This is a genomic window from Microcoleus sp. F4-D5 (genome assembly GCF_036704885.1).
Taxonomy (GTDB): domain Bacteria; phylum Cyanobacteriota; class Cyanobacteriia; order Cyanobacteriales; family Microcoleaceae; genus Microcoleus.
The window spans coordinates 1-57,671 of sequence record NZ_JAUBSX010000042.1 but is presented as its reverse complement, the minus strand read 5'-3'; the positions used below and the strand labels follow the sequence as shown (position 1 = coordinate 57,671).

General features: G+C 46.2%; 38 protein-coding genes. 17 read left to right on the top strand and 21 right to left on the bottom strand.

What is annotated here, in order from left to right:
* Positions 1-68: 68 nt before the first annotated feature.
* Both QUA80_RS19620 and QUA80_RS19615 read left to right on the top strand, forming a co-directional pair.
* Positions 69-2,627: a zinc metalloprotease HtpX gene (locus QUA80_RS19620; protein ID WP_333426778.1), complete on the top strand. Its 2,559-nt coding sequence runs from the start codon at positions 69-71 to the stop codon at positions 2,625-2,627.
* Between the two features lie 1,049 nt (positions 2,628-3,676).
* On the top strand, positions 3,677-4,240 hold the full coding sequence (locus tag QUA80_RS19615) for an RNA-binding protein (protein ID WP_333426777.1): 564 nt from the start codon (positions 3,677-3,679) through the stop codon (positions 4,238-4,240).
* A gap of 338 nt (positions 4,241-4,578) precedes the next feature.
* Here the strand turns inward: QUA80_RS19615 and QUA80_RS19610 are convergent, their stop codons facing one another.
* The 6 genes from QUA80_RS19610 to QUA80_RS19585 form a co-directional block, all read right to left on the bottom strand.
* Positions 4,579-5,586 carry a tellurite resistance TerB family protein gene (locus QUA80_RS19610; RefSeq protein ID WP_333426776.1) on the bottom strand — a complete coding sequence of 336 codons (1,008 nt, stop codon included), beginning with the start codon at positions 5,584-5,586 and terminating at the stop codon, positions 4,579-4,581.
* A gap of 330 nt (positions 5,587-5,916) precedes the next feature.
* Positions 5,917-12,630, bottom strand: coding sequence for a CHAT domain-containing protein (locus tag QUA80_RS19605; RefSeq protein ID WP_333426775.1), 6,714 nt, complete (start codon positions 12,628-12,630; stop codon positions 5,917-5,919).
* Positions 12,631-13,073: 443 nt separating this feature from the next.
* On the bottom strand, positions 13,074-14,180 hold the full coding sequence (locus QUA80_RS19600) for a hypothetical protein (RefSeq protein WP_333426774.1): 1,107 nt from the start codon (positions 14,178-14,180) through the stop codon (positions 13,074-13,076).
* Positions 14,177-16,117 carry a CHAT domain-containing protein gene (locus tag QUA80_RS19595; protein WP_333426773.1) on the bottom strand — a complete coding sequence of 647 codons (1,941 nt, stop codon included), beginning with the start codon at positions 16,115-16,117 and terminating at the stop codon, positions 14,177-14,179. The genes QUA80_RS19600 and QUA80_RS19595 overlap by 4 nt, the downstream gene beginning before the upstream one ends.
* A 31-nt stretch (positions 16,118-16,148) precedes the next feature.
* Positions 16,149-17,309, bottom strand: coding sequence for a DUF1822 family protein (locus QUA80_RS19590; protein WP_333426772.1), 1,161 nt, complete (start codon positions 17,307-17,309; stop codon positions 16,149-16,151).
* A gap of 18 nt (positions 17,310-17,327) precedes the next feature.
* Positions 17,328-18,071, bottom strand: coding sequence for a hypothetical protein (locus tag QUA80_RS19585; RefSeq protein ID WP_333426771.1), 744 nt, complete (start codon positions 18,069-18,071; stop codon positions 17,328-17,330).
* A 236-nt stretch (positions 18,072-18,307) separates the two neighbouring features.
* Here QUA80_RS19585 and QUA80_RS19580 point away from each other — a divergent pair, with 236 nt between their 5' ends.
* The 3 genes from QUA80_RS19580 to QUA80_RS19570 all read left to right on the top strand — a co-directional run bounded on the left by QUA80_RS19580 (position 18,308) and on the right by QUA80_RS19570 (position 28,024).
* Positions 18,308-18,817 (top strand): hypothetical protein, encoded by a 510-nt coding sequence (locus QUA80_RS19580; protein ID WP_333426770.1) that lies wholly within the window; start codon positions 18,308-18,310, stop codon positions 18,815-18,817.
* Positions 18,814-19,323, top strand: coding sequence for a hypothetical protein (locus tag QUA80_RS19575; RefSeq protein ID WP_333426769.1), 510 nt, complete (start codon positions 18,814-18,816; stop codon positions 19,321-19,323). Before QUA80_RS19580 ends, QUA80_RS19575 begins: the two co-directional genes overlap by 4 nt.
* A gap of 1,000 nt (positions 19,324-20,323) precedes the next feature.
* The gene (locus QUA80_RS19570) at positions 20,324-28,024 is read left to right on the top strand and encodes a hypothetical protein (RefSeq protein WP_333426768.1); all 7,701 of its coding nucleotides are present in this window, start codon (positions 20,324-20,326) and stop codon (positions 28,022-28,024) included.
* Positions 28,025-28,181: 157 nt separating this feature from the next.
* Here QUA80_RS19570 and QUA80_RS19565 read toward each other — a convergent pair whose 3' ends face one another.
* The 3 genes from QUA80_RS19565 to QUA80_RS19555 form a co-directional block, all read right to left on the bottom strand.
* Positions 28,182-29,306, bottom strand: a complete 1,125-nt coding sequence (locus tag QUA80_RS19565; protein ID WP_333426767.1) for a hypothetical protein — start codon at positions 29,304-29,306, stop codon at positions 28,182-28,184.
* A gap of 314 nt (positions 29,307-29,620) precedes the next feature.
* Positions 29,621-30,013, bottom strand: a complete 393-nt coding sequence (locus QUA80_RS19560; RefSeq protein ID WP_333426766.1) for a DUF5615 family PIN-like protein — start codon at positions 30,011-30,013, stop codon at positions 29,621-29,623.
* Positions 30,010-30,387, bottom strand: coding sequence for a DUF433 domain-containing protein (locus tag QUA80_RS19555; RefSeq protein ID WP_333426765.1), 378 nt, complete (start codon positions 30,385-30,387; stop codon positions 30,010-30,012). The genes QUA80_RS19560 and QUA80_RS19555 overlap by 4 nt, the downstream gene beginning before the upstream one ends.
* A 250-nt stretch (positions 30,388-30,637) precedes the next feature.
* Here QUA80_RS19555 and QUA80_RS19550 point away from each other — a divergent pair, with 250 nt between their 5' ends.
* From QUA80_RS19550 to QUA80_RS19540, 3 genes are read left to right on the top strand one after another with little or no spacing between them, the layout of a single operon-like run.
* Complete coding sequence (locus QUA80_RS19550; protein WP_333426764.1) at positions 30,638-30,793, top strand: hypothetical protein; 156 nt, start codon at positions 30,638-30,640, stop codon at positions 30,791-30,793.
* Positions 30,794-30,826: 33 nt separating this feature from the next.
* A complete protein-coding gene (locus QUA80_RS19545; protein WP_333426763.1) occupies positions 30,827-31,045 on the top strand; it encodes a DUF433 domain-containing protein in 219 nt (72 codons plus the stop codon).
* A gap of 1 nt (position 31,046) precedes the next feature.
* Complete coding sequence (locus QUA80_RS19540; RefSeq protein ID WP_333426762.1) at positions 31,047-31,367, top strand: DUF5615 family PIN-like protein; 321 nt, start codon at positions 31,047-31,049, stop codon at positions 31,365-31,367.
* Between the two features lie 118 nt (positions 31,368-31,485).
* Here the strand turns inward: QUA80_RS19540 and QUA80_RS19535 are convergent, their stop codons facing one another.
* Complete coding sequence (locus QUA80_RS19535; protein ID WP_333426761.1) at positions 31,486-31,632, bottom strand: hypothetical protein; 147 nt, start codon at positions 31,630-31,632, stop codon at positions 31,486-31,488.
* The gene (locus tag QUA80_RS19530; protein ID WP_333426760.1) at positions 31,625-31,915 is read right to left on the bottom strand and encodes a hypothetical protein; all 291 of its coding nucleotides are present in this window, start codon (positions 31,913-31,915) and stop codon (positions 31,625-31,627) included. The genes QUA80_RS19535 and QUA80_RS19530 overlap by 8 nt, the downstream gene beginning before the upstream one ends.
* 474 nt (positions 31,916-32,389) lie before the next feature.
* Between QUA80_RS19530 and QUA80_RS19525 the strand changes: the two genes are divergently transcribed.
* The gene (locus QUA80_RS19525; RefSeq protein WP_333426759.1) at positions 32,390-33,499 is read left to right on the top strand and encodes a hypothetical protein; all 1,110 of its coding nucleotides are present in this window, start codon (positions 32,390-32,392) and stop codon (positions 33,497-33,499) included.
* A gap of 78 nt (positions 33,500-33,577) precedes the next feature.
* On the opposite strand, the gene QUA80_RS19520 is transcribed toward QUA80_RS19525, so the two are convergent.
* The 3 genes from QUA80_RS19520 to cobU form a co-directional block, all read right to left on the bottom strand.
* The gene (locus QUA80_RS19520; protein ID WP_333426758.1) at positions 33,578-35,647 is read right to left on the bottom strand and encodes an AarF/ABC1/UbiB kinase family protein; all 2,070 of its coding nucleotides are present in this window, start codon (positions 35,645-35,647) and stop codon (positions 33,578-33,580) included.
* Positions 35,648-35,724: 77 nt separating this feature from the next.
* Positions 35,725-36,147: a hypothetical protein gene (locus QUA80_RS19515; RefSeq protein ID WP_333426757.1), complete on the bottom strand. Its 423-nt coding sequence runs from the start codon at positions 36,145-36,147 to the stop codon at positions 35,725-35,727.
* Between the two features lie 277 nt (positions 36,148-36,424).
* Positions 36,425-36,997, bottom strand: a complete 573-nt coding sequence (gene cobU, locus QUA80_RS19510; protein ID WP_333426756.1) for a bifunctional adenosylcobinamide kinase/adenosylcobinamide-phosphate guanylyltransferase — start codon at positions 36,995-36,997, stop codon at positions 36,425-36,427.
* Between the two features lie 309 nt (positions 36,998-37,306).
* Here cobU and QUA80_RS19505 point away from each other — a divergent pair, with 309 nt between their 5' ends.
* Positions 37,307-38,275, top strand: coding sequence for a glycosyltransferase family 2 protein (locus QUA80_RS19505; protein WP_333426755.1), 969 nt, complete (start codon positions 37,307-37,309; stop codon positions 38,273-38,275).
* A 1-nt stretch (position 38,276) separates the two neighbouring features.
* On the opposite strand, the gene QUA80_RS19500 is transcribed toward QUA80_RS19505, so the two are convergent.
* A complete protein-coding gene (locus QUA80_RS19500; RefSeq protein ID WP_223300923.1) occupies positions 38,277-38,489 on the bottom strand; it encodes a hypothetical protein in 213 nt (70 codons plus the stop codon).
* Here QUA80_RS19500 and QUA80_RS19495 point away from each other — a divergent pair.
* Positions 38,398-39,333: a glycosyltransferase family 2 protein gene (locus tag QUA80_RS19495; protein WP_333426780.1), complete on the top strand. Its 936-nt coding sequence runs from the start codon at positions 38,398-38,400 to the stop codon at positions 39,331-39,333. The genes QUA80_RS19500 and QUA80_RS19495 overlap by 92 nt on opposite strands.
* A 134-nt stretch (positions 39,334-39,467) precedes the next feature.
* Here the strand turns inward: QUA80_RS19495 and QUA80_RS19490 are convergent, their stop codons facing one another.
* Both QUA80_RS19490 and QUA80_RS19485 read right to left on the bottom strand, forming a co-directional pair.
* Complete coding sequence (locus QUA80_RS19490; protein WP_333426754.1) at positions 39,468-40,076, bottom strand: hypothetical protein; 609 nt, start codon at positions 40,074-40,076, stop codon at positions 39,468-39,470.
* A gap of 40 nt (positions 40,077-40,116) precedes the next feature.
* A complete protein-coding gene (locus QUA80_RS19485) occupies positions 40,117-40,911 on the bottom strand; it encodes a cation diffusion facilitator family transporter (protein ID WP_333426753.1) in 795 nt (264 codons plus the stop codon).
* A 55-nt stretch (positions 40,912-40,966) separates the two neighbouring features.
* Between QUA80_RS19485 and hpsU the strand changes: the two genes are divergently transcribed.
* Positions 40,967-41,644: a hormogonium polysaccharide biosynthesis acetyltransferase HpsU gene (hpsU, locus tag QUA80_RS19480; protein ID WP_333426752.1), complete on the top strand. Its 678-nt coding sequence runs from the start codon at positions 40,967-40,969 to the stop codon at positions 41,642-41,644.
* 130 nt (positions 41,645-41,774) lie between these two features.
* Here the strand turns inward: hpsU and QUA80_RS19475 are convergent, their stop codons facing one another.
* Together QUA80_RS19475 and QUA80_RS19470 are read right to left on the bottom strand one after the other, a co-directional pair.
* Entirely contained in the window at positions 41,775-43,103 is a 1,329-nt protein-coding gene (locus QUA80_RS19475; RefSeq protein ID WP_333426751.1) for a response regulator, read from the bottom strand.
* Positions 43,104-43,108: 5 nt separating this feature from the next.
* Positions 43,109-48,310, bottom strand: a complete 5,202-nt coding sequence (locus QUA80_RS19470) for a PAS domain S-box protein (RefSeq protein ID WP_333426750.1) — start codon at positions 48,308-48,310, stop codon at positions 43,109-43,111.
* Between the two features lie 983 nt (positions 48,311-49,293).
* Here QUA80_RS19470 and QUA80_RS19465 point away from each other — a divergent pair.
* Both QUA80_RS19465 and QUA80_RS19460 read left to right on the top strand, forming a co-directional pair.
* Positions 49,294-50,805, top strand: coding sequence for a mechanosensitive ion channel domain-containing protein (locus QUA80_RS19465; protein WP_333426749.1), 1,512 nt, complete (start codon positions 49,294-49,296; stop codon positions 50,803-50,805).
* Between the two features lie 10 nt (positions 50,806-50,815).
* On the top strand, positions 50,816-51,988 hold the full coding sequence (locus QUA80_RS19460) for a flagellar assembly protein H (protein WP_333426748.1): 1,173 nt from the start codon (positions 50,816-50,818) through the stop codon (positions 51,986-51,988).
* A gap of 88 nt (positions 51,989-52,076) precedes the next feature.
* Here the strand turns inward: QUA80_RS19460 and QUA80_RS19455 are convergent, their stop codons facing one another.
* On the bottom strand, positions 52,077-52,685 hold the full coding sequence (locus QUA80_RS19455; RefSeq protein WP_333426747.1) for a TetR/AcrR family transcriptional regulator: 609 nt from the start codon (positions 52,683-52,685) through the stop codon (positions 52,077-52,079).
* A gap of 115 nt (positions 52,686-52,800) precedes the next feature.
* Here QUA80_RS19455 and QUA80_RS19450 point away from each other — a divergent pair, with 115 nt between their 5' ends.
* The 3 genes from QUA80_RS19450 to QUA80_RS19440 all read left to right on the top strand — a co-directional run bounded on the left by QUA80_RS19450 (position 52,801) and on the right by QUA80_RS19440 (position 56,683).
* Complete coding sequence (locus QUA80_RS19450; protein WP_333426746.1) at positions 52,801-54,228, top strand: HlyD family efflux transporter periplasmic adaptor subunit; 1,428 nt, start codon at positions 52,801-52,803, stop codon at positions 54,226-54,228.
* Positions 54,229-54,528: 300 nt separating this feature from the next.
* On the top strand, positions 54,529-55,713 hold the full coding sequence (gene devC / locus QUA80_RS19445; protein ID WP_333426745.1) for an ABC transporter permease DevC: 1,185 nt from the start codon (positions 54,529-54,531) through the stop codon (positions 55,711-55,713).
* Positions 55,714-55,966: 253 nt separating this feature from the next.
* Entirely contained in the window at positions 55,967-56,683 is a 717-nt protein-coding gene (locus tag QUA80_RS19440) for a DevA family ABC transporter ATP-binding protein (RefSeq protein ID WP_333426744.1), read from the top strand.
* Between the two features lie 264 nt (positions 56,684-56,947).
* On the opposite strand, the gene QUA80_RS19435 is transcribed toward QUA80_RS19440, so the two are convergent.
* Positions 56,948-57,671: calcium-binding protein (locus tag QUA80_RS19435; protein ID WP_333426743.1), on the bottom strand; the 724-nt coding region annotated here is incomplete at its 5' end.

Sequence of the window (57,671 nt, the reverse complement as noted above, 5' to 3'; positions counted from 1 at the left end):
ATTTTAGTGAAATTATTTAAGTATCTTGCGGCAAAGGTTGCAACAAATGGTGACAGAGAAATAGAGCTGTGTTAGAACAGCTATCGATCGACCAGCCAAGCTATCTTAGAAAGGACGCGATCGCCAGCACTGTCATGGTATCTCCACCTAATCCAAATCAATCGGGTTCATCTGCAAAACAGTCTCTAGAGGCTGGGCTGGCAGCTTTGAAACAGCAGGATTACCCCACCGCGATCGCCCTTTTAGAATCCGTTACCCAAACCGCAGGTAATCAGCCGTCGGGAATCCGCGCGCAGATGGGGTTGGTGGCTGCGTACAAAGCAACCGGCAATCTGAAAAAGGCGATCGCCCTGTGCTCTTCCCTCGCCAAAAGTCCCAACTCTCAGGTCAAAACTTGGGCCGATCGCGCTTTAACAGAATTAACCCCCCCTCCCCCCCCAAAACCACCGACAAATAAACCAAAATCCGCAGAAACTCCCCCCGAAACAGGCTTTGTCGCCTTTGATGCCGGAACAAAATCGCCGAAAACATCGATTGGGGGCGATGGCTTACGCCCCGCTTCGCTACGACCGACCGCAGATCAAAAAACAGGATTTTTACCTTTAGAGCCGACTGCCGCGCCGGGAAACCCGAAATCGCAACATATTTCCCCGCCACCTCCACCCCCCACCGGCCAGACTTCCGAACCGGAAAACTCGACAGAAACCGCACCCGATACAGAAATTAGCAGCGAAAATAGTTCCGGTTCCCCAACAGATATCCCCGGAGTCGCCAGCCCAGATACTTACCAACTCACTTGGCGCCAAGCAGGGCGCGCGAAAAGCCCGCGCCCCCTCAAACCGCTGAAGTTGCTGGAGTTTCGGGTGGAAGCCGTTGCAAGTGCGATCGCCCTATTTTTCCTAGCCCGGTTTGTCCTGCAATTCCTGCTGACAAACACTAATTCTCTGTTGGTTCAGCTTTACATATTCACTAGACTGCCTATTTTCGCGCCGATTCAGCTTTTTTACCGCGATCCGACTCCGTTTGTTCAGATGGTTTTTGGATTGCTTTTGGCCTCGTCTCCCTGGCTGACAGACGCGCTGCTGAAACTGTTTTGCGGCATCGAAACTCTGCGCGGGTCAGTTTTATCGAAGCACAGCAAGGAAGCTAGCCGGGTACTGCGAAGCTTTTGTACCAAGCAAAATATGCCGGTGCCGGTGCTGAAACTCTTGCCGCTGAATGTTCCTGTAGCTTTCAGTTACGGCTGTTTGCCCCGTTTTGCTCGGATTGCTGTGAGTCGCGGGCTGTTGGAACAGTTGACGGATGATGAAATTGCTGCTATTTTCGCGCGGGAGTTGGGCCATATTTCTCACTGGGATTTTGCGCCGATGTCCCTGGCGCTGCTGGTGATTCAAATTCCTTACCTGATTTATTGGCAGGTGGCGCACTGGCAAGAACGGTTGTGCGATTTAATGACGATCGAGTTTTTGCGTTCTGCTGTCAAATTTGTGGCCGCTGCAATTTCTGCTATTAGTTACGGGATTTATAAGTTGTTGCGCTGGCCGATGTTGTGGCTGTCGCGCCGACGAGTGTATTTTAGCGATCGGACTGCTGCGGAAATTACGGGCAATCCTAACGGTTTGACGCGGGCATTATCTAAAATTGCGATCGGCATTGCTGGTAATATCGAACAGCAAAAACAAACTAGCTTTTTCCTGGAAAGTTTCGATCTATTGTTACCCGTAGGCGTCGGACAAGCTGTAAGCCTAGGTTCTGCTGCATTACACGCGCCGCTGGAACAGATTTTGCTGTGGGATGTCAGCAATCGGGAGCGCAACTGGTTGACGGTTAACAGCGCGCATCCTTTGCTGGGAGAGCGTTTGAAGCTGTTGGCCCTTTACGCTCAATTCTGGCAACTGGAGACTGAGTTGGATTTGGCAGACGCGGGAGTGCCAGAACCACCCAAGAAAGGAAAATTGTCTCTGTTTAAGTCAATACTCGAATTTAAAGACTCAAAATTATTTTTACAGGGTGCGCCGTTTTTTGGGATTCCGATGAGTTTGGCGATAGTTGGGGTGCTTTGGCTGATTGGGGGGATTTTTTCGAGGACGAGTATCTGGCAGTTGGATTGGCTTTGGGGGGATAGATCGATTATTTGGGGCTGTTTGCCGATCGGATTTTGTCTCGGTACTTTGATGCGGATCAATTATTTCTTCCCGGACATTATACCCCGAGAAACCGCTTCGCCGAGTTTGCCGGAAATTTTGTCAAATCCCGAGAGTTTGCCGCTGGATGCTGAACCGGTGCGGCTGGAAGGGCAACTTTTGGGTCGATCGGGTATAGATAATTGGCTGGGACAAGATTTGATTTTGCAGACGGCGACGGGTTTGGTGAGGTTGCACTATGTTTCGAGGTTTGGCTGCATTGGCTCATTGTGGCCCAAACCGACTCGCCCCAGCGATTTGATCGGAAAATCTGTTGTGGCGACTGGTTGGCTGCGCCGGGGTGCTACTGTGGCGATCGACCTCGAAAGTCTCCGCAGTCAAGGAGGGAGGGTTAGTGACAGCGGACATCCGATTTGGTCTGCAGTTTTGGCTTTTGCTGCTGCTTTTTGGGGCGCATACATCATTATCCAGGGCCCAAGGTAAGACGATTTTGGATTTTAGATTTTGGATTTTAGATTGAATAACGGGAAATGACTTACTGCATAAGGGTTTCGAGGTTGCCTACAATTGCATTTTTTACAGGTATGAGGAATAGTTATCAGATTGCCGCACTCGATCGCGCACAACGCGCAGCCCCAGATGAGTTTTGAGTTAAACGGGGGATGGGCGATCGATCTTCTCGGTGCGCGGTGAGCACCCTACACTCTTGTTGCTTGTTCATTCGTAAAGAAAAGTTGCTTTTTTGCCAGCATTCTGTTACATTAGTTTACATGAATTCGATTGAACCAAAAAGCGCAATAACTTCAGTTGGCTAAAATCTCTTAAGGCATTGCGTAAAAATTGTCAACATCCCAACACAGCAAGTACAGCCAGCCGCTTGTCGGCTGTTTTTTTTCAACCGCTATTTTTGCTGTGCGGGATGAATTCTCAAAAGTGATTCAGATGTGGTAACCGTTAAATTCAGACTGAAATCTTCCTAAATAACTAGCTCTGTTACCAAGGCTGTGATACCTTTAAAGAATGCTCGGACTCTGCCGGGCCTGATTTAAGGGATAGCGGGTAAGTGAGTAGTTCTCAGCATTAGGAGCGAGACTAGGAACGAGGTAAGATTACTGGCTGAAAAAATGTTAGCCATTTTATCCATCACTGTATTAAACTAAATACTGGCATTCCGATCGCTTGCAATTGACATCCTTGGACATAAATTTCTAGACGGCGCTGGCTATAAACATTCTGAATCAAAACCGGAAGCAAGTAATACAGAATAGCCAATAGCCTAAACATTTGAGTGATGACTAAAAGTTTACACAACAACCTGAGATTGAAAAGCTCTCTGCATCGGCGGTTAAGTTCCGGCCTTATCAGAGTAAATCATCTTTTTGTTCTAAAAGGTGGGGGGATCTGTCAAGGTTGGTGGGAGGAATGCGCCAATTCTCGGGTTATGTGGTGTTTGGCTGAAGTCAATATTCAGTTGACTTCAGGTAATTCTGTTCGAGCAAATTAATTAAAATCCAAGTCGGGAGGAATTTTTCATGTCTATTCGTCTTTATGTTGGCAATCTACCGAAGGAACTCGATCGCCAAGAATTGCAAGAAGTTTTTGCACCGGAGGGCGAATCTGTTACCACCAAGGTAATTACAGACCGCAAAACTGGTAAATGCAGAGGATTCGGTTTTGTGACGGTGCTAACCGACGAACAAGCCGACCAAGTTATTGAGAAATATAACGGCTTGATGTTCAAAGAAAACCCGCTGAAAATAGAGAAGGCACTGCCCCGCTCTAAGGGTAAATCTGAGAAGGGCGAAGACGATCAGCAGCAGTCGCCGCAGTCACCGCAGTTGGTGTCGGCATCGGCGTCGTCGTCAGTGCCAGCACCTGTGCCCCAGCAACAGCAGCGCTCGGCTCCCCCTACCCAAGGTGGTGGCGGTTCCAGCAAAAGCAATCGCCGTCGGGGTGACAGCAACAAGTCTCGCCGCAATCAGTCAGCAGCAACGGTGTCGAGCGCTGATTCCGGCTCGGTGCAGCCAGATCCGCGCTGGGCGAGTGCTCTGGAAGAACTCAAGCAAAGATTGGTGGAAGCTCAGACTACTAATTAGTCGAAAATGGCGGCTAATTGCTGCTGTCTCTCGGCTGTGGTTGACTGAATGTATCTGGAAGTGCGATCGAGCACGGGTCAAAAAACCCTGTTCTCGATCGCACTCTTTTATGGTAAAAAACCTCTAAGATCTAGCAGTGCGGTAAAATAAGCGCGATCGGGCAAGTAATGAAAACTCAAGTCCTGACTACCAACCAGTTTGATTTTGGTCGATCGACCGGACACGATGTCATATCCCGAGAATGGTTGGCAAAAACCCGGTTTCTCTGAAAATATAGAGTTAAGCAGCGAAACATTTAGAAAGAAACCAGGTTTTTAGCCCCCCTAAATAATTCCTGCTTATTCGATCGGTCCGAATTCAATTGTCTCAATAAACTCAAAAATCTTGTTCATAATTCCCTCAACTTCAGACTCCAGGGAACCCAATTCATCCCCCTCGTGATAAATTCGCTGACAGCTTACCGTGTAGCAAAAATCGTCAGCAATAAAAGCCATAAGTCCCCGGTAAGCATCCCACCGAGTCAGAGGGCGATCGTGTTCTTGCACGCTGATAGTTGCACCCGCAGGCAAATCTAAAACAACGAAATAAGCTTCTTCATCTTCTAAATATTCCGCGTGAAGTAACTTAGAGTTGGCAACATTAGCAAGAATTGCCTGAGAAACAAAATTGTCGAGAAAAGACTTGAGATAAGCTTCCTCGCCAACCGACTCGATTGTTTCTTCCACTTCACCAGCAACAGGGAAATAATCAATTTTCAGCAAAACGCCAAAGTCGTCAGAAAATGCGACACAGCTTTCTTGCTCATCAATTTTACCGCCTCGTTGCTCGTCAACTGGAATGGGGACGCTAAAATTGCCTTCAGGAGATACGTACCATCCTCCATCCAAATCAGAATATTCGCCCTCTACTTCCGAGTAAGCAGCAGTTACATCCTCAATAATTTCTGCTGCTTCCTCGTCTTCCACACCTAATGCTTGCTGAAATTTCTGAAGAAAAGCCTGGTGCTTCTGAGATATTTCTCCATCTGCGACAAACATTGCTGCGGTTATTGCAAAAGTATCCAAAACTAACTCATCTGGGATCGATTCCCAAGCAGTATTAAATAATGCTCCTAAACCGTCTTGGGCAACTATATCGGCGAGTTTTTGAAACATTGCTGACATATCATCTTCCGAGTATTCACCAAATATTTCCGATTCCCAAAGTATGCTTTCTAATATGTCAGCATCGGTATCAGGGGAATTTGCTTCGGCTGCGACAAGCGCTACCGCCGCTACAGATTCTTCTAAAGTCAAGCTTGCTTCGGATCGGTCTTCTGAATTGAATATTTTATCAAACTTGCTCACAGGTTTTGCCCCGCTAGTGTTTAGTTTTGCTATTCATAGCAAATTTATGACATCAAAAGATAGTCGTCAATCGATTGCGCGATTTTAGATTTTAGATTTTAGATTAAAGAATTGAAGCATTGACCCTACGGATAGATTCGGCGGCTCCTTTATCGGATACAGGTTGGTTATTTCTCCGTCCTGAGTCTGCGAAGGAATGAATCTGGCGGCTTGTATCCTGGATGCTTGATTGTCAGGGATACTCTGCGCGCCGGACAGGTCGCCGTGTTGTTGCCTTACAGATATCGCACCGGACACGGTGCCGTGCCGTTTCCTTACAGATATCGCCTATTACCAAGGACTGCCAATTATTGTGAATCCTGCCCAAAAGTTCGGGTGAGATAAATCTGCATTTGCTGCTTGTGTGGCTTGATTAATGTCGATCGCGCCTTGAGTTCCCCGCAATTGACCGTCTTTTATTACAATTTGTTTGCGGATCATTGCCAGTTGTGCTTTTCTGAGGGCTTCAGCTTTAATGTTTTCCGATCGCAAATTGCCGTAAAACTCGGTCATCAACCCCAAAGTGGCGATATCCTTAACTTTCCACAAACTCGCCAAAGCTGATTTTACACCGCTGCGGACGGCCAGTCCAGCAAATCCCATTTCTGCTGTATTGTCGCCGATCGCAGTTTCGCACGCACTCAGCACTAATAACTCTACTTGTCGGCGATCGTACCACTTCGCCAACCTAAATTCATCCAGCGCCAAAGAACGGTTCCACAAATGAATCTCAGCTTCCTTGCGTCCATTTTTATTTTGCGGAAAGCTGGCGTGAGTAGCAAAGTGAACAATGTCAAATGCCTGTTGCTGTCGCTGTTTGCTGAGATTGTTTAGGGTAAAGTTTTCGTTGAGAAAAGACCGTCCCCGCCACAAGGGCAATTCGGCAGCAGGATTGAGAAAACTTTCATTTCTGCTCAATCCCGCTTGATTTTTCCTGTCGCTTCTGGTACCGGCGATCGCAGATAATTCGATCGGTACCGCAGGTAAAGGAAGTTTATCAGTGTGGGGAAATTCGGAAGCACCCATCGCTAAAACTTGAGCGTTTTGCAAGCTTTGATACTTTGTGTTACTCAGGCTGACACTAGGAAGTGAGCCTAAACTGTACTTTTCTACCAGAAATTGCTTGCCGTCGTGCAAACCTGCTAGCGGTAGTTGGCGCAAACCGGCATCAAAGGAAAACACTAGGGTATCTATATTTAATGCTTCTAAGTTTGAACTAATCGGCGCAATTAACCACTGGTAAAGTTGCTGAGCTATGGGCAAGTATTCTTCCTTTTGCGAATCATTCGATTGACCCAAGTATCGATTAAATTCGGTCACTTTTTCCAGCAAAACTTCGCTAGTGACAGGAATATTTCTGAGAAGCGGAGGGCCGTCTGGAACTACTAACACTAGGGATAATTCTTCGAGACGGACGATCGCGTAAACAATTACAGCTTGCTTCCCGGTTTCCTCCTTAATTGTTTTCAGAGTTTCTCTTAGATATTGAACGTTGATTTTTTTATCCGTAAAATTTTCCCCATAATAATTTTCGTAGTCTTGTTCAAAGAGTTGGTCAATGAGAGCAACAGCATCATTAGCATTGCCTTGGTCTAAAGTTTGTTCGACGAGCGATCGGCTAATTTCTGAGGGAAAAAGATTTGGGATATCTGCGGGTACGGGATTTTCTGCGATCGGAGGAGGAGTGGGAGTTGGTGCGGGAGTTGGGGCGGGTGCGGGAATTGGTGCGGGCGCTGGAGTTGGTGCCGGCGCTGGAGTTGGTGCGGGAATTGGTGCGGGCGCTGGAGTAATAGTGGGTGAATCTTGAACTGGCGCTGTATTTATTCCAGCTATTCTCTCCCAAAGAGCGGAAAGATTGACATCAAAGGGTTCAGAATTAGCAATCGGTAAACTAGGAGTTTGAACAATTATTTCCGGCGGAGTTTCTGCGACTGAAACAGTTAAATTGTCAGTAGATGTCTGTGTGGAGATCGGGTTATTTGCTTCGGCTCCGGCAATGGTGTTAACTGACGGGGTGTAAGGAAGTTCTAGGGAGATAATTGTTTCGTTGTTACGCTTCCAATCTAATTCGGTATTTCCCGTTTCAGCATTTTGGCTAATAGAAGTTTCAGCACCCAATAAATCGCCAATTAAAAAAGCTAACTGCCGTTGGGGAGTTTGGCTTGGGCTGACAGCGGGCGCGGGTACGATCGCACTTGCAGGCGCGGGTACGATCGCACTTGCAGGTGCTGGCTGAATTTGAGCTACAGGCTGGGTTACGGAGGCAAGAGGGGCTGCGGGGGCTGGAGTTGGCGCGTTTGAAGGTTGGGGGGCGATCGCAGGTTGAGAGGCGAGGGAGGAGGTGATTTGGGAAACAGAGGGAAGGGTAGGTGTAGAAGCTATGCGGGCAGCAGCGTTTGGGGTTGTGGGCGTCGAGGGCTGTGTGGGGCGCGCGCGGGGTGGCAGTACGAATGAATCGGGCAATTCAGGTAGTCGGATGTTGAGGGGAAACCCAGGTATCGGATCGGGTGTTGGGGAAGGTGCGATCGAGGTTTCGGGAATTGGGGCCGGTTCGATAAATATTTGGGGAATTGGGAAAGGTGCGATCGAAGTTTCGGGTGTTGGTGCGATCGAAGTTTCGGGTGTTGGGGATGGTGCGACGGCTAAACGCGGTGGGAGTTGCCGTGAGGGTGTGCTTACGGGCGCTGGAGTCGGTGTTGGGGAAGGCGCTGGAGTATCTGCGGCTGTGGGTGCGGGCGTTGGAGTCGCTGCTGGTGTGGGTGCGGGCGTGGGAGTAGCTGCGGGTGTGGGTGCGGGCGTTGGAGTATCTGCTGGTGTGGGTGCGGGCGTTGGAGTAGCTGCAGGTGTGGGAGTAGCTGCGGGTGTGGGTGCGGGCGTGGGAGTAGCTGCGGGTGTGGGTGCAACTATTGGCGGCGGTACGGAAATAATTTGAATGCGATCGCGATTTTGCGCGAAATTGCGATCTTGTGTGTGAGTATAGCGATATTCGCGATCGGGCAAAATTGTTTGTATGGGAGCGCTATTGCCCCTAGTAAGTGCACCCGCCGTTCCATTTATGGCAGAATCACCCACGATAAACGGCGTTAATCCTGCGCCTCCGTGGCGGATAATTATAGTACCGCCGCTGCTATCTCCAGGACTTCCAGCCGTAGAAATGCTAGCATTGATGCCGTTTCTGTCTGTGAAGGAATTGAGCGATCGAAAAAAGCTTTCAGTCACAATCGAAACATTTCCGCCCGTACCTGTGTCCTGACTCTGAGCATCAATTTGACTGACAACAATATTGCCGGTCGTGCTGCGGTTAATCGCGATAACATCGCCCGCATTCCCCTTAGCAGAAGAGTCAACTTTTCCAACATTAATACTTCCGGTAGCGTCGAGCAAGATACTGCCGCCATTACCAGCAGACGAGGTATTGATATCGCCCGCAGTAATATTAGTTCCAGCACTCAAAATGATATTACCGCCATTGTTAGGAGAAGTCGCATCGAGATTTTTTGTGGTGATTTCTCCGTTCTCACTATACAAAGAAATTCCGGCTGGTGAGGTAACATTTTTGGCGGTAATATTATTGGTAGTAATAATGTTAATTGCAGCGGAATTTTTGGGAATATCATCTTCAATACTGACGCTGTTGAGGGGATTGAGGCTGCCAACAGCACCACCAAAATCAACACTTCCGGCATCGGGTTGAACAGTAAGACTGTAAGGCCCGTCAACAGTAGATTTAAAAGTAATATCGCCAGTCTCTAAAATTTTGACCGACAGGTTATTACCTAATGTCACCGGAGCGTTAAAAGTAATGTTATTGCGGTTAGTTTCGATCTTGCCACTGGCAGTAATAGAGTCATTTGCCTTGACATCAATATTGCCGCCAGTCACAGTAATACTGGGAGCGAAAGTGCGGGAATTAATATCCGAGGTTGAAACAGTTCCTTGAGCATTTATGGTGATATCTCCGCCTTTACCATTTGCCGCAGCGGTAATAATTGGGCCGGCAGTTGTGTCGATATTACCGCCGCTTTGAATGCGAAGATTGCCGCTATTGGCATTGAACCCGCTTAATAATAGGGCGCTACCAATTCCTGCCGTACTGATGTTGGTTCCAGCTTCGAGGGAAATATTGCCCCCGCTGTTACCGCCGATCGCATTTATGATTCCGGCGGTAGTGTCGATCGATCCGCCGCTTTTAAACGTGATTGAGCCGCCGTCTTGATTGCCGATCGCCCGGATGTCGCTGGTAGTAATATTTCCCCCAGCATTTAGATTAACATTGCCGCCTATATTAGTTTTAAGATCGGGAGATGAACCGTCATAACTTGTCAATAACTGACCTGTAGTAATATTGCCATTGCTATTAGTAAATTTAAGATTTCCACCCTGTATTCCCGATACTAATACATCGCCTATATTAATGTCACCGCTGGCAGTAGATAAAGTAACATTGCTGCCATTGCCCTTAGCAGAATCACCCGCGATCGCGGTTCCTGTTGTCGGTGTTGTGATGCCCGTGATGGCTTGAATGGTAATATTTCCTGCAGCGCGATCGCCCTTAACATCGATCGTTCCGGTATTTATGGAACCGGCAGTGCTCGTAAGTGCGATCTGGCCGCCGTTTTGATTCGCCGTTACATTGAGATTGCCAGTCGTAATATTGCGATCGGCACTCAAAGTAATTGATCCACCATTTTCCGGTAGAAAAATTGTATCATTTCCTGAGTCCTGAGAGCTGGTTGCATTTATTTTTCCTGTAGTGATGCTGCCCTTCGTGCTAGTAAAATTAACGCTACCGCCTTGCAATTTACCATAGTTTAATACGTTAGCTGTTATAATATTTCCACTGGTAGAGATAGTAATATTACCGCCCTTCTTACCGCTGTCTGAAGTATTAGTGAGGTCGCCAAGCTGGATATTTCCGTTTACGCTTGTAATATTAATATTTGCACCATCTGCGGTAGATTCATCTAGACTATCTGCACCTATATAACCTACGTTAATGTTACCATTTGCCTGTAACGTTACAGAACCAGGAATGCTGGATAAAGCGCTATTTCCAGTGGTTATATGTACTCCGCTTGGAGGAAAAATAATAGCTCCCTGTTCGCTGATGATGGTAACATTACCACTACTGCCAGTAGGTATTACGTTAGGAACTCCTCCTGCAAAACTCTCTATGCAATTGTTAGAGGAGGTACAGTCTAAAGTAATATCGTTTTTTGCTTTGAGAGTAATGTCACCCGCTCCGCTAGGTGCGAAAGAAGCTATATTTCCTGTAAGAGTAAAGCTGCCACCTGCATTAACAGTAATATCACCGCCCTTGCCATTCACAGCGGTGGCTATAGCACGAAGTGATCCTGTTGAAATATTTCCTCCTGCAGTCAAAGATATAGAAGCAGCATCGCCCCCAAAATTATCTGCGTTAATGTTTCCTGTTTGAATGTTGCCTGCAGCTTGCAAAGTTATAGGGCCAGTTTGACCAGTTCTTGGGAACAAATTAGGATCGGGAAACGTATCAATTTTTCCTGTTTGAATGTTGCCACCCGATCGCAAAATTACCGAGCGCGAATTGCCCAAAATAAATTCATCTGTACCCGAAGAAGCACCAGCATAAGTTGCATCGGCACTTGTAATATTGATATCTCCATTAATAGTAATACTTCCAGTACCTGAAGTCGTATCTACCTTGAGGGATGCCCCCGTATATCCGCCAACGAGATAGTAATTAGGCTGCGTAAATATTGGATCGTACAGACTAATAAAATTCGCAGGTTTACCAGATAAATCAACAATCGATGTGTTATTGCCACTGCGAAAGCGAGCATCTGTAGATATGATGCCATCACTCACTAAAGTCAGATTTCCACCGCTGACAAAAGGCGTTTGCGAAAGATGGTTCAGCGCCAAAATATCGATACTTTGATTTCCCTGAATGTAGAGATTTCCGCCAGCATTCGCCACAAACGGATTTGCCACACTATCGCGCACCCGCACTGTATTGTTAGCCAGCAAATTCAAATCGCCAGTTGTACGCAACTGACTTTCAACTAATGTCAAATTGCGATTAGCTGACAGCGTTGCATTCTCCGCACTTACTCCTTTAGCAGCGACATCTCCATTCTCTACCTGCAAACCAGAACCCGTTAATTCTATTTGCCCTCCAGCGTTGATTGTCACCCCCGTTGCACTTCCCCCGCCACCAGTCAACAACTGCGGCAAAGATGCAACTGGCAACACCCAATTTTGAGGCAAACTCCCCGCGACAGATTGCGGCTGAATCTCCAAACTCAACAGATTTCCCGGTTGACTAATTCTGACTAAACTCTCGCCGGGAACCGCCGCAACAGTAATATTTCCTCCCGGTGCAGAAACTTGTCCCGTACTCAAAACCGTGCCGCCCAATAAACTTAAATTTTGCCCTTGTCCCACTGCCAAGTTGCCTAAATTGATAATTCCTCCCGGTTGTGTATTTGTAAAAGCAAAACTATTAGGATTTCCGACTAATTGAGTATAATTATTAGTACCAGCCGCACTAAACCAGTTATTGCCAAAACCGATGCCCGTCGCAGTAGTCGCAGTGAAAGCAGCAGGCACGTTCAAACTGGCATTTGTTCCGAAAACAATCCCCGCCGGATTCATTAAAAATAAATTGGAATTGCCGCCCGTTATTTGAATTAATCCGTTAATCAACGAAGCATCGCCGCCGACAACTCGCCCTAAAATATTGCGGATATTAGGATTTGATATAAAATTGGCAGTTTGCCCTTGAGTTAAACCAAATTCTTGGAAACTGTGAAATAGATTTGCACCGTCGCTGGATTGTTGGCCGCCGTTGATGTTGAATTGGTTGCCGCTGGGAGTAATTTGAGTATTCGTGCCGTCGGTTGCGGGGGTAATTTGGGCTGTGGCTATTTGGGATGGGGCGAAAAGTCCTATTTCCCACATTGTTAAGGCGGTGAAGGAGAGGAATGTTAGGAAAAAGCGGGGTTTTTTGTGTGTTGATTTCATGGTTTTGTTAGTAGATGATATCGATTTCACTCTGATAATTGCGAAAGTCCGCCAGCGCCCTCTGACAGTCCCCAGGTCCGCCAGGGAATGAATTCCCTGGCTAATAGCGAAAGTCCTCGCTATGAGGACTGTAGAAAAAAAAGTTTGATACAGTCTTGGACGCATGGTAATGGTGTGGCAAAAGTCTGAGATTCTTCGTTTCACTCAGAATGACAGAATTACGCTGCTGTGTGTCCAAGACTATGGTATCAGTCCACTTCAGTGGACTTTTGCTTTGAGGCAGGGAATTCATTCCCTGCCGGAATTAACGTCACAAATCCTGCTAGAATTAACGTCACAAATCCTGCCAGAATTAACGACACAAGCCCCGCCGGAATTAACGACACAAGCCCCGCCGGAATTAACGACACAAGCCCTGCCGAAATTAACGTTACAACCCGTTACTATTTCCTCTGTTCCCTCCTTTGCAAATCCCGCAATTGTTTATCAATCTTTTCCGCCATTGGCAAATCTCCCAAAGTTGTATATCCATCTTTTGCCATTCGCAAATATTTCACAGCTTCTAGATTATTTCTCATCGCTGAATGAACTTGCCCCAATCCGTATCTAGCGGCTGTCAACTCCTCAATATCGTCAGGTTTCGCCGTATTAATCACCTTGGAATAGTAGACTTCAGCCTGGGGAACCAGTTGTAGCTTTTCCAGATACAAATCGCCCAACGTGCGATAAATGGGCGGTGTTTCCACGCCTGTTTCTTGTAAAGTTTCTAAAATTTCTCTTGCTTCGGCAATCAAGTTTGTGTTAAGATAAACGCTAGAAATTGCTAATTTTTTGGCGTTTTCGTTAGCTACTTGTTTGTCGATCGCCCCAACCTCACTTTTCACCCTTTCCACCTCAGTCTCATCCAGCAAGCTAAACTCGATATCCCCCTCCCCAACAGCACTTTCTGAAGAAGCACCCGTATTCGCCTCGACAATCAATCGGTACCTAACACCCGGTTTCAGCGCCGGTTCTCCCGGATACACAGCCTCAGTACCGCTAACAGTCATTTCCCAGTTTAATTTCGCTCCATTTTCGCGGAGGCTCAACTTATAGCTAGTCGCACCAGCAACCGGATTCCACCGCAAAATTGGCTTGCTGTCGAGCAATTTCGTGCGCCGCGGACTGATTATATAAGGAATTGGCGCGCTATTCCAAGCAATTTGACCGTCGCCGCGATCGGGACATTTAATCAAGTCGCGGCTGCAATCAGATTTCGACTCTTCTGTGGCTAACAAACAGCTATTCAATTGATTTTCACCCGGTGCGATCGACTTTATCCCCAAATCTGCACATTGGATCGTCAGTTGTCCGTTTTGTGCTGTCCGCAATTTGTCTCCCGGATAAATCGGCGTACCGCTTGTAGGGCGGACAATTAGCCCGTTTTGGCGCTCGATCGCAACTTCCCCGCTACTATGGATAATCAGTCCGTTGGATATTCTGTTACTGGCTGCTAGTGCGGTAGTTGCGATCGAGCTTAAAGCTATAAAAAGTGCAATCCTGATTTTCACTTGATATTTCCTTTTGCTTCTAAACGTTGCTGAGCAATTCGCATACATTCATCTTGTTTCGGTACGCGGTAATCTGAATATTTAAGCGCCTGATTCCAGGCTTCTAAGGCTGCTTGCGGCTTGCCTTTGATTTCGAGAACCTCTGCTAAAAGGCATTGAGCTTCAGGGCTATTGCCTCTGAATCCTATTGCTATTCTTAAATCTGCTTCAGCAGCGTCATATTGCTTTTGTGCCAGCCGCACCCAGCCCCGATTTTTAAAACAAGCGGATTTTACTCCGTCGTGTTGAGTGTTTGCCAAACAAAGGGCGATCGCTTTTAAAGCTTCTTCGTGTTTATTATCGAGCAAGAGCGATCGCGATCTTTGAGCGTAAGCATCAGGAAGTCCCCGCCACACTGCGTTTTGCATAGCGTTAGACGCACATTCATCCTCATTCAATTGATCGCACAATATAGATAAATTATAGTAAGGCTCTGCATAATTTACGTTAATTAAAGTTGCTAAACTGTAGTATGCTTTAGCGATTAAAGGTTTATTATGACGGTGGTTTGCCATGCCAATTTGATTGGCAACTGGGGCAAGTATCGGGCCTATTAACATATAACTGCTAGCGGTAATAGCTAAACCGATTCCGAAGCGGTGCATCAAATTAGATATAAAAATAGAGATAAAAGAAAACGATGTCCAGCGGTCAAAAAAGGTAAAAATCCTCAAAAAAGACAGACTACTGCTTAAATTAGCATAGTTATTTATAATTGATGGATTTTGGTTCGCGCTATGCGGTCGCGAAGTATACTTCCTTTTGCCCAAAATCCAAGGTAAAGTCAATCCCTCAAAAGTCGGCTGCTGACACAGCACCGGTATCGCGCTAGCGCCTGGAAAGTCAGACTCCCATCGGCGCAAATCATCCTTAGCTTTTCGCACTGCTAAAAACAAAGGATCTTCTTCGCCTAAATATCTGAACAAAGACTTGACAAAATAGTGAGCGATCGCATCTGGTATGGGCGCGCGCATCACGATAGTTGACGGTAAAGGCAGACCTCCAGCCACTAAATCTGCTGCCAATCCCAGGCTGGAACACGAATTTAAAATTAGCAACTCCAAGCCTTTAAAAATCGATTTTTCCAAGCCCTTTTTTAAATAGTCTACTGTTACAGTATTGTCGATATCCGTCTGATTGATGTGCAGCCACCCGTGGGTAGCATTCCTGTTGCTGTGTCCCCCGTAATATAAAATTTGCCAGTTTTTTTCATCCTCAAGATGCGCGCGCAACTCTTCAGGTTTTGGATGTCTGAGAAATTTTAACTTCTTACAGCGATCGCCCACCGACTTTTTGATACTTTTTTTATCTTGTTTAAGATTAATTCCCTGGCTGTTACCCCACACGCATAAAATTCTACCTCGGGAAGGCAGAGGCATTCCTGCTGAGGTGGCCTTTTTGGGAAATTTTCTATACTGGGACGTACTTTGAATTATTTCAGAATTGCTGTAATATTCGCGAAATTTCCACGCATCCCAAGGCAACTCCCAAATATCCGCATCCTTACTTTCTATAAATACTTCAAAGGATGCAGAGCAGCCGCCGCTTTCGCGAAGCTCTTTTCTCAGATTTCGCTCAATTCCCGTGTAAAAATCCTCACTAGCCAGCCATCGGCTCATGGCTTCATTCAAACCTCGATATATAGCACCAGGGTTGTCTTCAGAAATATTTGTTATTCCTGTTTGCTTGATTTTAATCCCAGAAGCGGTTCGGGTAGATATCACCGCACCGCAAATCATTTTCCACCTTGCGTGCAGCTTCTCAACTTCGGGTGCTGGCGGCAAACTTCCTTCAAATTTATAAACTGTTATTCCGCTTTGTTTAATCTCCGCTACGATGTGAGGAAAGCCGTCTTTTAAACTGCCGAACCCTAAAGCCAAGATAATTCTTAAGCTCATAAATTAGATACGGGTAAAGTTAATGATAAAATCATACCACAAAAGTTTCTGTTATGCTTAAATCGTCAAGAGTTACTCGAATACTAAAGCTCTCGTCTGGATCTACGTGAAAATCGTTCAGCAAAATGCACAAGTTCTGAACCGTTGATTCTACCTCGTGTAGATTTTCTCCGGTGTCTGATATTAACGACAGTTTAATATTGACTGGCAGGTAAGGTTCTCCGATCGCCGGATGCAACTGGACGTGAACTCTGAGAGTGCGATCGTCCTCTTCGGCAACAGCAACCAACAAAGCAACACTCGTCCTTCCCAAACGCATTCCCAAGTCAATCAACTTAGCCCGCGTCACATCAGCTTCGGGAAACATATTGATGCTGCTTTGACGCCCCTGCAAGGCAGATTCTCTTCTCAAATTTCCACCTCCTCGCAATGCAAAATTGGGGTTTTCTTCAGGAAAAATTAGGTTTTCTAAATTTTCTTTACCTTGCTCAATTTTCTGCCAACCTTTTTCTGCAACATTCTTCAACCAATTGCCTAAATTAGATTTAACCGGGTTTTCAATTTCCACAGGGGAAGTCGAAGGCTGCGGATTGAAGATTGATTCGACAGACTCCCAATTTGATGTAAATACATTCTCCAACCACTGACGCAGATTGACTTGAGATTCAGATATATGTTCGAGGTGGATCAAAAAGTCATCCAGGGAATGCAACTCGCTCAATACTAATTCCCCGGTATCCGCAGTTGGGAAAAATCCCAGCAATCTTGCTTCCTTTTCATCTTCATCAATATCTACTACCAGATAACCGATGCGTTCCTCCCTTGCTTCCGGGGGAACGTGACAAGTATGCGATCGGTTTTGCGGCGAATCGATGCGATTATTTTTTTCATGTTTAGGCAAATTTATTAACGGACGGCATTCAATTTTTCCTAAATTTTTGATATATAGATCGGCCACATTTTCCAACAATCGAACAACTGGATTCCAGCTATCGCAGTTAGTTAAATCAGTTTCAATATCTAAAAGCGCCAAGTAATCGCGGACGGCCAACACAGCCAAAGTGTTGAGATAAACTTGTTCTTTTTTGTGCGGGTGACGCTGTTCGGAAGCAAACTGCCGTGCCGAACAAATTGCCTTTTGGGTAATTGGCATTGGCAAGGATTGGTTTCCGATACTGTTACTTTGTGCCATTGTTAACTCCTTTGATGATTAAGATTCGTAATTTTCGCGAAATGTTTGCAAGTGAGGGCGACATTGAACTCGGTGAAAGGCATACAGGGTAGAATACGAGCAGGAAAGTTCTGCTGCTAATACAGTGAAACTTTTGCCCGCTGATAAACCTTTTAATATAACTTGACAAGTTATATCTGGTCGCCCTCTAACGTGTTTGCTCAACACCCGATCGGGATCGGTATCAATCCAGGCTTGAAGTTCTGTAAAAAGCTGAGCTGTTTCGCGAATGTGAGTTCGATCGCGATCGGGTAAAATATCGATTCGATCGATCGGCGTTCCGTCTTCTGAAATTTGTTCTCGATCGTCTCTCCTGTTATTTTCTCTATCTACCTTCAAAGCCCAATTTTGCAGCCGCCGCTTGAAATAATAATTGAACCAAGTAATGACATTGCTGCGAGTGCGATCGTACTGAGTTCCAGTACGGGATTCGCACAAATTGCTACAGAAAAATACCCACTGTTCTTGCAAAGCATCTTCATAGTAAGGTAGATTTTCCTTCCAGATCAGGCCCGAGTTTTTCATCTTAGTCAGAAGCTGGTGCAACAAACGGCTGCGCTTCAAACCGGGAGGATGCTGGCAAATTTCGCTAACAAGCCGATCGAGCTCTTGATATAGAAGTTGTCTGTGGGATAATTTCGATTCTCCCTCACCCTCAACAGAATCGGTTTGGTTCTCGGATGGGTGGTCTTCCCCCTCGGAGGGGATGTACTCATCATTCATAGTTCAGTGCGGCCGCAACTTTGTTCCTACATTTACTTATCAGGGTAAGTTGGGGGAATTTATGCGAAATTCTGAAAGTTTTTTGCAGCGGATGGTTGAAAGTCTTGCTGTGCGGTCGATTTGAGCGGACGAAGAGGATGTTAAGCTTTGTAAAAAGTGAAAAACTTTGATAAGTACGTATAATAATACGTATACCACTTGAAAAGCGTTCCGATGTTGATAGAGGTGAAAAAGCTATGCTGAGTGAATCTTCGCGCCTGGTGTACGGCGATGAATTAATTACCGCCACCGAATTGAATCGGCAACCAGGTAGAGTGCTGGATTTGGCGATGGATCACCCTATCACCATCACTCGTAACGACCAGCATTTTGCTTTGCTGCGCCGCGACGAGATGGCGCTGTTGGTAAAGGCCGCCGCCCTTTCCCTGAAAGTCTTTGAGGTGACAGCCGCTGCTTATCGGTTGCGTCTGGGAGAACAGATTGGTTCAGAACATCCCTATGGGTGGCTAAAAGAATTTGACAAGGATGAACTCAGTGAATTGATCGCAGAAATGGAGAAAGATTACCGTCTTGTGGAGTCGGAACCTGCGGCTTGGGATCGGATTGAGGCAACGATTTATGAATGGCATGAAAGCGCGATCGCAATTTCTAGTCCTGAACTCGCAGCAGCTTTCAGCGATGAAATTGAAGAAGTGTTACTGACAAAACCGACCGCAGAAAACACTACCGAATCGGCTTCGGTATGACGCACTCTGAACCAATTCCAGATGATTCGGAAAGCCCGGTGTCTCCTGAAGAACAGCCGACACCATCACCCGCAACTCTTGAAGCCGAAGCCGAAATTACCGCACCAGCGCCTGTGCTTTCAGAGTTGGTAGAGCCTCCTGAAGAACCGCTGACAGCACCGCGAACAAAGCCATCTGCTAAAGAAAACGAAATCAAACTTATCGCGCAAGTACCTGCATCGCCCTGGTTAGTAGTAGCGAAAAACCGACGGGTTAACCGGGATTGGGAAGCCTTAATGTTACGCGCTCCTGAGAATACTCGTCGGTGCTATCAGGATTTATGTAATGCGCCAATGGTGAGAAAACCAAAGAGAGTTTTTCCCTTAAAAGGTAAACTCTACAAAGGTGCATGGGAGTATGAAGTAACCAGCTCAGACCGAGTATTTTATGTACCGGATGAAGACCAACGCAAAGTGCTTGTTTACTACGCTGGGACTCATCCTAAATCAGCTCCATTTCCTCCGTAAAGCAAGTGGTAGGGTGCGTCAGTTGCGAGATTCTCGATCGCCACAAAAAGTCGAGTTCTGACGCACCGTTGGTTGGCAAGGTGTCTCAGGGATGAGATTTTTGATAGAAAGCGAAAATAATCGTAGCTGACGCACCCTACAGATAAAAACTACTTAAAACACCGATCGCCCTTAAATCTCCAAAACAACCGTTATTCCGTACTTTCACCCAGTCTTTGCCAAACTCGACCAAAAAAACTTGAGAGTTCTGCATAAAACTACCGATCTCACCCCGATAAGTAAATAGGAAGAACAAAAAGGCTTGAGGGGCGATCGATCTTTGGTGTTCACAACCAGATCGATCGGGCAATCGGGCTATCTCGTAATTCCGCAGTCCGGCAGGGGTTGAAACCCCTGCCTCAAAGCGAAAGTCGTCTGAAGACGACTGAAGAATTTACCAGTCCTCTTTGAGAGGACTTTGGCTATGAGGCGGGGAATTCATTCCCTGCCGGAATGTGGCGAAGCGCGTTGTTCGATCGCCCTTAAATCCCGAAAACACCCGTTGTTCCGTACTTTCACCAGTGTTTGCAAAACTTTATCAAAAAAAACTTGAGAGTTTTGCATAAAACCACTGAGCTCACCCTGATAGATATACAGAAGGGAAATTACGAAGTTCATCGCACTTGTTGAGAGTTATTCAAAAGTCGCATCGCCCGTAACTTCCCGATCGAAATCCGAACCAAATTCCCAACGGATATGGGAAAGGGGTTCTTCCGATGTTGGTTTAGTCTATTGCCACGGTTGCATTTATTGAGTCGATTTGAGTCAGTAATTGCGACAACAGAGTTGAAGTGCGATTCCCTACGGGATAGCTTTGCTTCACGCGCTTCGCGAGACTTCAGTTTGGGTAAATGACGGATATACGACAGCTAGAGAGTACGAAAGTGCGATCGGGCTTGTCGATAGAGTCGCTTTGTCAATTTTCAGAACACATTGTATCTACCACGCGAGGACAATTATCATGGCTACTACTAAAAAATTTGATTTCGATGCAGTCTGGAACCAACGCCTTGAAGAGTCTGGAAAAATTTCTGTGGTATATCTTAATGGAATCAGGACAGTCGAAGACAAATATAAAAAAGATATTCGAGGTTTTGATGGCATTTGGAATTTTCATGGCAATCTTTTGGCTCCTGCCGGACAACATCAGAAAGATGTTCTTCTTAAAAATTTTGATTCCATCTCAAAAGGTGCTATCAATCTCGATGTTAAGTACCGCAATACTTCGGATAGTACGGGAAATGATTGGGCTGATATAGGAGTTTTTATTATCAAATTTTTAGTGGGTGATATCATCGAATCCATTAAAGATTTGCCATTTGAGTTAGCTAAAGGCAAGGTAGACCAATACAATGATTTACAAAAAAAAATAGAGACTTTGCAAAATGCTGGGGAAGATGTTACTGAGCTTAAAAAAGATTTGGAAAAACTGAAAAATGGCGCCGACATCGGAAAAATATTCGATAATTTCTCGAAATTCTTGGATGTCTTTGAAGTTATCAAATCAGGTTGGGAGCTAGCAGAGAAGTTTATCAAGCTCGATAGTCCTAAAGATGCGCTAAAAGATCCTGATTTTACCGCTCAAATATTTGATTTTGTGAAAAATGCAATTAAGTTTATTCCTGTTTATGGGGAGGCAATCGATACTTTCATAGATCGTTTAATTTACGCTGCGCCCGAAGATATCAAGGAAGCGATGAAGCAATATTGGGACAATAAACCACTGTTCAAAAATATTAATAATTGGACAAACGATGCTCAAACCTGGCTATCTGAAAATTCAAATAATTCCTTGATTCTCCTAGGTCATTCTCAGGGAAACTTTTTCCTAGAAGATGGACTCATTGATATGAATGCTGGGGGCAGCAATCGCATTCGCGTATTAGCGTTGGGTTCGCCGACAAGTTATCTTTATGCGGGTGGCATTCACTCTTTTAAAGGGAATAGTGTGGCCGAAAACAATATTAAAAATCCTGGCGATCCAGTTCCGTTACTGCAATTTGACTCAGATCCGTTTTTCTGGGACAAAATTGTCAAGATTTTTAGTATGCTTCCTAGCATTGGCGGCTTAGGTGATTCGCATCTCATCGAAAATTATCAAAGTCGATCGGAGGTTCAAAGTTACTTCAAAAACACAGTCTACAACCTTCACTCTCAGGGTTTCTACTTTCCCAATTCAGCGATCGAAGCGCCAGGTCAAGCCAGTGTTGCCGGAACCACAGATGATGACTGGATGGAAGGCAGCGAAACGGATGATGAAATGGTAGGAGGCGATCGCAACGATGTTTTGCGAGGTGGAGGCAGCAACGATAAATTAAGAGGTGACTCCGGCTACGACTTTTTCGATGGAGGAGAAGGAATTGATACCGCTGATTACTCCAGTAGCTTAAGTGGAATCAAGGTTGAAGCAACCATGATGCTGGATGGTTCCGATGTTTACAAAGTTCAGGATGGTTTCGGTACTGAAGATATCCTTGGCAATATCGAAATCATCAGCGGCTCAAATTTTGCTGATGAAATGACTGGCGGCGACTACAGCGATATCTTTTACGGCCAAGGCGAAAACGACCTTTTTTGGGGACAAAAAGGAGACGATACATTCTACGGTGGTACGGGTAATGACAAAGCTTACGGCGGCGATGACAATGACGACCTCCGAGGTGATGAAGGCAGTGACGATTTAAGAGGAGAAAACGGCAACGACACCCTCTACGGCGGTCAAGATAACGACTTCCTCTACGGCGGCGATGGTGAAGACGAACTTCGCGGCGAACAAGGTGCCGATGACCTCCGAGGAGAAAATGGCAATGACACTCTCTACGGTGGCACCGAAAATGATTTCTTGTACGGCGGCCAAGGTGAAGACAAACTTTATGGCGAAGAAGGAGATGATGACTTAAAAGGAGAAGAAAACAACGATTCTCTTTACGGCGGAACAGGCAAAGATACCCTCAATGGTGGCGCTGGAAATGACGATTTGCGAGGCGAACAAGGCGATGATTTGCTAAAAGGAGAAGCCGGAAACGACTCTTTATACGGTGGCGAAGACCAAGACCAACTTTACGGTGGATTAAATGCCGACTTACTCTACGGCGAAGCTGGCAGCGACCAACTTTTTGGTGAAGAAGGCGACGACATCCTCGACGGTGGCAGCCAAAACGATATCCTTCTCGGAGGCAGCGGCGATGACAAACTCTACGGCCGCGCCGACAACGACATCATCCAAGGCAACCAAGGCGAAGATTACGCCGAAGGTGGCAGCGGCCGCGACTTCATCCAAGGCAATGAAGGCAACGACATCCTCTACGGACAAGATGGCAGCGACACCGTAGAAGGCAACGCCGATGACGATTTCATCGATGGCGGCAGCGGCCAAGACTCGCTTCTGGGCAATACCGGAGATGACAGAATTTACGGACAAGCCGGCAACGACATCATCCAAGGCAACGAAAACAATGACTGGCTGGAAGGTGGCGACGGCCAAGACATTATTGATGGCGGGGCCGACGACGATGATATTTACGGACAAGCAGGCGAAGACAACCTTTTCGGCAGTCAAGGTCAAGACTACATCGATGGTGGCGACGGCAAAGATACCCTGTTTGGCGGCTTTGATGACGACGTACTTTTAGGCCAAGCCGGCGATGACACTCTCAACGGCAACGCTGGCAACGACGAATTATTTGGCGGTACAGGCGATGACTCGTTAATCGGAGAAATCGGCGATGATTTAATTGACGGGGGAGAAGGAGTCGATCTCGTTAATTACATCAATTCTCCCAGTGGTGTTATCGTTAATATTGACGAAAATAGCGACTACGAAACTAATACCAAGCAACGTTTCAAAGAATTCGTTACCGCAGTTAATCCCAGCGAATATTACACCGAACTCGAACGGGATTTTGAAATTGCCGCTGGTACTGGTAAAGACGGTTTTGGCACTACCGATGCTTTAAGAAACTTAGAAGACATCATCGGTACTCGCTTTGAAGACATCTTAATTGGCAACGAAAAAGATAACCGAATTTGGGCATTAGAAGGCAACGATTTATTAATTGGCAATGCCGGCAATGACTCATTTTACGGCGGAGAAGGTATCGACATTCTCAGCAACCGCCGCGACCCCAACGGCGTTACTGTCAATTTACAAACAGGCGATGCGATCGACGGTTGGGGCGACCAAGACAAAATTGCCGACATTGAAAACGTCGCCGGTTCTCGGCATGACGATAATATTACCGGCGACGATACCGTTAACGTTATTACTGGCGATGCTGGGGACGATCGCATTTACGGACTCGGTGGCGACGACCAACTCTACGGCGAATTCGGCAACGACCTAATCTACGGCGGCGAAGGCGGCGACAGCATCTACGGCAATCAAGACCGAGACACCCTATACGGCGAAGCCGGTCGAGACTACATCCGAGGTGGCGATGCCGACGACTTAATCTACGCCGGTAGCGATGACGACACCGTTGCCGGAGACGCTGGTTACGGCAACGACACAATTTTTGGCGAAACAGGCAAAGACTTACTCTACGGCGGCGCTGGCGAGGACTTTGTGTACGGCGGCGAAGACAAAGACACCATCTACGGCGAAGGCGAAAACGACAAACTCTACGGAGAAGCAGACACCGACCTCATCTACGGCGGCCTCGGCGACGACGAACTCTCCGGCGGCGACGACCAAGACACCCTCATCGGCGAAGCCGGCAACGACACTCTCGCAGGCGATGCCGGCGACGACACCCTCGATGCCGGAACAGGCAACGACTATCTCTACGGCGGTACCGGCAAAGACACCCTCGATGCCGGAACAGGCAACGACTATCTCTACGGCGGTACCGGCAAAGACACCCTAAATGCCGACCTCGGAAACGACCAACTTTACGGCGGCGACGATGCCGACATCCTCCTCGGCAAAGAAGGCGACGACAACCTCTACGGCGAAGCGGGCGACGACAGCCTCGATGCAGCCGAAGGCAACGACAACCTCTACGGCGGCGACGGCAAAGACATTCTCGATGCGGGAATTGGCAACGACCAACTTTGGGGTGGTCAAGACGATGACACTTTATATGCCAAAGCCGGCGACGACAACTTGTTTGGCGAAGGTGGCAACGACTCACTCAACGCAGCAGAAGGAAACGACAACCTCTACGGCGGCGACGGCAAAGACATTCTCGATGCTGGAATCGGCAACGACTATCTCTGGGGTGGTCAAGACGATGACACTTTATACGCCAAAGCAGGCGACGACAAACTGTTTGGCGAAGCGGGCAACGACTCACTCAACGCAGCAGAAGGCAACGACAGTCTCTACGGCGGCGACGGCAAAGACATTCTCGATGCCGGAATTGGCAACGACTACCTCTGGGGTGGTCAAGACGACGATACTTTATCAGCCCAAGCGGGCGACGACTACCTCTACGGCGAAAACGGCGATGACATCCTCGATGCTGGCGAAGGCAACGATTCCCTCTACGGTGGCGACGGCAAAGACATTTTAGATGCCGGAAGTGACAATGACTATCTGTGGGGAGGTCAAGGCGATGACACTTTATCAGCCAAAGCCGGCGATGACAACTTGTTTGGGGAATCTGGCAATGACATCCTCGATGCAGCAGAAGGCAACGATTCCCTCTACGGCGGCGACGGCAAAGACACCTTGTTCGGTCAAGCTGGCAATGACTTATTGCAAGGCGGTTTCGGCGACGACTCACTCTTAGCAGGCGACGGTAACGATACCCTTCTCGGTCAAGCTGACAGCGACACTCTCTACGGCTTCGGTGGCGATGACATCCTCGAAGGCAACTCAGGAACAGACCGACTTTTTGGGGAACTCGGCAACGACTCCCTCGACGGCGGTACTGAAAACGATACCCTCGAAGGTGGCGACGGTAACGACATTCTCGACGGTGGTGAAAATAACGACAGTTTGTTCGGACAAGCTGGCAACGATACGGTTCTTGGCAACCGCGGCGATGACATTGTTGACGGCGGTTTGGGCAATGATTTGCTTCAGGGGAACGAAGGGCGCGATCGAATTTACGGTCAATCCGGCCTCGACACCCTCCTCGGTGGCGACGATAGCGACACTCTTTGGGGAGGAGACGACGCTGACAACTTGCTGGGAGAATCCGGTACTGATACCCTGTTCGGCGGTTTCGGCAACGACCAACTCGACGGTGGCGAAAATAATGACAGTCTCTACGGAGAAGGCGGTGATGATACTCTAGCTGGCGGAACAGGCGACGATTTCGTGGACGGCGGAACCGAAAACGATACTCTCTCCGGCAATGACGACCGTGACAAATTATACGGCCGCCAAGGCAACGACTTCTTAGAAGGCAATGCCGATGACGACGAACTGTGGGGTGGAGATAACGAGGATACGCTGTTAGGACAAACCGGAGATGACATTCTGCGGGGTGAATCGGGCAATGACAGCCTTGATGGTGGCGAAGGGGCCGATCGACTTTTCGGCCAAATCGGCAAAGATACTCTCTCCGGTAACAATGGCGACGACTACTTAGAAGGCGGCGCAGACGATGATAGCTTAACTGGCGGCGCTGGGCGCGATCGCATTTTCGGAAATGACGGCAACGACATCGCCGACGGCAACAGCGGCGACGACTACATCGACGGCGGCGCTAACAACGATACTTTAGCAGGGGGAGAAGGGCGCGATCGCATCTTCGGTCAAGCTGGCAACGACAGCCTCGAAGGTAACGACGACAACGACTTCCTCGATGCTGGGACAGGCAGCGACACCCTGTGGGGCCACGACGGCGACGACGAACTCTACGGCCGAGAAGACCGAGATTTCATCGATGGCGGTCGCGGCAGCGACCAAATCTACGGTGGCGATGCAGCCGACACCCTCCTCGGACAAACCGGAAACGACAACATCGACGGTGGTTCCGGCGCAGACTCGATTCTCGGCGGCGACGGCAACGACAACATTTGGGCTCAAGCCGGCAACGACTTCATCAACGCCAACGCCGGCAACGACAACATTTGGGGCGACGAAGACGACGACCTGATTTTTGGAGAAGCAGGCGAAGACAAAATCGACGGCGGTTCCGGCTACGACACCATCGACGGCGGCGCGGGCAACGACCAACTGTTCGGCGGTACCGGCAACGACCAATTATTAGGAGGTGCCGGCAACGACAAAATTGACGGCAGCATCGATGACGACAAACTCTTCGGAGGCGCCGGCAACGACTTGATGTTTGGCAGTGAAGGGCAAGACACGATGTTGGGCGAAGTCGGCGAAGACACTCTCTACGGTGGCGACGAAATTGACCTGATGGACGGCGGCGCGAGTAACGACTTGGTTGTCGGCGACTCCGGCGACGACATCCTCACAGGCGATTCCGGCGACGACACACTCGCAGGCGGCAGCGGCAACGACTTGATGGGAGGAGGCAACGGCGACGACTTGCTGTTTGGTGAATGCGACGACGACACCATGCTGGGAGGTGCCGGTAACGACACCCTCGACGGCGGTTGCGGCAACGACTTGCTAACCGGGGAAGCTGGCAGCGACAACCTTTTGGGCAACGAAGGCGATGACAGTCTCGACGGCGGCAGCAGCAACGATACCCTCGATGGCGGAAACGGCAACGACTTCTTAAACGGTGGCAGTGGGAATGACAGCCTGAACGGTAACGATGGCGATGACAGTCTCTACGGCGGCGAAGGTAACAACGTGCTCAAGGGCGGAAACGGTCAAGATTCGCTGATTGGAGGCAGCAGTTCTGACATATTTGTGCTATCACCAAGTTCGGGACTTGATAACATTTTCTACTTCCAGGGCGATCGCGATTACTTCGGACTCTCACAAGACCTCACTTTTGACCAATTGGAAATCGTTCAAGGCGGCGAAAATTATACTAACGATGCCTTGATTAGCATCGCAGGCACCGGCGAACATTTAGCTTGGGTGAAAGATACTCAAGTCAATACAATTGACAGTTCTCGGTTTATTTCCATCACCCCCGGAGACCCGCTGCCTGGAGTTTTCAATACTCCTTCGCCTGTCGATTCTTTAACTGGCGAACCTGTTGATAGTGAGGATGATGAGTTGATTGATAACAGTTCTACCGCTGGCTTATCAAACACGACTGCATCAATTAGTCAGCCAAACAGCACGACTACTGCATCAATTAGCCAGTCAAACAGCACGACTACTGCATCAATTAGTCAGCCAAACAGCACGACTACTGCATCAATTAGCCAGCCAAACAGCACGACTACTGCATCAATTAGTCAGCCAAACAGCACGACTACTGCACCAGCAGCCATAAGTTTCCCACCGCTAACAACAGCTACTAATCCAGGTAGTTTGACAGTAACTTCTGTCACAACTACTACCGATGACATCTTGCTGAATGGCGGTTCAATTCCAACGATGAATAGCTTTAATGGCATCGATGATGACATTCTCATCTACGACTCTAACAGCTTGTTAACATCTCTAACCAGCGCTCAAACTCAGCCAATTATTCCTTTGCAAGCCGCGAGTGTTAGTGGTGCGATCGATCCTAATGCTAATCCTTCTGGTAATGAAGCTAACCTCTTAGTTAGTGCGAATCCAAGTCCCGTTCAGCTACCAACAAATAGCAATTTAAGTGGCACTACTACCAAGTAATTGTAGAGTTGCTTGGGGGCGATCGAATAAATAAAAACCCTGTTTCTTCAAAAAACCGGGTTTTTTGCAGTTTTTGCGGTATAACGATTGAGTTCAACGGCGGTTAGTACCCTGGCATCCTCACCGATTGTCTTTATTCCGCCGTTGCAACGATTTGTTAGGTAGCTGGCAACGCATCATCAGAACTTTCTCCATTGCCTTGAATTGCTACCCAAGGAAGTTTTGAATACTGATCTTTGATCTTTTCTAACTCATCTAGTGCTTGCAGGAAAAAACTTTTGATAGCTACCACATGATCTTCTTCAGAAAGAAAGTCTTGTAAACTTTTGTCTCGAACTATTCCTGCCCAGTCTTTTGAGCTATCTAAGTTATAACCCTTCCAACCGTACTGTTCGCAAACATCTTTCATCGCTTCAATAATTTCTGCTCGACGCGGTGAATTAGGATCTACTTCAAGTACGAGACGTACTATTGGGTAATCAGTTAAATGTGATGTCTTTAGAATAAAGCCTAGACCACACCACCATCTTCCACTTGACATTGAGGCAGTCATTAAATATCGCCCATGCCATTGAATCTGGGTAAGAGCTGTAGACCTTTGCTTAATTGCTCCCAGAACTTTCTCAAAGCGCTGACTGACTTCTCCCCACATTGTCTCTTCCATAAGTTTTAGTGATTTTGTGAAATTTGCTAACGCAATCACGTCAATAGAAGAGAACTGATTGTTATGTGCCATGCGATACTCATCCATAAATGTCACAATTTCTTGAACAAGCATTGTGTCTGCCTGAGATTTCAAAAATCGATAGAACTGATGCCATCTCAATTGCCTGAACTGAACGGTAGATTGAGAAATATTCTTGAAAATATCTTCTTGATCTTTTGGCTCAAAATCACGAGTAATGTACAAAAGAAATTTGTGCTGGAACCCTGAAATTCCATGCAAAATCTCGGCATACCTTGAAAGCTGTTCGTAGCCTTCCTGAGAGCCAATTTTACTTTCGACAAAGATGATGCTACGACTTTTAGTGCCTACTAGCTCAATTAAGATATCTGGGCGGCTAGCTAAACGATGATCCTCAAGAGGCTCAAACTCTCTCTGTGTTGAAACATAGGCATCCAAACAAATGTTTGTACCTAATAAGTTTAAATTCTTGAGCCAAGAATAGAGAATTTCCTTATCTGTACTGAAGAGGTAAGCGACCAACTCAGTGAAGAAATCTTCTAGCGGAATACTACCTGTATTGAGACTTAGGAGCCGACTGAAAAGCGCCACTAACATTCACCTATATTTTACTCTCAACAAGTAAGTTTATCGTATTGCCCTAGCTAGCGGCTCAAGCTACCTAACTTATAATTGTACCGCAGATGCGGTACAATTACATTTCTAGTTGGCTTATCCCGCATATCTGCGGTTTAAACTCCGAACATTCTCAACAGCTTGTTGTCTGCTTTGATTTTAACTCCAAGAATCAACCACCCCGATCGCCCTATCGGTGAAAAAAAGTAACACGATCTTGTAAACTTACGTAAATTACCTCGATCGATTTGAGATTTGAGGTTGGCGTTCCATATTCTTAAGCGTAGCCGACAATATCATGGAATGAACAGCCGACCAACCCCTTTGTAATTATCAAGATCTACAGCGATTTCGATTAGCCGTTCAGCACAACGCTCTCGATATTCAGCTTCACTCAAACGATCGAGATTCCCAATCGTCAACACTGGAAACGAGTTCTCTGTATTCTCTTCCCGCATAACCTGCTCGAGCGAATCCTCACCCTTCATATTTCGGTTAGCAGTGAGGATCATCATCTGATGTTCTTGAGCATAACGCCAGACTACGCGATCGCTACTTTCCATTGACAGTTCGGCCTCTCTAAAGGTGACAAATTGGACAGATTGGAACTCTAGCCAACCACGTTTTGCTAATATACCGAGAAAAATCAGCGCGTAACCGTCGAGGTTGTAGTCAACTAAGAAAGTCATTGTTTTTGTGCAGTACGTCTCGCTCTGTGCTCCTCAAGCTTTGCCCAAAACGCTTCTTGCCCTGGCTTATGTGGCATTGTTGCGATTCGAGCAAAGCGTTCGCGGTTGCGATCTTCCCAGTACCGACGAATTTCTTCTCTGTTTTGAAGAACCTCCTGATATTCAGCCTCGACTTGAGACTGATTTGCCTCAATGTAGGACAAAGCTGCATTAATTTGTGCGTTCGTGAGGTTAAACGTGTCACGAATCAGTTTAGGAGGATAATGAGCCTTCAAGAGATCGATCACATCATAAAGGCTAGTGCGTGTGCCAGCAATCGTGAGTCCACGCTCTGTACGGATAATAGCTGACTGCCCGTTGGATGCCGAAGCCATACTCATGACCTCCTAGGATTTATTTCTATCGTACCTCTTGCTGTACCTTAACTCAAAGAATCAACCACCCCGATCGCCCTGTCGGTGAGAAAAAGTGACATGATTTTATAAACTTACGTAAATTACCTCGATCGATTTGAGATTTGAGGTTGACGATCCATATGCTCGGAGTTAGGAATTTTTTTAGATATTTTTCTGCTAGAGCTGGTTTAAGAGTTCTGTGGGGAAGTAAATGGGGAGGTTGCTACCAATGAAGTCTTTGCGCTCGCGGGTGACGATCGCCAGATCGTCGATCGAGGGCCGCGCAGGCGAGTTGGATGCTGTCTTCAAAGTCTTTCAAGCCAAGGCAGAGACTTGCTTGACTTACAAGCTATCCCACAAGATTCTACCCCACAAGAATTGGTAAACTATAGCTACAGAATCTGGAGGTCAAAAACCTATGCTTAAGAACTCCTCAATCATTAGCGCATCTCCTGAAATTATGGGCGGTACTCCAGTTTTTGCTGGTACTAGGGTTCCTGTTCAAACGCTTCTGGACTACCTTAAAGCGGGAGAATCGATCGACGATTTTTTAGATGGATTTCCCACTGTAACCAAAGAGCAGGTTATCACCTTGCTAGAAGAGGCAGGCAAAGAGCTTATTGGTATGGTGGCATAACATGAAGATCCTGTTGGATGAGTGCATCGATCGTAAACTTGCGAGAGACTTTCCCGATTGCGAGGTGAAAACAGTCCCACAAATGGGATGGGCAGGGGTAAAGAACAGTCAACTTCTTGCCCTTGCACAAGTAGAGTTCGATGTTTTTATTACTGTAGATCGCAACTTATCGTTTGAACAAAACCTGCCACAATTTGATATTGCGGTCATTGTTCTGCAAGCATCATCCAACCGTCTAGCGGATCTGAAGCCCTTGGTGCCAAAGATTTTAGCTATTTTAGCTACAGCGACTAAAGGAGAAGCTACTACAGTCAGTGCATAGAAATAGAGGTGGGGCAGTGTCCACCCTACTGACTGAGCGGTACAATACTATTCCTAGTTGGCTTATCCCGCACATCTGTGGTTTAACTCCGAACATTCTGAACAGCTTGTTGTCTGCTTTAATTCAAAAAATAAACCACCCCGATCGCCTCTGGCGGGAGGCAAATACGATCCGTAAAGCCTGTATCGATGACAAACTCGATCGGGAAGGTTGCACCATTCACCAAGAGAAATGTCAGCGAGACGATCGCGTGTCTATCAGTCACAATACCGGAAATCACTACTCACCCGCTCCATCACACCGCCGAAAGAAGCCGCTACATTATAGCCGATGCGGATGCCAAAGAGTCGTGCATACGGAGACTTTGCTTGGAGGTTTTTAGCTGCTTGCAATCCAGTTTTATCGACTTCATAATCACCTGTCTCAATGTCGATGATGACCATTTTGCCAATATTTTCCTCTATCTCAACCTTCTTACGAATTCCGCCCTCATAGATTCGATAGGCACGTTTCGCAACTTCTTCACTGCTCAACAGGATTGCTTGCATAGGTTGACTCCCGATCGCTAGGCTTTTCTGTGACTCCTTCTATGATAGCCCACGGACAAGCAGGGCGATCGTTGCGGTTAATTCAGTAAATTTGTTTTATTTTCCCAAAAGCAACTCTAACCCATAATAAGATGTCACGGAAAAACCTATTACTCTTGTGACGAAAAGCAAGGAAAAACCGATGGCTGAATATCGATTCACGCCCGAAAGTACCACCACATACAAGTAGTTGTTTCCCTAAACCGCGTTCATTTAGAAAACTATAAAACTCCTGATGCAGCATTAACAAAACTGCTAGAACGTTGCAGTCCACACCCAAGGTAAAAAACCCGGTTTCTTTCGTCGGAGTGCGTGAGTCCTCTACTGAATTAATCGCAAATGTAAAGTCTTGTTACAAGTTACTTGACGCCAGGAACTAAATCTATACGATCGCTGACTATAATTGGTAAAAAATCATTTTGTAGGGGAAATTCCATGCAGAAACTAACTAGAATTTTATTCACTACAGCTTTAACCCTAAGTATTTTGTGTTCTCCCACAACAGCTTTCGCCAAAGCAAAAATTCAGATAGCCATCCTTTTAGATTCTAGTAATAGCATGGATGGACTGATTGACCAGACTCGTACTCAACTTTGGCAAGTTGTTAATTTTTTAACTAAAGTAACCAAAGATGGCGAAGTACCAGATTTAGAAGTTGCTCTGTACCATTATGGTAATGACAGCTTACCTTCCTCCGAAGGTTTTGTCAGATTATTAACTGGATTTACTCGTGAATTAGATTTAGTTTCCGAAAAGCTATTTAGTATCAAAACCAACGGCGGTCAAGAATATGCTGGCTGGGTAATTCGTTCGGCAATGCAAGAATTAAACTGGAGTAAAAATCAGGAAGATTTTCGCGTGATTTTTATTGCGGGTAATGAACCATTCGATCAGGGCCCAATACTTTGGAATCAATCTGTCAATCTCGCTGTCAAAGGAGATACCCTCGTTAATACAATCTACTGTGGTTCAGCCGAAAGTCAGGAGCGACAACTTTGGGCATCAGGAGCAGATTTAGCAAAAGGCAGTACCTTCAACATTAATCAAAACCAACAAATTGTGGTAATTAAGTCCCCTTACGACGACGAAATTTCTACTTGGAATACTAAACTCAACCAAACTTACATTCCCTACGGTAGAGAAGGAAGAATAGGACAACAACGTCAAGCAGTTGAAGATAGTAATGCTGGCACAAATTTTGCTTCGCGTAGTAGCTCAAAAGCTTCTGAATACTATGATAATGCTTCTTGGGACTTGCTGGATGCTCTCGAAAACGGAACAGTTAAACTAGAGGCAATATCAGATGATAATTTACCAGAAATCATGCGAGGGATGACGCTAACAGAAAAAAGAGCATATGTAGCTGGAAAGAAAACCGAAAGAGAAGCGATTAAAAAGACGATCCGCGACTTATCTCAAAAGCGTGCAGCATATATTGAACAACAGCGCCAATCTAGTACCAATAGCGGTGAGAATACTCTCGATCGCGTAATAATTCAAAGTCTCCGCCAGCAATTAGCGGCTAAAGGATTCAAGCTTAATTAAAAGAACGCAGACGAAATTTCATCTGCGTTCATCTGTGTTTATCTGCTAATATCTGCGGTCAAAAAACGCCCAATCAAACTACTTCGCCACAGGTAAAGACAACTGAGGCGAAGTTTTAGCATAGCTTCCATTCTCTGGAATTGCTGCCGGTTCCTGGGAAAGCAAGAACTCGCGAATTACCCTAGCAACTGCTCTTTGAGCTAAACCGCCGACTACTTTCTGCCCCATGTTCTGCACTTCCGGTTTCACCAACAACTGCGGAATTAGCTGCAATACTTTCATCGTGTCAAAACCGGGAGTTGATTGCAAAATATCCCAAATCCGCTTGATGTGTTCTAAGTTTTTTTGTTCAGTTGGTGAAACCACAGGTTGATTTGCCTTGACTCCAAACCATTCGCCGACGACTGCTTTGGCGTTAGCAAAAGCATTGCTCGAAAGCGTGTCGAGACTTTTGACTAATTCGAGGACAATACGATCGCGAATGAAATCTCCTCTTTCGGAAAATAAATATTCTAATGCTTGGTTCAAGAGTTTGCTGACATCGTAGTCGTCACTCTTGCGGGCATTTTTGAGCAAGTTTTCTAAGCGGTTCCAGCGGAATTCGCCTTGCTTGAACAGCAAATCTTGCAAGGATGCTCTCAATTCAGGTGCGGGGTCGCTCAACAGCCGTTTTGCCACATAAGGATAAGCTTTGCTCAACACTTTAAATTCGGGGTCAACGTTGATGGCAATCCCTTCTAAGGTGACAAGCGATCGAATAATCAAAGCATAGTAAGCTGGAACTCGGAAAGGATATTCGTACATCACCGCCGAAAGCTCGTCAGTAATGCTTTTGAAATTGAGTTCGGCAACGCTAGCACCCAAAGCATTGTTAAATACGCCGGCCAAAGCTGGAATAATGGGCGTTAAATCGGTGTCGGGAGTTAAAAACTCCAACTTCACGTAATCTTTTGCCAAACCTTCAAAGTCGCGGTTCACCAAATGCACCACAGCTTCCAACAAGCCGTACCGCTGATAAGGTTTAACTTCGCTCATCATCCCGAAATCGAGATAAGCCAACTGACCGTCAGGAGTTGCCAAAAGATTGCCGGGATGGGGGTCGGCGTGAAAGAAACCGTGTTCTAGAAGTTGTCGGAGAGAGCACTGCACGCCCACTTCAATTAAGTAAGGAGCATCGATTCCTTGAGATTTAACGGCTTCTAAATTCGTGAGTTTGATGCCGGTGATCCACTCCATGGTTAAGACGCGGCGGCGGGTATATTCCCAGTAGATGCTGGGAACGTAAATATCTTTGATGTGTCCGTATAGTTGGGCAAACCGTTCGGCATTGTGACCTTCGTGGGTGTAGTCCATTTCTTCGTAAATGCGCTCGCCCAATTCGTCCATAATGCCTGCGAGGTCACTGCGAATTATTTTGAAGTTGTTTTGTGCCCAAACTGCAAGGCGCCGCAGGATGTAGATATCTAAGCCGATGTTTTCGGCTAAACCCGGTCGCTGGACTTTGATTGCGACTGTTTCTCCGGTTTTTAGTTTGCCTTTGTAGACTTGTCCCAGAGATGCTGCTGCTATCGGATCGGGGCTGATTTCTGCGTAGATGTCTTTGGGGTGGGCGCCCAATTCTTCTTGGATGAATTGATATGCTACTTCGTTGGGAAATGCTGGCAATTGGTCTTGCAGCGTTGTTAGTTCTTCTAAATATACTGGCGGTACTAAGTCGGGGCGTGTTGAGAGTGCTTGTCCGATTTTGATGAAAGCTGGGCCGAGTTGGCCGAGAATTTCTCGCAGTCGGACGGCGCGACGCTTTTGGTTGGTGGCGGTACGACCTGTTTTGCCGTCGAACCACACACTGAAGGCAAAGCTAAAAAATGTCCAAACAACGCTCGACAGCCTTCCCCAGACTTGTAGAGGTCGATTTCGGTACAGGGCTGCGATCGCCACTGGATCGTACCGAACAGTATCTCCGGCCAACTCGAAAGCTATGTCTCTGGCGGATTTGAGCCGATCGTCCGCTACGATCTCCGTCTCTAGCGATACTGGTACTGCTTGCAGGGGAATTGTGTTTGCATCTTGGAGATTGCCGAGTACAGCCTGAGTCCCTGAATTTGTATAAGTTTGCGGGGAGGCTGGCGATACTGTCTTGACATTCATAAATCAGACCTAGTGTGAAGCATTGTAAATATATTGTAACAATTTAAGGAAGAATACCCTTCTTCCTTCTTATATACTTACTCGCCGCTGGATCTTTTGAGCCGATCGCGAATTCCTGACAGTTGCAGTTGGTTGCTGACTGGCGATCGAGGTTGGGGAATTTCGGTATCGGGCCAGTTTGCTAAGTCGTCACAGGGACAGGACTCCGGTGGCATTCCGGTTTGTTGGAACACTACGGGCATTGCACAGCGCGCGCAGGGACTGATTTCCCATGCTGGTGTCAGCAGTTGGGAAATTGTTTCGTTTGTGCCTTGCAGGTAGCAGTCTCCGCTGTCGGGGGAAATGATTTTTTGCCAGCAGTCTTCAAATTCGCTGCTGTAGCGATCGCCCGCAATTACCGATTCGGGCAGCAGTGCTTCGGAACCGTTGCGAATGAATACTTTTTTGCCTAACTGAAACCAGTAAGCAATGTATTTTCTCACTTCACTCTCTGATGCCATAATTTTTAGCCAACCCTTCAACTAATTGATGATTTTAGACTTTGAATTTGAAATTAGCACTCTTTCTTAAGAGACATTTGATCTTTTACATTATTTCAAAATTTGGCTATTCCTCATGTCAAATTGTTGGGCTTTTCTCCCTAGGGAGTGTGTTTTTTGACTAATTTCTGTGACTCTTGAGTTTTCAATATTACTTAAAATTATACCTAATTTTCAGTTAAAATTGTCCGTCGGGAAACCGAGATTTTTTCTCTCTTGTCAATTGCGACTCCGGCTGTTAACTTTTCAAGGGCGGCAGCGGCGTACCCAAAGCGCTGAGATTCAAGGCGTAACCCCCGGTGGCGAGATAAACATTATCGGCGATCGCCCCGATGCGGCGCACGAGAGTGCCGAGGCGATCGCGAAACAGCCGCCCCGCCGGATAAGCAGGCACAACGCCCCATCCGGTTTCTTCCCCTACCAAAATTACATCAGCCGCCGACGACTTCAAACTAGCGAGCAAATCTTGCTGTGCAGTAGCCCAAACAGCAGCTTCTTCTTCCAAAAGATTTGCCGTCCAAGTTCCCAGGGAATCAATCAACAAGCAATCTGAGGGCTTGCCGGCTTGCACGACTGCCGATAATTCGATCGGCACTTCTAGAGTTGTCCAATTCACAGGACGGCGATTTCGGTGCCTGTCGAGGCGGCGAAGCCACTCCAAATCGGCTTCATCAACGCGACCGGTAGCCACATAGATTACTTGTTTTCCAGAACCCGCCGCCAGAGTTTCAGCCCATTCACTTTTGCCGCTTCTGGCCGGTCCAGTTACTAAGATTAATTGTCTCGATGTGGTGGGTTCTGAGTTAGTCATTAGTTAACGGATTTTAGATTTTAAATTTTAGATTTTAGATTTACTCCACAACAAATGATTTTGGGAGATTGAAGTTTGGTTAAAATTTTTGGGCTGCTGGCGACTAATGTCGCGGGCTTGTCTCCGTTCTTTGGCAGGGATCGCATACAAAGGATTAAACATAATTCCCAATTGCCAATTGTCAATTACCAATTACCAATTATGATTTAAACTGCCAACTACCAAATGCTTTTTAAGCGATAATAGCATTGATGAGACAATATCAAAGTAAGTCGATCGCAAGCCCCAGTATTTCCCAAGCTGTTATTTATGCCAGACCCTCAGATATCAGCAATAATTTGCACCCACAATCGTCACACCTATCTAGGTGCAGCGATCGACAGCTTGCTGATACAGGATTTTCCCGACAACTTTGAAGTAGTAGTAGTGGATAACGCTTCTAGCGATTATGCGAGTCCCGAAAGTTCCACTTCTCGCACCCGCGAGGTGGTAGAAGCAAGGCTGGGCGATCGCCGCCTCAAGTACGTCTGGGAACCCGAAATCGGTCTGTCAGTAGCCCGGAACACCGGCGCTAAGCAAGCTAGCAGCGAAATATTAGCTTATCTCGACGACGACGCTATTGCTGAGCCGAATTGGCTCAGGGTGCTGCACAGCGCTTATCAAAGCAATCAAAAACTCGCCGTAGCTGGCGGCAAAGTCAATTTGCTCTGGCCTTCTGGAGTCAGCCCGCCCGAATGGCTGTCACCGGGATTAGCCCAGAACTTGGGAGAATACGATTTAGGCAATACTTGTCTGTACGTGACTGCTGCAGGTTTGACTCCCAGGGGTGTAAACTACTCGATCCGGCGCGATTTTCTCGAAAAAATTGGCGGCTTCGATGTCAAACTCGGTAGAGTCGGCAAAAAGTTGCTGTCAAATGAAGAATTGCGCGCGACAGAACTAGCATTAGAGCTAGGTTGGCAAGTAGTTTATCTGCCCGAGGCCCAGGTGCTTCACCGTGTCGCCGCAGAACGGCTAAACAAAGCTTGGTTCCTAGACCGCGGGTGGTGGCAAGGCATCAGCGAGTGTTATCGGGAACAATTGTCCGATCGAGCCGGTATTGCTCAGCTTTGGCGAGGGGGTGAAAGAATATTGAGGGGTGTCTGGAAGTCTTTTAAATACATTAGAGATCCGGGGCTGCGTTTTGAAAATTTCGTTTTTGCCTGGGGTCAAATCGGTTATTTGAGTGCAGCCATCCGCGGCCTAATTTTTGCACCGAAATCGACCAGCAGGCATTAGGCTATAGGCAATATCCCTCACTGCTCAAGTCGTCGGCGCGGCTGTGCCGATCGCACTTCATCCACCAAAACTCGACCGCATTCAGGTTCAAGCACTCGATTATGACATCTAGTTCATCCAAGATTCCGGTTTCAGTTCTCATTCCGGCAAAAGACGAAGAACTTAATCTACCTGCGTGTCTGGCAAGCATTGCCAGGGCGGATGAAGTTTTCATGGTTGATTCCCAAAGCAGCGATCGCACGGTAGAAATTGCCATCAGTACCGGCGCAAAAGTAGTGCAATTCTACTTCGACAACCGCTGGCCGAAAAAGAAAAACTGGTCTTTGGACAATCTGCCCTTTCGCAACGAATGGGTATTAATTGTCGATTGCGACGAACGCATTCCCCCGGAACTTTGGGACGAAATCGCGCGGGCGATCGAAGATCCCAATTTTGACGGCTACTACCTCAACCGCAAAGTCTTATTTTTAGGTCAGTGGCTGCGTTACGGCGGCCGATATCCCGACTGGAATTTGCGTTTGTTCAAGCATCAAAAAGGCCGTTACGAAAATCTCGGCACTGAATCCGTCCCTAATACTGGCGACAACGAAGTTCACGAACACGTCATTTTAGCCGGTCAAGTCGGCTACTTAAAAAATGACATGATCCACGAGGATTACCGCGACTTATTTCACTGGATAGAACGGCACAACCGCTATTCTAATTGGGAAGCTCGCGTTTATTACAATATTATTGAAGGGCGCGACGACAGCGGCACTATTGGCGCTTACTTATTTGGAGATGCGGTTCAGCGAAAGCGATTTTTCAAAAAAGTTTGGGTGTGGCTGCCTTGTAAACCAATGCTCAGATTTATTTTATTTTACTTTATTCAGTTAGGCTTTTTGGATGGAAAAGCTGGCTATATTTATGCAAGGTTATTGAGCCAATATGAGTATCAAATTAATGCAAAACTTTACGAGTTGCGCTGTTGTGGCGGTCAGTTGAATGTGGCAGAATCTCAGCCGCCTCTGCCGCCGTCAGTAGTTATCAGTCAGGAGACAGAAGTGAAATTGCCGTGAGAGTCCCTCTGAGTCCGCGCACCATCGGGACGAAAGTTTGTGCAGAAAGGGTTTCAACCGCCGAGTCTCTCGTAGTTTCTTAGAGAGGGACGAAAGTTTGACAAGACGCGATTTCAACCGCCGGGTTTCTTGACCTAATTAATACTTGAGTGAATGCCACTAGCTAAAATACCTAAAATTTTACCTAAATCGTTGATAAAATATTCGACTAAATCAATTTCGATCGTCTGTTTTGTTAATTTCAGAAATTTCCAGTTAGTGCCGGTGGTAACGGTACCGTAAATCACAGGAATTTCGTTGCCTTCATTTTCATTAAAAATTTGCGCTGCCAACATTTCCGCTACGCATTGTCCCAAACCCGCCAAAATATTTTCTTTTTTAGCTTCTACGACGGCAATAACTGGCGCACTAACAAATAAAAGTTCCGGCGATCTACTGATGATAAAATCACAACTGCCGTTTAATCCTTTACTGGCATCCACACTAAAGTCAATACCCGAAAACCAGCTAATTTGATAATTTAATTGTTTTCTGAGTTCCACTAGAATTGGAGCAATAATTAATTCCGATCGCGCTTTTTCCGTATTGCTACCAAGGGCTAAAGGTAGATTATCGCGCAGGGTTTCTTGGAGAAAATCGCTTGGTGTTAATTCTGAAACTTCTGTGAAAATATTAGAGCGCTCGGCAATGGTTAAATTAAAGTCTTTTGTGACTCGATTTAAAGTAAAATCACTGTATGACATTAGTTATCTATCTCTATGGTTTATGGCAGATGAAGAGATGTTATTTGATGAGTTCTTCGAGTGATGGAAAAAGCAATTTTTCTGCGCTCACTTTTTCGCAGTCGCAAGGCTGTTGAGTTGCGGATATTGCTGATACTTTTCCCAGCAGCAACTGGATGCTTTCTATTAGCAGCGGTAGAGTTAATAAAATAATTGATGCAGAGACTAGCAAGCTAATGAAGCCGTCTGCCCAATTCCAGTGCAGCCACGCCACGGCGATCGCAGCTAAAATTACTCCAACCGACGAAAAAATGTCGGCAACTGCGTGGAGAAACGCGCTTTTGAGGTTCAAGTCGCCGTGACAGCAGGAATGCAAGCAGCAAGCATTGATTGAGTTGATGCTTAAACCGACTATGGCGGTAATTAACATCGGCAGCCCTTCTACTTCGGGGGTTGGGGACAGCAAGCGGGCGATCGACTCGGCGGCTATCCACAGGGCGATCGCAACTAAACTGATACTATTAATTAAAGCAGCAATGATTTCTCCTCGTTCAGGAATTGGCGATTGTGCGATCGCGCAATCTACAGGTTTACTGCTTTTTACTGAGGAGTACCAAGTCGCTGTCAAAGTTATTGCTAAAGCTGCTACATCTGAAAAAACGTGACCCGCATCTGCTAATAAGGACAAACTATGAGAATTAAGTGCGGCAATTAACTCTGCGACAAAAAAGCTGCTAAGCAGTACCAATGCTGTTTGTAACAGCCGCACTTTGGAAATTTTCGGATTTGGATTCTCGCCTTGTGCGAGATGCTTGGCGTTTTCAAAGTTACAATTGTCCCTAACTGGAAATGTCATGCAGCAGTCCTTAAGGTTAAACTCAATTTTAAATTAAACATTAAATTAACTATCAATGACCGATTATATACCAAATCAGAGCCAAGAACCGGAAAAGCCGATCGCAAATTCCCCAAATCCTGAAATAAACGATCGTCCAATTAGCGACAAGCGCGCAAATACTTTGACAGGGGAATCTTTAGTTGATTTGCGGCTGTACAACCAATCAAAGTTCGATCGAGGAAAGCCCGGTTGGCTAATTTTGCTGTGGTGGTTCGTCCAGGCGATCGCATTTCCTCTCACTCCACACCCTTTTAACGGCATCAGAAGCGGGCTGCTGCGGTTATTTGGAGCGAAAATAGGTCGCGGTGTACTCATTCGCCCCACGGCTCGTTTTACCTATCCGTGGAAAATTGAAATCGGCGATTACAGTTGGATCGGAGATGATGTTGTATTGTACAGTCTCGATCGAATTGCGATCGGCAAACACTGCGTAATTTCTCAAAAAAGTTACCTCTGCACCGGCACTCACGACTCCCAAGACCCAGCCTTTGGCTTAATAACAGCATCTGTTACTATTAACAACGGCGTTTGGATTGCCGCCGACTGCTTCATTGGCCCTGGTGTCGAAATCGGTGCTAACGCTTTAATCGGAGCTCGCAGCAGCGTCTTTGAAAATATGCCTGCAAGCTTTATTTGCACGGGAACACCCTGTCGTCCCCGCTGTCAGCGAGAAATTAACAAAAGTTCGTAAGAGACCTTGTACCAGCAAATTAAGCTGAAGTGCATTTAAATTGTACAGTCAAATTTAAGAAAAGTCTTGTGGGGAGTAGGGATTGGGCCAGAAACCCCGCCCAAAAAATACAATTTAGATACCCAACAGCTTAAGTAGCTTTACCAACTTGTTGCCGAATTGGAATTTCAATGACGAATTCTATTCCCTTTCCTGATACAGGCTGGCAGTATAATCGACCACCATGTTTTTCAACTATAATTTGGTAACTGATAGATAACCCCAACCCAGTTCCTTTACCGATAGGTTTGGTAGTAAAAAAGGGGTCAAATAGCTTCTGTTCAATGCTTTCGCAAACTCCCCGACCGTTGTCACTAATATAAATAGCCACCCAATTCTCGTCAATTACTTTTGTAGAAATTTGAATCCGGTTTGGGTGTTGTTTGATTTCGGCAAACGAACGATGCTGATTAGATTCCTCCAAAGCATCAATGGCATTGGAAAGAATATTCATGAACACTTGATTGATTTGTCCGGCATGGCATTCTACTGGTGGAAGCTGACCGTAATTTTTTACTACTTTAATCTCAGGGTGCTCTGGTTTTGCTTTAAAACGATGATGCAGGATGGTGAGTGTACTATCAATTCCTTCATGAATATTTACTGCTTTCAAGTCTGCCTCATCGAGGCGAGAAAAGATTCGCATAGACTTGACAATCTCCTGGATGCGCTGCGTTCCTAAGTTGATTGAGTTAAGAACTTTGATAAAATCTTCCTCCACAAATTCTAGTTCTATTTCATCCATAGCTGCTTGAATCCGAGGGGTAGGATTTACATAATCTTCTTGATAGAGGTGTATAATTTTTAGTAAGTTATGAGCGTACTCTTGGGCGTAACCCAGATTGCCAGAGATAAAATTTATCGGGTTATTAATTTCATGAGCAATGCCAGCCGCAATTTGCCCTAATCCGGACATTTTCTCGCTTTGAATTAACTTAAGTTGCATTTGTTGTAAATCTTCATAGGCTTGGCTGACTTCTAAAACTTTTTGCTTCAACAATGTATTTTTTTCTTCTAATTTCTCAGTTAGAACATGAAGCTTTAAATGCAGCTTGACGCGAGCTAATACTTCCTCCTGTTGGAAGGGTTTGGTAATATAATCTACAGCCCCAAGCTGAAACCCTTCAATTTTATTAGCGGTATCCGAGAGCGCAGTCATAAATATAATGGGAATCTGTTTAGTTTCTGGATTAGCCTGTAATCGACGACAGGTTTCAAATCCATCAATCTCTGGCATCATGACATCTAGTAAGATTAGATCTGGTAGAGCATATTTAACTCGCTCTAGTGCCATTTTTCCAGATTTCGCAACCCGAACTTCAAATCCTTCTTGGCTTAAGGCATCAGATAAGACACCCAAGTTAGCTGAATTGTCATCAACTATAAGAATCGTACCCTTTGCTTGAATTTCTGAAGTCATAAACCTTACTTGTAGGACTGAATAAACGTTAAAATCTCTTCGTCTTGAAACTCCTTTGCCATCTGATGCAATATTTTAGCAAAGGGAATGTATTTTTGGTCTATTTCTTCAATTAATGCTGCCTGCTTAACTATTTCTAGGAAATTTCCTTCCATGGCAAGCTGGTATAGCCTTTCCATTTCTGTAGCAGGCGGGGCAATTAGCTCGTTGGTGTCTGAGGCGATCGCCAGTGGATATTCATTAGTTTCATAAACCCATTCCAAATCCAGATACTGTTGTAATTTTTGCAGGAGCTCTGCTGCCTGAATAGGTTTGGGAAGAAACGTATTGCCTCCTGCTTCTAAACTTCTGTATTGATCGGTTTCAAATACGCTGGCAGAAGAGACAATAATAACGGTGTCTTTTAAACTTTCCGATTCTCTAACTCGCTTAATTAGCTCGAAGCCATCTAGTTCGGGCATTAGTAAGTCGGTAACGATTAAATCTGGCTGTACCTCCAGAATTTTTTCCCAGCCTTCCTGCCCGTCGTTCGCTTCATACACCTCAAAGCCGATCGGACTGAGTAAATTGCTAATTACCGAACGGTTAGCCCATTTGTCATCAATAACCACAATCTTAGGTTGGCGGTCTTTGATGCCGATAATCTGCCCGCGATGGTCGATTTGAGACGTTTTCACCCATTCATCGGCTTGAGATAGATTGACATCAAACCAGAAAATACTGCCAACATTCATCTCGCTTTGAACATGAATGGTACTGCCCATTAGTTCTACAATCCTTTTGCTAATTGCCAGTCCCAATCCCGTACCTTCGGTCTGCCGCCTGCGATCTCCTACCTGCTCGAAGGGCTGAAAGATAGCTTGGAGTTGATCTTGTGCAATGCCGGTACCTGTATCGCGTATTTCAAAGCGAATTTTTCCTTCTGCTGCAAAACTGACTGTAAAAGTAACGCTGCCCTCATCCGTAAATTTAATAGCGTTGCTTAACAGATTAATTAACACTTGTCGCAAGCGTTTTTCATCCGCACGAATACCGATCGGGAGTTCGGGGCTTGATGGAAAATGGAAGTGAATTCCTTTTAGTTCAGCTCGGATACGACACATTTCTGCGACACCTTGCAGGAACGCCGGGAAATGAAAATCCGTGGGCATGAGTTCCACTTTCTGTGCTTCAATCTTCGACAAATCGAGAATATCATTGATTAAGGTCAGTAAATGCGAACCGCACTGATAAATGACATCAATGCGCGATCGCTCTTCTTCATTCAAGACTTTGGAACGCTGAAGAATCTGCGCGTATCCCATGATGCCATTAAGCGGAGTTCGCAACTCGTGGCTCATGTTGGCAAGAAATTCACTTTTGGCCCGACTTGCGGCTTCCGCTGCTTCCTTTGCTTTTGCTTGTGCGATTTCTGCTAGTTTGCGATCGTGGATATCAGTGCAAGTGCCAACCCATTCCCGGAGACTACCATCTTCATTCAGAATTGGTACTGCTCTACCTTGAAAATAACGATAGTTTCCATCCGCTGCGCGGATGCGATATTCTATGTTGTACAGGCTCTTGTTTTGCACTGCTTCCATCCAGACCTGAGCCGTTCGTTCGCGATCGTCCGGGTGCATGGCATTTAACCAGCCAAAACCAACCACTTCTTCTACGGTTTGTCCGGTGTAAGCTCTCAGAGTCGGTATATCCGGGCATCTTCCCTCAGGATCTCCCGTCCAGACAATTTGGGACGTGGCGAGGATTAGCGATCGATAGCGTTCTTCGCTTTGTTTGATCGCATCTTCAGCAAGTTTGCGATCGTGGATATCGGTGCAAGTGCCAACCCACTCCCGGAGACTACCATCTTCATCCAGAATTGGCACCCCTCTAGCTTGGAAATAACGATAGTTTCCATCCACTCCGCGCATTCGATATTCCATCTCAAACAGGCTTCTCGTTTGCACTGCTTCCATCCACACCTGAACTGTTCGTTCGCGATCGTCCGGGTGGATTATATCTAACCAGCCAAAACCGATCGCCTCAGCTTCCGTTTGTCCGGTGTAAGCCCTCATACTCGGTGAATCCTGGCATCTTCCTTCAGGATCGGTTGTCCACACAATTTGGGATGTGGCGAGGATTAGCGATCGATAGCGTTCTTCGCTTTGTTTGAGAGCATCTTCGGCAAGTTTGCGATCGTGGATATCGGTGCAAGTGCCAACCCACTCCCGGATGCTGCCATCTTCATTCTGAATGGGTACTCCTCTAATTTGAAAATAGCGATAGTCTCCATCTGCTGCACGCATTCGATATTCTGTGTCATACAGGCTCTTGTTTTGCACTGCTTCCATCCATACCTGAGCCGTGCGTTCGCGATCGTCCGGGTGAATTGCATCTAACCAGCCAAAACCGATCGCCTCAGCCTCGGTTTGTCCGGTGTAAGCTCTCCAACTCGGCAGATCCGGGCATTTTCCTTCAAAATCCGATGTCCAGACAATTTGAGATGTAGCGGTAATCAGCGATCGATAGCGTTCTTCGCTTTGTTCGATCGCATCTTCGACAAGTTTTCGATCGGTAATATCGGTATGTACGCCAAACCATTCTCGAATACTGCCGTCTGCATTTAATAAAGGAACGGCCCGCACGCTCATATAGCGATACTCGCCACTGTGATGCCCGAGGCGGTACTCAATTTGCAAAATCGTCTTGTTGGCGAGTGCGTCTAAAGAAACTTTTGTAACGTAAGCTTTATCATCAGGATGAATGGCATCGAGCCATCCCCATCCTTGCAATTCCTCAAATGACTGTCCGGTGAAAGCTTTCCATAGATGGTGTCCAGTTACCAATTCTCCATCTGAGTTAGTTGTCCAAATCAGTTGACTGGTGGCTTCAGTTAGCGATCGAAATCTTTCTTCATTGTATTGAAGCGCTTTTTCCGTTGCCTTGCGATCGCTAATATCTCGGCTTGTGGCGATGATGCCCAAGATATTGCCATTAGCATCTCGCCAAGGAGCTTTTGTCGTCAACAAGGTTGTGCTGCTTATATCTTCCTCGTAAGCCTCAGCGATTCCCGATCGTATGATTTGACGATCTTTTGCCATAACTTCACGGGCATTTTCAGGCAGCAATAATTCCAGATCGTCTTTGCCGATAATTTCCTCAATTGGCTTGCCAATAAAGTTTGCGACATTGGAGTTAAGGGCAACAAAACGCCCTTGGCGGTCTTTAACAACAATGAAGTCTGGCGTACTTTCCAAAATCGAGTTTAGCAGTGCGTTGCGATCGCGCAGTTGGGCTTCAGCTTGTTTGCGATCGTTAATGTTTCGCGCTATGGCGATGATACCGAGAATATTGCCCCGATCGTCGCGCCAAGCAGCTTTTGTAGTTAAAAAGGTACCGCTGAACTCACCTTTAAAGATTTCTTCTTCGTAGGTTTCAGTGGTGCCTGCTTCCATGACCTCGCGGTCTTTTGCCATCATCGCAACGGCGACGGCAGGCGGCAGCAGTTGGGAATCATCTCTGCCCAGGATGTCCTCAATGGGTTTACCGATCAAGTTTGCTACGTTGGAATTGAGGGCAATATATCGGCCTTCTCTGTCTTTGACTACGATGATGTCTGGTGTATTTTCCAGAATCGAGTTCAGCAGCGCGTTGCGATCGCGCAACTCTGCTTCCATTTGTTCGCGATCGGTAATATCTGTATTAGCACCAATCCATTCGCGAATTGAACCGTCCGCGTTCAGAATTGGTACAGCACGACAACTCATGTAGCGATATTCCCCGTCATAGCGGCGCATGCGGAATTCAACTTCATATCGCGATCGATTAGCAACAGCAGTTGACCAGGCAGTGGCAATATAGGAGCGATCGTCTGAGTGAATCGTGTCTAGCCAGCCCCATCCGTTGTAATCATCAAAGGTCTGTCCTGTAAATGCACTCCAAGTAGGTTGCTCGATCGCCAATTCGCCCTCGGCATTAGCGATCCAAATAATTTGAGCGCTGGCTTCCATCAAAGAACGAAACCGTTCTTCACTTTGTTTGAGGACATCTTCTGCGGTTTTGCGATCGCGAATATCCCGCGTAATAGTGGCAATTCCTACGGGTTCATCAGTCTCTGGATGTTTAATCAAAAATAGGGTGTAATCTACCAGGATGGGTTGACCTGTCTGGAAATGTCTGAAGCGGAAATCACTCCGCCAACTTCCGTCTTGCATTATTGCAGGCATAATAGACTGCCGTACAAAGTCCAGATCTTCTGCAATAAAGAAGTCGGTAATGTGTTTGGTTTTGGCTTCCTCCAAACTACTGAGCCCCACCAAATCCAGACCGGCCTGATTCACGAGTATAGGGCGACCATCCATTGAGGCCACGCCAATAAAGTCACGGCTGTTCTCGATCGTGGTAGCGAGCAATTGCCGTTCTTCCTCTGCTTTTTTGCGATCGCGAATATCCCGCACAATAGTAGAAACAAACTCGACTTCACCCGCTTCGGTTTTGTGGACGATTAAAACCTGGGAGACTGGAATTTCTTCCCCATCCCGTGACAAAAATAGGGTTTCACCAGCCCAACTACCCTCTCGCAAGGCGGTGGGAATTATTTCGCTGTGGAACTTTGCTTTTGCCGAAGGAGCTAATAAAGAATCTATAGTAAACGGCGATCGTGCTTCCTCTGGCGACATCCCCAGCATTTCCTGTCCGGCTTGGTTTAGATAGACGCTATGCCCAGCCGCATCCGCAACTCCTACTAAGTCGGAAGTTGCCTCCAAAATTGCCGTCAGCCGTGCCTGCTTTTGTTCGGCCCGCTTGCGATCGGTAATTTCAATTACAATCCCACCAAGACCAAAAACGATGCCATTTTCATCCAACAAAGGATAGTAAGATGCTTGCCAGTAGCGCACGATGCCCGGTTCTTTCGGCGTTTCACCCACTAATTCACAGTCGAGAATTGGCTTGCCTGTATCCAGAATGGCTTGCAGAATTGGTTCCACAGTCGGAGCAAATTCTGGCAGCACTTCACGCACTGACCTACCAATATGGTCTGCCACACACAGGCCGTTCATCTGGGCCAGAACTTCGTTAATTTGGACATACCGGAGTTGGCGGTCAAAAATCAACATTCCGGCGTTGGCACCTGCAAAAAAAGCGTCGAAGTGAGCCTGCCGCAATATCTTTACTGTTGTGCTCTCTTGCTGTGGCGGTTGGTTTTTATCTGGTGAGAATTTGCTCATGTTGGATCGTGCATTTCAGCTTTTATTCTAGAACTTCTGTCCAATTACGTGAGCGCAAGGTTTTCCTTTTTTCCAATTTGGGTACAGAAGAAAACGTTCAGTAGCGCGAGTATTAGGCTCTCAATCTGCGATATATGTATCCCTTGCGATACTATTTCCCTTAATGATTCGGATGTATCGCCAAGCATTTCTATCTCCGATCAATTCTATTGCTAATCAATCCTATGGTAGAACATTGGTGAAAACTTAACCTAGGGAAACATTTGTCAATCAGCAATTATGCTCAGTATTTACTCAGATTGGGGGTGGAGAACTTAGATTTGGGCGATCGACGAATCATGTCTCGCGCCCTATTTATGTCCACCCACCCCCAAATCGCGAATTTTCCACTCCTAAACAAGCAGTGTTTTCGGTAATTTTGCTGATTGACAAATGCAATTAAGTTTTAATTTTTCCGCAATGTCGGTAGAATGCCAAGTAGTCTTGGAACGCTATCGATTTTAGCTAGATCCGTTAAATTTTCACTTAAACATACACAAGACGGACGCAATTGGCAGAGTAATAGCAATATCTCTCCCACCAGTTAAAGTCATTGTAATACTTCGATATTTGACTTGTCCACTTAAATAGTCGTTGAATAATCCCTGCTTAAGTTGATAACGGAACTTCAAAAAAAATAGTGGACAGTATGATAAACTCGAATCTAGTTAATGTTGACTGAAGTTAGTAGAGTGTTCGCTTTAATAATAGATGAGTCGGCTCTCGGATCGCGAAAAAGTGGCACACTAACCCCAGGTCTGCGAAGACCAGGTATCGGAAAAATTGGCAAGAGGGATAACTGCGTAGTATGAAAAACCACATATCTATGTAACGACTTCACTTTTTTTAGCCTAAAAACAGGTTAAAATTTATGATAACGAGTTCAGTATTTTATTGTTGCATTTGGTAATGAGGACTTTGTTTTTTACTACTCCCCTTAAAAAATGACCCCACAAAAAACATTATCACCTGAATTTCAACTGAATACAATACCAGAAGAAGTATGGACACAGCTATCGCAAATATTGACAGCTACCCTATTTAAAATAGGTGAAAATCCTGTATCCCTGCAGTCACTGGGGGAACTGATTGTATTGTTGATGGCTATCCTTGTCATAGCACGCTCTTTTACAAACTTTCTTAAGGAAAGCTTGCTTGTCCGACTGGGAATTGACGAGGGAAACCGGGAAGCGATCGCAGTAATTATTGGGTATTTAATAGTAGCTTTTGGAGTAATATTCGCCATCCAAAGCATCGGCTTCAACCTCGCTTCTTTTGCAGTAGTTGCGGGGGGATTGGGAGTCGGAATTGGCTTCGGAATCCAAGATTTAACAACTAATTTTGTCAGCGGCTTAACGCTACTTTTAGACCGACCCGTGAAAGTCGGAGACTTTGTGGAATTAGAAGGATTAATGGGAATAGTCAAAAAAATCTCGATTCGATCGACCATCATCCAAACCACTGAGGACTCCAGCGTCATAGTTCCCAACAGCAAAATGATTAGCAACAAAATTGTTAACTGGAGTTACGAAAACTCCCTACTCTGTCTGCGAGTTCCCGTAGAAGTAGCCGAGAATAGTAACCCGCTGTTAGTGACAGAAACTCTGTTAAATATTGCTTACGCGGAAGCCGGAGTTTTGTACGAACCGAATCCGAAAGTATTGTTTGTCGAGTTTGGCGATGATAGTTTTAAATTTGAACTTTTAGTTTGGACGGACAGGCCGATTGAAAGAGAATTTATTAAAAGTTCTTTAAATTTTGCAATTGAATACAATTTTCGCCATCTAAAAATTGACTTTCCGTTCAATGACAGAGAAATTTATTTGCAAAACCCCGAAGTTCTGTTGTCAATGCTCAACCAAAAAGAAACTGCAACTGACATCCCGAACAGTTATTCTAAAAATAAACAAAAACTGCCAATTTTGGAAGATAAACTGAAAAAGTCATCGTCCCTTAGCTGTTTGCTGCGTGAGGTTGAATACTTTGAAAATCTGACGGAGATTGAATTGCGGCAATTGATTGAAGTTGGATACCGCAAACGGCTGCGATCGCAAGAATATTTGTTTCACGAAAACGACCCCGGAGATGCTTTTTACATGATTCTTTCAGGTTCAGTAGAAGTTTTTGTAGAAGCTATTGACAAACATCTGAATAACCTCGGTACTGGTCAGTTTTTTGGGGAACTTTCTTTGATGTTGGGAATCCCCAGAACTGCTTCGGTGAGAGCTTTGGAAGAAACAATTTTGTTTGCGATTAATAAAGAAGGTTTCCAGAAAGTTTTAACTGAACGACCGGATTTATCCGAACAGATTATTAAAGAAATAGTCAAACACAAAGAAGAACTCCGCGAGAGACAGCAATTATTGCGAGAAATGGAATTGGTAGATGCAGCAGAAGAGGATGAGAATCCTGTAGAATGGGTGAGAAAACGGCTAAAAGATCTATTTACTATTTGAAATAATTTCTATGACGCGATTTATTCACGATCTCTTTGCCAAAGAATTTCTGGAAGAGTTGCTGTCCCCGATCGGAACGGTTAATATCGGTCGCGATGTCACTTCCGAAGTCCGAGAAATCGATGTTTACTTCACTCCCAGCAACGCAATTCCCGAATACTCAGAAACCCTGGGATTGTTGGGAAAAATGGCCAAAACAACTGCAATTTTTGAACCGTTTCGCAATCCGGCAAACGTCAGCGAAATTTGTAGCTGTCTGGGCAAGTTATTGGACGTGCGAGGTGAGTTGGAGCGAAAATTTAGGAGAGAAAATACTCGCTATGATGACGCTCAATTACCGAGAATGTGGATTTTGACACCCACAGCATCCAAAGCATTGGTAGATAGTTTTAATGCGACACCAGACACAGAAAATTGGATGCTGGGAATCTATTTTTTGGGGGAATCTTTGCGGACTGCAATTGTGGCGATTCACCAGTTGCCAGAAACTCCAGAAACCCTGTGGTTGAGGATTTTGGGCAAAGGGGGAGTGCAGCAAAGGGCTATTTCCCAATTAAGCACTTTAGCACCAGACGATCCGTTGCGGATTATCGCGCTAGAATTGCTGTATCGGTTACAGTCAAATTTAGTAACGGATGCGCCACAAGAATTAGAGCCAGAAGAGCGGGAGTTAATTATGGCCATTGCACCACTTTTTCAACAACAAATACAAGCAGCACAGCAACAAGCTAGAGAAGAAGGGCTAGAACAGGGACTAGAACAAGGACTAGAACAAGGGCTAGAACAAGGACTAGAACGAGGGCTAGAACAGGGGCTAGAACGAGGCAGACAAGAACAACAGCGCTTAATCTTAGAAAATTTTCTGCGAGTTAGATTTGGAGAATTAAGTCCAAAAATGACGGTTTTTCTATCTCCAATATCCAAGTTGGCGGCGGCGGAGTTTACAGTGCTGTTGCTGGCAATCTCGATGCTGACCGTCGATGAATCGGGGCGGGAAGCAGGGGTTAAATTGTTGGCTGAAAGTGCGTTGCAAATACGATCGCCTGAATTGGGCGATATTCTGCCTGCTGCAGTTACTAATTTATTGGCATTGCCTGTGGCAGAATTGACATTGTTTGTAGAACAACTGCCACAGTTATCGGCTGAGGAATTGAGGGACAGGTTAGGGAAAACACCTGACTAAAACCCGCGATCGCAGCCATCAAGCGCGATCGCGCTCTTGATGGCTGCGATCGTTCTCACATAAAATTCCTCGATTCTGTCGATCGCACTTAGGAATTGGACTGCGGGCCTAAAATCAAGTGCAGCAGACCGTCGATCAGTCGATCGCGCTCCATTGGGATAATATCTTTGCCGTGCATCATATGCTGCGTTAACTGGAAATATACCAAAGATCCAATAAAAATCCGCGCTGTTGCCTCCGGATCGGGCAATTTTAACTCTGGATGCGATTCCAAATATTGAGTAAGCCGCTGGATACCCGGTTTAGCTAAGTTTTTCACAAAAGTCTGCGCTAGCTGAGGAAAACGCCCCGACTCCGCAATCACTAACCTCACAAAATTGAGGAATTCAGGTTCCTGCGTCACCTGTTCTAATAGAGTGGTGGCAACGAATCGCAGCGCTACGACCGGTTCTTCATCCAGAACTGTAAAATTGACTTTTTCTCGCGCCAGCCGCTGTACCAAGGCCACGAATAATCCTTCTTTATCTGCAAAATAGCTGTAAACCGTGGCTTTGGAAACTCCCCCCGTCTTCGCTACTTTGTCCATACTCGTCCCCGCGTAGCCGTGGGCTAAAAATTCTTGCATCGCACCTTGCAGGATTTGCTCGCTTTTGTCACCTCCTGCTGCGTCTGGTTCAATCGGTTTTGTCCTTGCCATACCTTGCTTCTGTATTTTTTATTTGGGATCTTGACATCATTATACTGAACGGTTTAGTATGAGAAGGCATCGGAACTAAACCGTTTAGTTTTATTTTCTCACAAAGAGGTATGTCATGGTACACCAACCAACAGCAGACGGCTTATCCTCAACTCCATCCCTAGTTAAACAACTCCTAGTTGTGGCAGCATTAGCAACCCTGGCTGCCGGGGGAACCACAGGCTACACAATCTGGCGATCGCGCATACCCGATCCCAACGCAGCAGCAGCAGCAGCAGCCGTCGCAGCATCGCAATTAACCACAGTTACAGCCTTGGGGCGACTGGAACCCAGAGGAGAAGTAATTAAAGTCTCCGCCTCCGGTGCGGCGGAAGGAAACCGGATCGATCGACTTTTGGTAAAAGAGGGAGACAGGGTGAAAACAGGCCAGACGATCGCAATTTTGGACAGTCGCGATCGCCTGCAAGCCGCGCTCGATCAAGCTCAAGAACAAGTGCGCGTCGCCGAGGCAAACCTAGCAAAAGTCAAAGCCGGAGCCAAAAACGGCGAAATTCAAGCCCAAAAAGCGACTATTAGCCGTTTATCAGCCGATCGCAGCAACGAGATCGCAGCGCAACAGGCGATCGTCAGCCGCCTAGAAGTCGATCGCAGCACCGAAATTGCGGCGCAACAAGCCACAATTGCTCGCATCAGGGCCGAACAGCAAGGGGAAATTCAAACTCAAAAAGCCGCAATTGCCCGCCTGCAAGCCGAACTCCGCAACGCCGAAAGCGAAGATCGCCGGTACTCGCAACTGTATCTAGAGGGAGCAATCTCTGCTTCCACCAGCGACAGCAAAAAACTAGCCGCCGAAACAACTCAGCAGCAACTCAACGAAGGAAAGGCAAAACTGAATCAAATTCAGCAATCCCGCCAACAGCAAATTAACGAAGCCCAAGCCAAACTCAACCAAATTCAGCAATCCCGCCAACAGCAAATTAACGAAGCCCAAGCCAAACTCAGCCAAATTCAGCAATCCCGCCAACAGCAGATTAACGAAGCAGCAGCAAATCTCGATCGCATCGCCGAAGTGCGTCCCGTTGACATAGCAGCAGCCGCCGCCGAAGTCAGTTCCGCCGCTTCAGCCGCCAAACAAGCCAAAGCGAATCTGGATTTAGCTTACATCCGTGCTCCCAGAGACGCCCAAGTCCTGAAAATTCACACGCATCCGGGGGAAAGGGTGGGAAACGACGGCATTGTCGAACTCGGACAAACTCGCGAGATGCTGGCTGTTGCGGAAATCTACGAAAGCGATGTGGACAAAGTACGCCTCGGACAAACCGCCAAAATTACTAGCGATGCTTTGACCGGCGAATTGCGGGGAACTGTCGAACATATTGGTTTGCAAGTGCAGCGGCAAAACATTGTTAACACCGATCCTTCTGCAAATATTGATAGTCGAATTGTGGAAGTAAAAGTGCGCTTAGATGAAGCTTCCAGCCAGAAAGTAGCGGGATTAACCAATTTGCAAGTCAAAGTGGCGATCGGGGAAATTAAAGATTAAGTAAAAAATGTTACTTTCTTCCCGGTATAAAACTCTCTACTTCTTCCTCTCTCTTCCTTTGTGTCCTTCGCGTCTTCGCGGTTCAATAATTATATCATGTCCGATCGATTAACCATAATATCCCGGTCGGGGCGGGTTTTTGAGATGGTCAATTATTCGCAGGTATTGTTGGCTTACGGGCCTACAAAAATCGCGGTCGCTAGACCGGACATGATATTACATATTCTTTCAGTACGCAGAGAGTAAACCATCAGTCCTATCTCTTCAATCCCAAATCCCAAATCCCAAATCTAAAATTCTATGCTTGGACTAATCAAACCTTTACAACAGTTAAGACGCAGAACTTCCCTCGGATGGCTGCAACTGAGTCACGACAAAGGGCGAATGGTCGTTGCAGTAGCAGGAATTGCCTTTGCTGACGTTTTGATGTTCATGCAGTTAGGCTTCCAAAATGCACTTTACACCAGCAATACGCGGCTGCACGAAGCCTTGCAAACAGACTTAGTTTTGATTCACCCCCAAGCGCGAAATTTGATTAATTTGTCTTCCTTCCCCAGGCGCAGATTGTATCAAGCAATGAACGTACCGGGTGTGAAATCAGCAGAGCCGCTTTACGTGAAAATTGCTAACTGGAAAAATCCCGAAACTCGGCGCGAAACGTCGCTGATGGTGGTGGGTTTCAATCCCGATCGCCCTGCGTTTGCGCTGCCAGAAGTCAACCAAAATTTGAGCGCGATTAAATTGCCGGATACTGTGCTGTTCGATCGAGCTTCTAGGGGAGACTACCAAGGGACGATCGCGCAAATAGCTGAAGGCAAAGCCGTTAAAGCTGAGGTAGAGCGACGCACGATTAACGTCAGCGGTTTATTCACAGTTGGAGCATCTTTTGCCGCGGACGGTATTTTGATGACTAGCGATCAAAATTACCTGCGCCTGTTTGCGAGACAAAACGCCGCGAGTGTTAATGCCGGATTAATTCAACTGCAACCGGGTGCTGACCCCGTGGAAGTTCAACAAGTTTTGAAAGCATACTTACCAGATGATGTCAAGGTACTAACCAAACAAGAATTTATCGATTTTGAGAAAAACTATTGGGCTAAGAATACTGCGATCGGCTTTGTGTTTAATTTAGGCGTAGCGATGGGTTTTGTAGTTGGTGTCATTATTGTTTATCAAGTTCTCTCAACCGATGTCAGCGACCACATGGGAGAATACGCTACTTTCAAAGCGATGGGCTACCGCAATGTTTATTTACTCGGCATCGTCTTTGAAGAAGCTCTAATTCTTTCCGTCCTCGGTTTTTTGCCCGGAGTAGGAGTCTCTTTCGGCCTTTACTCTTTAACTCGCCAAGCCACAAATTTACCCCTGTACATGACGCTGATTCGAGCATTTGCAGTATTAATCTTGAACGTGATTATGTGCACTATTTCGGGAGCAATTGCCACTCGCAAACTGCAAGCAGCCGACCCGGCAGATATGTTTTAATGGAAAATGAATCAGAGAGAAGGACGCTAAATCCGGGTTAAAAACCTCTTTATAAGACTCGGCGGTTGAAACCGCTACTACACAAGCGAAGTCCGCCTCTGCGGACTAAAGAATAAAGGGGGTATTAAAGCCAGATTTTGTATAAAGTCCTGACTACACACAGATTTTTTGTAATCATTCTCTTGTTTTTCCTCTGTATTGTCGCCGAAGAAAGCGGTTGATTCTTAAATCTAAAACCTCAAACCAAGAAGTTATGAATTCTACTACTCTCTACCCAACAACCAACGCTTTACAGATTCCTGCACCTATAATTTCCGCGCACGAACTCGACCACTACTTCGGTCAAGGTCAACTGCGAAAACAGGTACTTTTTGGCATTAATCTCGAAATTAATGCAGGTGAAATCGTGCTGATGACGGGGCCTTCCGGTTCGGGAAAAACAACGCTTTTGACTTTGATTGGCGGACTGCGTTCTGGTCAATCTGGAAGTCTCAAAATTATCGGTCAAGAGATGTGCCATGCGAGTTCAGACCAATTGGTAAAGGCGCGACGCAAAATCGGCTATATTTTTCAGGCGCACAACCTGCACCGCAGTTTGACGGCGCTGCAAAACGTGCAGATGGGTTTGGAAGTTCACGGGAATTTGTCGCGTTCTCAAATGCGCGATCGCTCTGCAAAAATGCTAGAGTTAGTAGGACTCGAACAGCGGATTAACTATTATCCAGATGACTTGTCGGGAGGACAAAAACAAAGAGTGGCGATCGCCCGCGCTTTGGTCAGTCAACCGCAAATTGTTTTAGCTGACGAACCGACAGCCGCCCTCGACAGCAAATCCGGTCGCGAAGTGGTGAATTTGATGCAGCAACTGGCTAAAGAGCAGGGCTGTACTATTCTGTTAGTAACCCACGATAACCGAATTTTGGATATTGCCGATCGCATCGTTCACATGGAAGATGGAAAATTAGCCTAATTTTAAAATTTCCCAAGAACAGACATCACCCATAACTACCCCATTTTCAATTTTGGATGTCAAACCCTAAATCCGAAAATTTGCCGATATGTGAAGATTCGTACTCACTCCAGTCACAACACCTAACACCTACCCTGTCAAGATGTTTTTGATAATTGTTCCCTGATTATTTTGAATGATTGCTAACTGGCCAAAGCTCAAACCTCCGGTTAGTGCGATCGCCTCCCTGTGAAGGCCTAGCCTATAGTTTCTTCCCCAGCAATCTTACAAGAAAGAGCCACTATTAAAAGCAGTTGGATTCACATTATAAACCAATCCCAAGTAGTCATTCCCAGATTTAATCGCCGTTGCAGTTAGAGGCATCACCCCATCTACGACGACATAAACCGACTCAAAGGTTAGTTGACTGAAATTGGCACCAATCAACTTGATTTTATCACCGGCAGTAGAGAAGTCAGTAATCACATCAGCTTGAGATGGGTTAGTAGCGGTATATTCTAACACAAAGGTATCATTATCCAAACCACCTGTGAGCATATCGAAACCTCGATCTCCCCATAACTTATCATCCCCATTCCCACCAATCAAGACATCATTTCCCTTCCCGCCGTGTAAGAGATCGTAAGCATTGCCACCAATGAGAGTATCATTGTCCTTATTTCCACTCAAGAAGTGATCACCATTACCACCCGACAATTGGTCCGATCCTTTACCCCCAAACAAGTTATCCTTCCCATTACCGCCATCAATGGTATCAGCACCTTGGTTGCCATAGATGGTGTCATTCTCGTCACGTCCCGTCAAGTTATCATTACCTGATAACGCGAATATCGGTTTGCCAAAGGCTGATTGTGGGATACTGGTATCATCTTCATCAGTCAGTAGATAGTTGCCATCTACCACTTGATTTGGTGGCAAATTAGTTGGTTCACCGCGATCGATATTACTGACTGATGGCGTGTTAATTGCGATCGTTATGGGTGTTGGT

What these genes read in the sequence shown, in the direction of transcription:
- QUA80_RS19490 (WP_333426754.1), bottom strand. Translation starts at nt 40,076, where the DNA reads ATGTCATACAGTGATTTTACTTTAAATCGAGTCACAAAAGACTTTAAT.
- QUA80_RS19520 (WP_333426758.1), bottom strand. Translation starts at nt 35,647, where the DNA reads ATGAATGTCAAGACAGTATCGCCAGCCTCCCCGCAAACTTATACAAAT.
- QUA80_RS19615 (WP_333426777.1), top strand. Translation starts at nt 3,677, where the DNA reads ATGTCTATTCGTCTTTATGTTGGCAATCTACCGAAGGAACTCGATCGC.
- QUA80_RS19550 (WP_333426764.1), top strand. Translation starts at nt 30,638, where the DNA reads ATGAAGTCTTTGCGCTCGCGGGTGACGATCGCCAGATCGTCGATCGAG.
- QUA80_RS19515 (WP_333426757.1), bottom strand. Translation starts at nt 36,147, where the DNA reads ATGGCATCAGAGAGTGAAGTGAGAAAATACATTGCTTACTGGTTTCAG.
- QUA80_RS19475 (WP_333426751.1), bottom strand. Translation starts at nt 43,103, where the DNA reads ATGACTTCAGAAATTCAAGCAAAGGGTACGATTCTTATAGTTGATGAC.
- QUA80_RS19470 (WP_333426750.1), bottom strand. Translation starts at nt 48,310, where the DNA reads ATGAGCAAATTCTCACCAGATAAAAACCAACCGCCACAGCAAGAGAGC.
- QUA80_RS19565 (WP_333426767.1), bottom strand. Translation starts at nt 29,306, where the DNA reads ATGTTAGTGGCGCTTTTCAGTCGGCTCCTAAGTCTCAATACAGGTAGT.
- QUA80_RS19450 (WP_333426746.1), top strand. Translation starts at nt 52,801, where the DNA reads ATGGTACACCAACCAACAGCAGACGGCTTATCCTCAACTCCATCCCTA.
- QUA80_RS19460 (WP_333426748.1), top strand. Translation starts at nt 50,816, where the DNA reads ATGACGCGATTTATTCACGATCTCTTTGCCAAAGAATTTCTGGAAGAG.
- devC (WP_333426745.1), top strand. Translation starts at nt 54,529, where the DNA reads ATGCTTGGACTAATCAAACCTTTACAACAGTTAAGACGCAGAACTTCC.
- QUA80_RS19570 (WP_333426768.1), top strand. Translation starts at nt 20,324, where the DNA reads ATGGCTACTACTAAAAAATTTGATTTCGATGCAGTCTGGAACCAACGC.
- QUA80_RS19560 (WP_333426766.1), bottom strand. Translation starts at nt 30,013, where the DNA reads ATGACTTTCTTAGTTGACTACAACCTCGACGGTTACGCGCTGATTTTT.
- QUA80_RS19590 (WP_333426772.1), bottom strand. Translation starts at nt 17,309, where the DNA reads ATGGCACAAAGTAACAGTATCGGAAACCAATCCTTGCCAATGCCAATT.
- QUA80_RS19555 (WP_333426765.1), bottom strand. Translation starts at nt 30,387, where the DNA reads ATGGCTTCGGCATCCAACGGGCAGTCAGCTATTATCCGTACAGAGCGT.
- QUA80_RS19525 (WP_333426759.1), top strand. Translation starts at nt 32,390, where the DNA reads ATGCAGAAACTAACTAGAATTTTATTCACTACAGCTTTAACCCTAAGT.
- QUA80_RS19505 (WP_333426755.1), top strand. Translation starts at nt 37,307, where the DNA reads ATGCCAGACCCTCAGATATCAGCAATAATTTGCACCCACAATCGTCAC.
- QUA80_RS19540 (WP_333426762.1), top strand. Translation starts at nt 31,047, where the DNA reads ATGAAGATCCTGTTGGATGAGTGCATCGATCGTAAACTTGCGAGAGAC.
- QUA80_RS19595 (WP_333426773.1), bottom strand. Translation starts at nt 16,117, where the DNA reads ATGAGCTTAAGAATTATCTTGGCTTTAGGGTTCGGCAGTTTAAAAGAC.
- QUA80_RS19500 (WP_223300923.1), bottom strand. Translation starts at nt 38,489, where the DNA reads ATGAAAACTTCATCCGCCCTGGCAATGCTTGCCAGACACGCAGGTAGA.
- QUA80_RS19530 (WP_333426760.1), bottom strand. Translation starts at nt 31,915, where the DNA reads ATGCAAGCAATCCTGTTGAGCAGTGAAGAAGTTGCGAAACGTGCCTAT.
- QUA80_RS19455 (WP_333426747.1), bottom strand. Translation starts at nt 52,685, where the DNA reads ATGGCAAGGACAAAACCGATTGAACCAGACGCAGCAGGAGGTGACAAA.
- hpsU (WP_333426752.1), top strand. Translation starts at nt 40,967, where the DNA reads ATGACCGATTATATACCAAATCAGAGCCAAGAACCGGAAAAGCCGATC.
- QUA80_RS19465 (WP_333426749.1), top strand. Translation starts at nt 49,294, where the DNA reads ATGACCCCACAAAAAACATTATCACCTGAATTTCAACTGAATACAATA.
- QUA80_RS19605 (WP_333426775.1), bottom strand. Translation starts at nt 12,630, where the DNA reads ATGAAATCAACACACAAAAAACCCCGCTTTTTCCTAACATTCCTCTCC.
- cobU (WP_333426756.1), bottom strand. Translation starts at nt 36,997, where the DNA reads ATGACTAACTCAGAACCCACCACATCGAGACAATTAATCTTAGTAACT.
- QUA80_RS19585 (WP_333426771.1), bottom strand. Translation starts at nt 18,071, where the DNA reads ATGAATGATGAGTACATCCCCTCCGAGGGGGAAGACCACCCATCCGAG.
- QUA80_RS19575 (WP_333426769.1), top strand. Translation starts at nt 18,814, where the DNA reads ATGACGCACTCTGAACCAATTCCAGATGATTCGGAAAGCCCGGTGTCT.
- QUA80_RS19545 (WP_333426763.1), top strand. Translation starts at nt 30,827, where the DNA reads ATGCTTAAGAACTCCTCAATCATTAGCGCATCTCCTGAAATTATGGGC.
- QUA80_RS19485 (WP_333426753.1), bottom strand. Translation starts at nt 40,911, where the DNA reads ATGACATTTCCAGTTAGGGACAATTGTAACTTTGAAAACGCCAAGCAT.
- QUA80_RS19580 (WP_333426770.1), top strand. Translation starts at nt 18,308, where the DNA reads ATGCTGAGTGAATCTTCGCGCCTGGTGTACGGCGATGAATTAATTACC.
- QUA80_RS19440 (WP_333426744.1), top strand. Translation starts at nt 55,967, where the DNA reads ATGAATTCTACTACTCTCTACCCAACAACCAACGCTTTACAGATTCCT.